At 63.9% G+C, this 57247-nt stretch carries 53 protein-coding genes; 25 read left to right on the top strand and 28 right to left on the bottom strand.

Annotation, left to right across the window (positions count from 1 at the left end):
• Positions 1-703: 703 nt before the first annotated feature.
• Together C8J98_RS12305 and C8J98_RS12300 are read right to left on the bottom strand one after the other, a co-directional pair.
• Positions 704-1000, bottom strand: a complete 297-nt coding sequence (locus tag C8J98_RS12305; RefSeq protein ID WP_107913496.1) for a hypothetical protein — start codon at positions 998-1000, stop codon at positions 704-706.
• A gap of 122 nt (positions 1001-1122) precedes the next feature.
• Positions 1123-2055, bottom strand: coding sequence for an AraC family transcriptional regulator (locus tag C8J98_RS12300; RefSeq protein WP_199229902.1), 933 nt, complete (start codon positions 2053-2055; stop codon positions 1123-1125).
• Positions 2056-2191: 136 nt separating this feature from the next.
• On the opposite strand from C8J98_RS12300, the gene C8J98_RS12295 reads away from it, so the two are divergent.
• Complete coding sequence (locus tag C8J98_RS12295; RefSeq protein WP_107913495.1) at positions 2192-3022, top strand: oxidoreductase; 831 nt, start codon at positions 2192-2194, stop codon at positions 3020-3022.
• A 19-nt stretch (positions 3023-3041) separates the two neighbouring features.
• On the opposite strand, the gene C8J98_RS12290 is transcribed toward C8J98_RS12295, so the two are convergent.
• Positions 3042-3674: a VOC family protein gene (locus C8J98_RS12290; RefSeq protein ID WP_199229901.1), complete on the bottom strand. Its 633-nt coding sequence runs from the start codon at positions 3672-3674 to the stop codon at positions 3042-3044.
• Positions 3675-3851: 177 nt separating this feature from the next.
• On the bottom strand, positions 3852-6179 hold the full coding sequence (locus C8J98_RS12285) for an arylsulfatase (protein WP_199229900.1): 2328 nt from the start codon (positions 6177-6179) through the stop codon (positions 3852-3854).
• A 329-nt stretch (positions 6180-6508) separates the two neighbouring features.
• Between C8J98_RS12285 and C8J98_RS12280 the strand changes: the two genes are divergently transcribed.
• Entirely contained in the window at positions 6509-7378 is an 870-nt protein-coding gene (locus tag C8J98_RS12280) for a transporter (protein ID WP_158272690.1), read from the top strand.
• 22 nt (positions 7379-7400) lie between these two features.
• Here C8J98_RS12280 and C8J98_RS12275 read toward each other — a convergent pair whose 3' ends face one another.
• A complete protein-coding gene (locus C8J98_RS12275) occupies positions 7401-7991 on the bottom strand; it encodes a TetR/AcrR family transcriptional regulator (RefSeq protein WP_107913491.1) in 591 nt (196 codons plus the stop codon).
• 108 nt (positions 7992-8099) lie between these two features.
• On the opposite strand from C8J98_RS12275, the gene C8J98_RS12270 reads away from it, so the two are divergent.
• Positions 8100-8711: an NAD(P)H-dependent oxidoreductase gene (locus C8J98_RS12270; RefSeq protein ID WP_107913490.1), complete on the top strand. Its 612-nt coding sequence runs from the start codon at positions 8100-8102 to the stop codon at positions 8709-8711.
• A 13-nt stretch (positions 8712-8724) separates the two neighbouring features.
• Here the strand turns inward: C8J98_RS12270 and C8J98_RS12265 are convergent, their stop codons facing one another.
• Both C8J98_RS12265 and C8J98_RS12260 read right to left on the bottom strand, forming a co-directional pair.
• Positions 8725-9933, bottom strand: a complete 1209-nt coding sequence (locus C8J98_RS12265; protein ID WP_107913489.1) for a serine hydrolase domain-containing protein — start codon at positions 9931-9933, stop codon at positions 8725-8727.
• 39 nt (positions 9934-9972) lie between these two features.
• Positions 9973-11064, bottom strand: coding sequence for an alpha/beta hydrolase (locus C8J98_RS12260; protein ID WP_107913488.1), 1092 nt, complete (start codon positions 11062-11064; stop codon positions 9973-9975).
• 148 nt (positions 11065-11212) lie between these two features.
• On the opposite strand from C8J98_RS12260, the gene C8J98_RS12255 reads away from it, so the two are divergent.
• The 4 genes from C8J98_RS12255 to C8J98_RS12240 all read left to right on the top strand — a co-directional run bounded on the left by C8J98_RS12255 (position 11213) and on the right by C8J98_RS12240 (position 14942).
• Positions 11213-11716 carry a DUF3455 domain-containing protein gene (locus tag C8J98_RS12255; RefSeq protein ID WP_107913487.1) on the top strand — a complete coding sequence of 168 codons (504 nt, stop codon included), beginning with the start codon at positions 11213-11215 and terminating at the stop codon, positions 11714-11716.
• An 89-nt stretch (positions 11717-11805) separates the two neighbouring features.
• A complete protein-coding gene (locus C8J98_RS12250) occupies positions 11806-12153 on the top strand; it encodes a YciI family protein (protein WP_107913486.1) in 348 nt (115 codons plus the stop codon).
• Positions 12154-12353: 200 nt separating this feature from the next.
• Positions 12354-13679 (top strand): ABC transporter permease, encoded by a 1326-nt coding sequence (locus C8J98_RS12245; RefSeq protein WP_107913485.1) that lies wholly within the window; start codon positions 12354-12356, stop codon positions 13677-13679.
• Between the two features lie 9 nt (positions 13680-13688).
• Positions 13689-14942 (top strand): FtsX-like permease family protein, encoded by a 1254-nt coding sequence (locus C8J98_RS12240; protein ID WP_107913484.1) that lies wholly within the window; start codon positions 13689-13691, stop codon positions 14940-14942.
• 29 nt (positions 14943-14971) lie between these two features.
• Here C8J98_RS12240 and C8J98_RS12235 read toward each other — a convergent pair whose 3' ends face one another.
• A complete protein-coding gene (locus C8J98_RS12235; protein WP_107913483.1) occupies positions 14972-15880 on the bottom strand; it encodes an AraC family transcriptional regulator in 909 nt (302 codons plus the stop codon).
• Between the two features lie 163 nt (positions 15881-16043).
• Between C8J98_RS12235 and C8J98_RS12230 the strand changes: the two genes are divergently transcribed.
• From C8J98_RS12230 to C8J98_RS12220, 3 genes are all read left to right on the top strand, one after another.
• Positions 16044-16802, top strand: a complete 759-nt coding sequence (locus C8J98_RS12230; protein WP_107913482.1) for an alpha/beta hydrolase — start codon at positions 16044-16046, stop codon at positions 16800-16802.
• 70 nt (positions 16803-16872) lie between these two features.
• Complete coding sequence (locus C8J98_RS12225; protein WP_107913481.1) at positions 16873-17328, top strand: RidA family protein; 456 nt, start codon at positions 16873-16875, stop codon at positions 17326-17328.
• Between the two features lie 82 nt (positions 17329-17410).
• Complete coding sequence (locus C8J98_RS12220; protein WP_107913480.1) at positions 17411-18265, top strand: PA4780 family RIO1-like protein kinase; 855 nt, start codon at positions 17411-17413, stop codon at positions 18263-18265.
• Between the two features lie 4 nt (positions 18266-18269).
• Here the strand turns inward: C8J98_RS12220 and C8J98_RS12215 are convergent, their stop codons facing one another.
• The 4 genes from C8J98_RS12215 to C8J98_RS12200 all read right to left on the bottom strand — a co-directional run bounded on the left by C8J98_RS12215 (position 18270) and on the right by C8J98_RS12200 (position 21512).
• Positions 18270-19034 (bottom strand): hypothetical protein, encoded by a 765-nt coding sequence (locus C8J98_RS12215; protein WP_107913479.1) that lies wholly within the window; start codon positions 19032-19034, stop codon positions 18270-18272.
• A gap of 108 nt (positions 19035-19142) precedes the next feature.
• Positions 19143-19517: a hypothetical protein gene (locus C8J98_RS12210; protein ID WP_107913478.1), complete on the bottom strand. Its 375-nt coding sequence runs from the start codon at positions 19515-19517 to the stop codon at positions 19143-19145.
• Between the two features lie 72 nt (positions 19518-19589).
• Positions 19590-20612, bottom strand: coding sequence for a phospholipase D family protein (locus C8J98_RS12205; RefSeq protein WP_107913477.1), 1023 nt, complete (start codon positions 20610-20612; stop codon positions 19590-19592).
• Positions 20613-20951: 339 nt separating this feature from the next.
• Complete coding sequence (locus C8J98_RS12200; protein ID WP_107913476.1) at positions 20952-21512, bottom strand: hypothetical protein; 561 nt, start codon at positions 21510-21512, stop codon at positions 20952-20954.
• Positions 21513-21784: 272 nt separating this feature from the next.
• Between C8J98_RS12200 and C8J98_RS12195 the strand changes: the two genes are divergently transcribed.
• Genes C8J98_RS12195 through C8J98_RS12185 form a run of 3 tightly spaced genes read left to right on the top strand, consistent with a single transcriptional unit; the run spans position 21785 to position 24639 of the window.
• Positions 21785-22801 (top strand): ATP-binding protein, encoded by a 1017-nt coding sequence (locus C8J98_RS12195; protein WP_107913475.1) that lies wholly within the window; start codon positions 21785-21787, stop codon positions 22799-22801.
• Positions 22794-24179 carry a nitrogen regulation protein NR(I) gene (gene ntrC / locus C8J98_RS12190; protein ID WP_107913474.1) on the top strand — a complete coding sequence of 462 codons (1386 nt, stop codon included), beginning with the start codon at positions 22794-22796 and terminating at the stop codon, positions 24177-24179. Before C8J98_RS12195 ends, ntrC begins: the two co-directional genes overlap by 8 nt.
• Before the next feature lie 4 nt (positions 24180-24183).
• Complete coding sequence (locus C8J98_RS12185; protein ID WP_107913473.1) at positions 24184-24639, top strand: GNAT family N-acetyltransferase; 456 nt, start codon at positions 24184-24186, stop codon at positions 24637-24639.
• A gap of 127 nt (positions 24640-24766) precedes the next feature.
• On the opposite strand, the gene C8J98_RS12180 is transcribed toward C8J98_RS12185, so the two are convergent.
• Complete coding sequence (locus tag C8J98_RS12180) at positions 24767-27256, bottom strand: GGDEF and EAL domain-containing protein (RefSeq protein ID WP_107913472.1); 2490 nt, start codon at positions 27254-27256, stop codon at positions 24767-24769.
• Positions 27257-27331: 75 nt separating this feature from the next.
• Positions 27332-28459, bottom strand: coding sequence for a hypothetical protein (locus C8J98_RS12175; protein ID WP_107913471.1), 1128 nt, complete (start codon positions 28457-28459; stop codon positions 27332-27334).
• Positions 28460-28649: 190 nt separating this feature from the next.
• Here C8J98_RS12175 and C8J98_RS12170 point away from each other — a divergent pair, with 190 nt between their 5' ends.
• Positions 28650-29936, top strand: coding sequence for an acetyl-CoA C-acetyltransferase (locus tag C8J98_RS12170; protein ID WP_107913470.1), 1287 nt, complete (start codon positions 28650-28652; stop codon positions 29934-29936).
• A 19-nt stretch (positions 29937-29955) separates the two neighbouring features.
• Entirely contained in the window at positions 29956-30510 is a 555-nt protein-coding gene (locus tag C8J98_RS12165) for an energy transducer TonB (protein WP_107913469.1), read from the top strand.
• 26 nt (positions 30511-30536) lie between these two features.
• On the opposite strand, the gene C8J98_RS12160 is transcribed toward C8J98_RS12165, so the two are convergent.
• The 5 genes from C8J98_RS12160 to C8J98_RS12140 all read right to left on the bottom strand — a co-directional run bounded on the left by C8J98_RS12160 (position 30537) and on the right by C8J98_RS12140 (position 34515).
• Positions 30537-32468: a phospholipase D family protein gene (locus tag C8J98_RS12160; protein ID WP_107913468.1), complete on the bottom strand. Its 1932-nt coding sequence runs from the start codon at positions 32466-32468 to the stop codon at positions 30537-30539.
• 60 nt (positions 32469-32528) lie between these two features.
• The gene (locus C8J98_RS12155) at positions 32529-33083 is read right to left on the bottom strand and encodes a YceI family protein (RefSeq protein ID WP_107913467.1); all 555 of its coding nucleotides are present in this window, start codon (positions 33081-33083) and stop codon (positions 32529-32531) included.
• 8 nt (positions 33084-33091) lie between these two features.
• Entirely contained in the window at positions 33092-33559 is a 468-nt protein-coding gene (locus C8J98_RS12150; RefSeq protein ID WP_107913466.1) for a histidine phosphatase family protein, read from the bottom strand.
• 63 nt (positions 33560-33622) lie between these two features.
• Positions 33623-34255, bottom strand: a complete 633-nt coding sequence (locus C8J98_RS12145; RefSeq protein ID WP_107913465.1) for a ParA family protein — start codon at positions 34253-34255, stop codon at positions 33623-33625.
• A 62-nt stretch (positions 34256-34317) separates the two neighbouring features.
• Positions 34318-34515: an antitermination protein NusB gene (locus C8J98_RS12140; RefSeq protein ID WP_107913464.1), complete on the bottom strand. Its 198-nt coding sequence runs from the start codon at positions 34513-34515 to the stop codon at positions 34318-34320.
• 175 nt (positions 34516-34690) lie between these two features.
• Here C8J98_RS12140 and C8J98_RS12135 point away from each other — a divergent pair, with 175 nt between their 5' ends.
• Positions 34691-35722: a hypothetical protein gene (locus C8J98_RS12135; RefSeq protein WP_107913463.1), complete on the top strand. Its 1032-nt coding sequence runs from the start codon at positions 34691-34693 to the stop codon at positions 35720-35722.
• A gap of 145 nt (positions 35723-35867) precedes the next feature.
• Here C8J98_RS12135 and speE read toward each other — a convergent pair whose 3' ends face one another.
• Positions 35868-36725, bottom strand: a complete 858-nt coding sequence (speE, locus tag C8J98_RS12130; RefSeq protein WP_107913462.1) for a polyamine aminopropyltransferase — start codon at positions 36723-36725, stop codon at positions 35868-35870.
• Between the two features lie 320 nt (positions 36726-37045).
• Here speE and speA point away from each other — a divergent pair, with 320 nt between their 5' ends.
• The gene (speA, locus tag C8J98_RS12125) at positions 37046-38932 is read left to right on the top strand and encodes an arginine decarboxylase (RefSeq protein WP_107913461.1); all 1887 of its coding nucleotides are present in this window, start codon (positions 37046-37048) and stop codon (positions 38930-38932) included.
• Complete coding sequence (locus tag C8J98_RS12120; RefSeq protein ID WP_107913460.1) at positions 38929-39789, top strand: NAD(P)-dependent oxidoreductase; 861 nt, start codon at positions 38929-38931, stop codon at positions 39787-39789. Before speA ends, C8J98_RS12120 begins: the two co-directional genes overlap by 4 nt.
• Positions 39790-39867: 78 nt before the next feature.
• On the opposite strand, the gene C8J98_RS12115 is transcribed toward C8J98_RS12120, so the two are convergent.
• The 3 genes from C8J98_RS12115 to radC form a co-directional block, all read right to left on the bottom strand.
• Positions 39868-40611, bottom strand: a complete 744-nt coding sequence (locus C8J98_RS12115; RefSeq protein ID WP_107913459.1) for an SPOR domain-containing protein — start codon at positions 40609-40611, stop codon at positions 39868-39870.
• The gene (gene argS / locus C8J98_RS12110) at positions 40612-42300 is read right to left on the bottom strand and encodes an arginine--tRNA ligase (protein ID WP_107913458.1); all 1689 of its coding nucleotides are present in this window, start codon (positions 42298-42300) and stop codon (positions 40612-40614) included. It abuts the gene before it with no gap.
• Between the two features lie 1427 nt (positions 42301-43727).
• Positions 43728-44423: a DNA repair protein RadC gene (gene radC, locus C8J98_RS12105; protein WP_107913457.1), complete on the bottom strand. Its 696-nt coding sequence runs from the start codon at positions 44421-44423 to the stop codon at positions 43728-43730.
• A 150-nt stretch (positions 44424-44573) separates the two neighbouring features.
• Between radC and coaBC the strand changes: the two genes are divergently transcribed.
• The 3 genes from coaBC to C8J98_RS22330 all read left to right on the top strand — a co-directional run bounded on the left by coaBC (position 44574) and on the right by C8J98_RS22330 (position 48596).
• Positions 44574-45779, top strand: a complete 1206-nt coding sequence (gene coaBC / locus C8J98_RS12100; RefSeq protein ID WP_107913456.1) for a bifunctional phosphopantothenoylcysteine decarboxylase/phosphopantothenate--cysteine ligase CoaBC — start codon at positions 44574-44576, stop codon at positions 45777-45779.
• A 3-nt stretch (positions 45780-45782) separates the two neighbouring features.
• Positions 45783-46238: a dUTP diphosphatase gene (gene dut / locus C8J98_RS12095; protein WP_107913455.1), complete on the top strand. Its 456-nt coding sequence runs from the start codon at positions 45783-45785 to the stop codon at positions 46236-46238.
• Positions 46239-46307: 69 nt separating this feature from the next.
• Positions 46308-48596 (top strand): phosphomannomutase/phosphoglucomutase, encoded by a 2289-nt coding sequence (locus C8J98_RS22330; protein ID WP_233260214.1) that lies wholly within the window; start codon positions 46308-46310, stop codon positions 48594-48596.
• Between the two features lie 8 nt (positions 48597-48604).
• Here C8J98_RS22330 and C8J98_RS12085 read toward each other — a convergent pair whose 3' ends face one another.
• From C8J98_RS12085 to C8J98_RS12075, 3 genes are all read right to left on the bottom strand, one after another.
• Positions 48605-49249 (bottom strand): DUF4124 domain-containing protein, encoded by a 645-nt coding sequence (locus tag C8J98_RS12085; RefSeq protein ID WP_199229899.1) that lies wholly within the window; start codon positions 49247-49249, stop codon positions 48605-48607.
• A gap of 99 nt (positions 49250-49348) precedes the next feature.
• On the bottom strand, positions 49349-49996 hold the full coding sequence (gene pyrE, locus C8J98_RS12080) for an orotate phosphoribosyltransferase (RefSeq protein ID WP_107913453.1): 648 nt from the start codon (positions 49994-49996) through the stop codon (positions 49349-49351).
• A 13-nt stretch (positions 49997-50009) separates the two neighbouring features.
• Positions 50010-50510, bottom strand: coding sequence for a GNAT family N-acetyltransferase (locus tag C8J98_RS12075; protein ID WP_107913452.1), 501 nt, complete (start codon positions 50508-50510; stop codon positions 50010-50012).
• A 56-nt stretch (positions 50511-50566) separates the two neighbouring features.
• Here C8J98_RS12075 and C8J98_RS12070 point away from each other — a divergent pair, with 56 nt between their 5' ends.
• From C8J98_RS12070 to C8J98_RS12060, 3 genes are all read left to right on the top strand, one after another.
• Complete coding sequence (locus C8J98_RS12070) at positions 50567-51337, top strand: exodeoxyribonuclease III (RefSeq protein ID WP_107913451.1); 771 nt, start codon at positions 50567-50569, stop codon at positions 51335-51337.
• Complete coding sequence (locus C8J98_RS12065) at positions 51334-52632, top strand: MFS transporter (protein ID WP_233260213.1); 1299 nt, start codon at positions 51334-51336, stop codon at positions 52630-52632. The genes C8J98_RS12070 and C8J98_RS12065 overlap by 4 nt, the downstream gene beginning before the upstream one ends.
• Before the next feature lie 72 nt (positions 52633-52704).
• The gene (locus C8J98_RS12060) at positions 52705-53016 is read left to right on the top strand and encodes a hypothetical protein (protein ID WP_107913711.1); all 312 of its coding nucleotides are present in this window, start codon (positions 52705-52707) and stop codon (positions 53014-53016) included.
• Positions 53017-53019: 3 nt separating this feature from the next.
• Here C8J98_RS12060 and C8J98_RS12055 read toward each other — a convergent pair whose 3' ends face one another.
• Complete coding sequence (locus tag C8J98_RS12055) at positions 53020-54135, bottom strand: anhydro-N-acetylmuramic acid kinase (protein WP_107913450.1); 1116 nt, start codon at positions 54133-54135, stop codon at positions 53020-53022.
• A 3-nt stretch (positions 54136-54138) separates the two neighbouring features.
• A complete protein-coding gene (locus tag C8J98_RS12050) occupies positions 54139-55644 on the bottom strand; it encodes a peptidoglycan DD-metalloendopeptidase family protein (protein ID WP_107913449.1) in 1506 nt (501 codons plus the stop codon).
• Positions 55645-55826: 182 nt separating this feature from the next.
• On the opposite strand from C8J98_RS12050, the gene tyrS reads away from it, so the two are divergent.
• The gene (gene tyrS, locus C8J98_RS12045; RefSeq protein ID WP_107913448.1) at positions 55827-57032 is read left to right on the top strand and encodes a tyrosine--tRNA ligase; all 1206 of its coding nucleotides are present in this window, start codon (positions 55827-55829) and stop codon (positions 57030-57032) included.
• Positions 57033-57247: the final 215 nt, after the last annotated feature.

Raw genomic sequence — 57247 nt, 5'->3', positions numbered from 1 at the left:
GACGCGGGCAACGGTTAGAAACGTAGCAAAACAACTTCGTGTTGTCTGTAGGTGTGGTGCGCAATCGTTGCTTTGCGTGTTCCTTCGACGAAGTGTTCGCCGATCCACCTACGAAGTTTCGGGTTACAGCTCCGAACTTCATCGCAAGTACGCCCGGATCCGGATCACCGAGGCGCGGAATAAGCGATAGTCATGGAAAACAGGACTGGGACGTCCCTCACAAGCGTTTTCATCAACTGCCCTTTCACTGATGACTATGGCGATCTCTTCAAAGTCCGCGCTTCAACATGCCATTTGAACTGGGCCTCGCCATGGGAATCAGGGCTGCGGGGCGGAAGCATTCAAAGCACAGGGTGCTCATCCTTGAGAGGCAAAAATACAGCTACCAAAAGTTTCTTTCGGACATCGCCGGCCAAGACCTTCAGGCCCACGGAGGCGATGTAGAGGGGATGATTCTGAGAGTACGTAACTGGCTGCGTACTGAGGCCGACCGCGATCTGCAAAGATTTCGGGCGACACTCCCGCTCAGCTGCGAGAGTGCTGGCATCGCCCCTGGAGATCTACCCTTCCCAGAACTTCTCGCAATGCAGATGCAGTTCTTGAGAACTGAATGCGATGGACTGTGATGCCGTCAGCCCCGTGCGAGGCCATTTCTTGATGGTGGATCGGTACCGCACCCTGCGCGCGGCACCGATCCCGCACGTTACTTCCCTTCGGGAACGAGATTGGCCAGCTTGCCCTTCTTGTCGAACTGGCAGCTGAAGTTCTTCTTGCCGTCCATGCCCGCGTCGGCAATACCAGCGATCGAGTAACCCGAGCCGGAATCTGCAGCCTGGATGGGTTGTAGCTGGATGTAGTCGTTCTTTACGTCGTACTTCTTCGCTGCAGCGTCCAGGCAGCGTGTGGTGAGCTTGCCCGGGTCGGGTCGGTCGGAAGCGAAGGCGTTCGAGGCCAGGATCAGGCCGAGGGAACCGGCCAGCAGCAGGGCGGAATGGCGCATGGGTCTTTCTCCGTACGAGGCACGAGGCCGGGGTCATTACCCGTCCGAGTGTGCCTTTCGATTCCTTGCGGCAGGATGAATCGAGCGCTGAAGTCCCGTCGCACGACCAAAGAGACTCGGGCTCAGTGCGACGAAACGAACGCAGACGGTGTGAGTGCTGCAGGCATGGCGAAGTTCCGCCTCATTCGCTCGACTTCTTCAATCGGTGGTCTTCCGAACAGTCGCCTGAACTCTCGGCTGAATTGCGACGCACTTTCATAACCTACGGCAGTGGCTGCTGCTGCGGCCGTCGTGTGCTGACGAAGCATGAGCAGGCGCGCCTGGTGCAAGCGTGTGGACTGCACATAGCGCATCGGTGACGTACCCGTCATCGCGCGGAAATGTGCGTGGAAGGTGGGCGGGCTCATCGCTGCTTCGCTTGCCAGTTCGTCGACGGTTAGCATCTCGCTGTAGCGGCTATGGATCATGCGGATCGCACGCGCCACCATGCCGAACTTGCCCTGCTGCGCCAGCGCCGCGCGCAACGATCCGCCCTGGGCGCCGGAAAGGATCCGGTAGTAGATTTCGCGCACGAGGGCGGGGCCGAGTACCTCACCTTCGGGTGGCTTCGTCAACGCTTCGAGCAGACGCAGGACGGACGCGGCAAGCGCGTCTTCCATGGGCGACGAATACAGGCCCCGCGGGGGCGCTGCCGATGGTCCGTGTCGCTCATCGATCTGAATACAGAGTTCCGCCGCCATCGCATGGTCCAGCCGGAAGTAGATCGCCAGCAACGGCTCGTCCGCCGAGGCGTCCGTCTCCATCGTGAAAGGTACGGGTACGGACACGACGAGGTAGTGCTGCTCGTCATAGATGAATACGTCGTCGCCCAGAAAGCCTCGCTTGCGTCCCTGGACGACGATGACGATGCCGGGCTCATAGAGCACGGGAGTGAGGCTCAATGGTCGATCGGCGCGGAGAAGGCGCACATCGGGCAACGGCGTCAACGTGTATCCCTCCTCCGGCGCGAGGTCGCGGAGCAGGCCGATCATGCGGAGACGGAGGGGCGTGTCCATGCGTCCACTCTCCGACTTCCGCGGGCTTCTCGCAACCACCGCTCATAGGATCAGGCAATCACGTCACATGCCTGGCCATGGGGCACAGGGTGTTCGGGACCTACGATGGGCGCTATTCCTGACCAGGAGACTATCGATGACCAGCAAGACCCTTTTCATCACCGGCGTCAGCAGTGGCTTCGGCCTGGCACTTGCCCGCGAAGCGCTGTCTGTCGGCCACCGTGTGATTGGCAGCGTTCGCAACGATGAGGCGCGCCGCGCCTTCGAAGCCCTGCACGATGAACGTGCTCACGCGATGCTTCTGGATGTCACGGACATCGAGGCCATCCCGGGTGCCGTCGCCGATGCGGAATCGCGTTTCGGTCCTGTCGACATCCTCGTGAACAATGCCGGCTACGGCCACGAGGGCATCTTCGAGGAGTCGCCGCTCGAGGAAATGCGTCGCCAGTTCGAAGTAAACGTGTTCGGCGCCGTGGCGGTTACCCAGGCATTCGTGCCGCGGTTTCGCGAACGTCGCCGCGGGCATATCGTCAACATCACCTCGATGGGAGGTTTCATCACCATGCCCGGCATCGCGTACTACTGCGGTAGCAAGTTCGCGCTCGAAGGGATCAGTGAGGTGCTCGGCAAAGAGCTGAAGCCATTCGGCGTGCATGTCACCGCCGTCGCTCCGGGTAGCTTTCGTACGGACTGGGCGGGCCGATCCATGCAGCGCTCACCGAGAAGCATCGCCGACTACGACGCGATGTTCGATCCGATCCGTCGGGCTCGGGAAGAGAAGAGCGGCAAGCAGCTTGGGGATCCTGCGAAGGCGGCCAAGGCTATCCTGAAACTTGTCGATCTGCCCGAACCGCCCGCGCACCTTCTTCTGGGCAGCGATGCCCTCGCACTCGTACGCGACAAGCTCACCACCATGGCGGCGGATATCGATACGTGGGAGAGCCTGACGCGATCGACTGACGGTTAACGAGAACCACGGCTGGCCGTTACAAGGGCAGATCCTTGCCCGCCTGCTCAGCTACGAGGTACTCGGCATACCAGTCCGGCCAGTTCTCATCGTGCTTGCCACCGGTCCGCTTCTCGTGTGCGCCGTGCGCGGCGCCGGCCCGCCGCAGTGCAGCGGCGAGGTCCGCCGCCGAGGCAAATGTCGTGGTGTTCGTGTCCAGGCGCCCGGCAAGTCGCTGGGTGAGCTCCTGTAACAGCCAGCCATTGCCGTCCGGATCGCTGAACGAAGCAAATGAGCGGTAGCTAGTGCGTTCGGGATGCGGGCCGCTAAGCCGGACCCGGCCAAACAGATAGGGCTCGTCCTGACCGAGGTAAACTCCGGCACCATCGTGAAAGACTTCGCTGACCTCGACACCGCGACCGACCAGTTCTTTCCGGGCCGCCTCGATGTCGGCGACGATCAGGTACAGCCCCCGGGCGGACCCGGGCGCGGCCGCGGTGACATTCTTGCCGAAGATGACAGAGCACCCGGAGCCAGGCGGTGTGAACTGAATGACACGGAAGTTGCCGTCATCCGAGGCGAAGTCCGCGTCCAGCCTCCATCCGAGGTCGGCATAGAAGCGCTTTGCACGATCGACGTCGGAAACAGGGACGACGACGATCTCGAGCTTCATGTCCACGCCCCGCAGATGCGGGCTCCCGACTGCGTCGCTGCTCATGTGAACCTCCGATAGCCTGGGCCGAACCGTCACCGAACCATCGGCGCTCCCAGCCGCTCGCGTCTTGCTAACGCATGCCTGGTGTTGGCGATCCTTGCGCGCCTGAATGATTCAGCATGCGCCTCCATACCTTCATTGCGTCGCCAGTGCCCATCTCGCATGGAGCTCGTGTTGCCCGGCAAGCTCCTCGAATGTTGTTTCGCTGACGTCGACCATCACCTTGACGATTTCGCCGGTGAACTTGAAAGGCGACTGGTACAGGTCCGATACCGGTGAAACCGTGTCGCAGCCGACGTCGAAGGTTTCGTTCACGGTGAAGTAGCCGGCAACCTGCTGTTCAAACCTACCGGTACCGACCGTGGCTTTATCTACCCTCAGGGTCACGGTGCCGCCGGTCCCGAATTTTCCTTCCTCGTCGACTTTGATTTCCGCTGAGAGCACGTGGTGCCCGGTCGGGATCACGCCCTCGGATTCCACCCGGTAGCGGACATCGTTGTAGTAGTTGTGTTCCCAATACAGCTTGCCGTCCTTGATGAAGAGCGAGTAGCCACCGGGGATGCCGCCGCAGCAGACGAGTACGCCGTCGCTCCCGCCCTTGGGGATTGTTACCTCGACCGCCAAGGTGTGATGCACGTTCTTCGTGTTCGGGGAAGATCGCTCACCGATCCGGATGACCCCTGGCGTATAGACGAAGTGCTTCTTCCCGCGCATATGGCTGGGCTTCAACGCGGGGTCAGCACGCTGTGCGAAGCGATCATCGAGGGGAAGTACGTCGTACCTCGCCGCTTCGGCCATGAAGCGGTCCTGGAGGTCCCTTAGCCTGGTAAGTTCCTTCCTGGCCAGGTCATTACTCTGGGAGAAATCGTCTTCGATGTTGTAGAGCTCCCACGTGTCATCGTCGAAGTTGGCCCCGCCGGACGTGAGCCATGGCAACCTACCGTGCAGACACCCGGCAACCCATCCGTCGTGATAGATGGCGCGGTTGCCCAGCATCTCGAAGTACTGGGTCACTCGACGACTCGGTGCATCGGCGCGATCGAAGGTGTACGCCATGCTGATGCCCTCGATCGGCTTCTGCGGAACACCATTGACGGATCGCGGCTCGGGAATGCCTGCGGCGTCGAGAAGCGTAGGCACTATATCTATGGCGTGATGAAATTGAGTGCGCAAGGCCCCATGATCGGTAATGACGTTCGGCCACGAGATCACAAGGCCATTACGCGTACCGCCGAAGTGCGATGCCACCTGCTTCATCCACTGGAAAGGCGATGAACCGGCCCAGGCCCACCCCACGGGATAATGGTTCTCATGCAGTGGACCGCCGATCTCGTCGATATGGCTGAGGATCGTTGACACGTCATCGAGCAGCCCGAGCTGTGTCTTCATGTTGTTCAGGGTGCCGGTTAGCGAACCCTCGGCGCTGGGCCCGTTATCGCCAACGATGTAAATGATGAGTGTGTTGTCGCGCAGACCCATGTGTTCAATGGCGTCTACTACCCGACCCACTTGTGCATCGACATGCTCGAGAAATCCCGCGAACACCTCCTGCATACGGGCATAGAGTGTCTTTTCGTCCGCAGAGCACGTTTCCCACGCGGGGATGGAGTCGGGGCGGGGTGTGAGTTTCGTGCCCGCTGGTAAGAGGCCGAGCGCTTTCTGCCGGTCCAGGGTGATCTGCCTCTGGCGATCCCAACCGTGATCGAATTTCCCCTTGTACTTATCCGACCATTCCCTGGCCACGTGGTGAGGTGAGTGGCAGGCGCCAGGAGCGAAGTAAGCGAAGAACGGCATGTCCGGCGCGGCGGCCTGTTGCTGGCCGATCCACGAGATGGCGCGATCGGCGATGGCTTCGCTGAAATGCCATCCCGGATCGTCGTGGGGCGGTTCGATGGGAGCGGTGTTCTCGAACAGTGGAGTGTGCCATTGGCTTGCTTCGCCGCCCTGGAATCCATACCAGTAACCAAATCCCTTTCCTGTGGGCCAACGGTCAAACGGGCCGGCCGCGCTCAGTTCGTGGTCCGGCGTGTTGTGCCACTTTCCGAAAGCGGCAGTGGCGTATCGATTGCCCTGGAGAATCTCGGCGATGCTGGCCGCTTCCCGAGGCCAACAGCCGTCGTAGCCAGGAAATCCTGTCGCCATCTCCGTGATGACCCCGGAATGCACGGAATGGTGATTACGGCCGGACAGGAGGGCGGCTCGCGTTGGGGAACAGAGCGCCGTTGTATGGAACCGGTTGTAGCGAAGGCCTTGTGTAGCGAGCTTCTCCAGTGTTGGTGTGTTCGCTGGGCCGCCGAATGTGCTGGCTTGTCCAAAGCCGACGTCATCAAGTAGCACGAGGAGTATGTTCGGCGCACCTTCCGGCGGCGTCCGCAATGTAAGGACGTCGGCCTCGGAGTCGACGTAGGTGTTTCCGATGCGGCCCTTGAACCGGGGCTCCGGTACGGGGAGGGTGTCGGACACGCACGCGGCCTCCGATCGTTTCGTGCTTTCCGGGAGAATGTCGGTCGTCTTCACGTGCGCGCTCCTCGTCGCCGGCACCGCGCCAATGGCAACGCCACCTGTGGAGTATCTAACCGGATCCGCGAGTCGTCATCCGCAGTTCCACTCCGGAGAGGATGGTAGTTCTACGCACTCCGACTTCGGGAAATTACGCTTCCGCGAAATCCGAAGAGCTTTCATCCTCGCTACTCTCGGGCCTTGCGAGACGGGGCGTCATGATAAGGGTCGCGTTAGTTTCGGCGCTTCTGGCCCTGACGGCGGTCACGGCTGCCTCTGCTTCCGAAGGTGGCATGGGGCGCCCCATCACAGGCCTCCAGGCCTCTTCATATGCGGGGCTGATACCGCCCACCCCAGGATGGCTTTGGGCCGCTGCCTACGCTTACTACGATGGGAAGATCGGTGCCTCGCGCCAGGTGCCGCTCACCGGCGGTGGCACATCGCTCGGCCTTGAAGGACAGTTCCAGCTGCTCTCGTTCACCGGGCTGTACATCTGGAAGACCGAACCTTCGTCGTGGAACTACGCGTCCATGGTGACCTTGCCGTTCGCCAACGGACATCTGAGTGTCGATGCGCGCATCGGCCGCTTCAGCGGAAGCGTCCATGACAGCAATACCGGCCTGTTCGACATGGCCTTTGCGCCGGTGATCGCGAGCCACCATTTCAGCGAGACGCAGCATGTTTCGGTATCCCTCTACGTTTACGCCCCGACGGGCGAGTACAAAGAAGGGAAGTTGGCGAACCTCACGCTTCACAACTGGACCTACTCGCCCACCGTTGGGTACACGCAGCTGTTCCAGAATGAGTCGTTGGAATGGAGCTCCACGGCTGCCGTCGACGTCTATACGAAGGATTACGCGACGGATTATCAGAACGGCGCGGTGTTTCGTATCGACTCACTGCTCATCAAGCGCTTTCCCTCGGGTTGGGGTATTGGCGCCGTGGGCGGGTGGATTGAACAGATCGAGGACGACACGGGTCCAACGGCCGACGCATTGAACGGTTTCAAGGGTCGTTCGTTCGCATTGGGGCCGACGGGGACGTTCAAGAAAACATGGGAGGGCGGCCAGGTGGAATTTTCCTTCCGCTGGCTGCATGAGTTCGATGTCAAGAATCGCCTGAAGGGCAACCCCGCGATGCTTACGGCGTCGCTCTCGTTGTAGCAACGAGAAGCGTCGGCAAACGCTATCGCTGCGTGGCGTGCATCAGCATGGGCAGGACGATCGCTTCGATCTTGTCCGCCATTTCCTCGGCCGAGATGCGCTCGCGCATGTCGAGCCAAAGGCGGGCCGCGCCGAAGATCGCCCATGCCGCCGTGGTAAACACCAGCTCCGGATCGATGCCGGGCGCGGCAGGACGTTCGGCGGACCCCTCCCGGAAGATGTCTTCCACCACGGCAATGATGGAGTCCTCCAGTGGCATCTTGGCGAGCGCGCCGGGACAGCCGGGCGAGGCTGCCAGGTAATCGCAGACGCCGAGGGCGATGGCCCGCAGGCCGCCCTCGCAGGAGTTGAATGACAGGCCGCGCCGATCGACCAGATCGCGGAAGCGCGCACCCGCCATGGCCTTCAGCAGGCTGCCTTTGTCCGGATAGTGCAGATAGAACGTGGCACGGTTCAACGTCGCTTCGTCGGCGATTTCCTGGATGGAGATCTCTTCGAACGGCTTTTGCGCCAACAACCGGACAAGCGCATCCATGAGCATGCGACGACTACGCAGGATGCGCGGGTCGATCTTCGGCAGCGCCGAATCAGTGGAGGGAGCGGTCTCGGTCATCGGAGTCAAGGATACCGGCATCATCACTCGCCGTCTAAGCGACACTTGTCTATTAGATGAAACGAACATATGCTGTGTACACGACATATGTCGTTTAGGAGTCTGCCCATGGCTACGCTGCTGCACATCGATTCCAGCCCGATGCTCGAGAATTCCGTCACCCGCCAGCTTTCGGCGGCCTTCGTCGAGCAGTGGACTACCGCCAATCCGAGGGCGCGCGTGTTGACGCGAGACCTCTATGCGACACAGCTCCCGCCCATCGACGCGGCGTGGGTGAATGCCGTGCGCACCCCGGCAGACCAGCGAACCGCCGAGCAGATCCAGACGCTGGCGCTCTCGGATTCGCTGATCGCCGAACTGGAAGAGGCCAATGAGTACGTGTTCGCCGTGCCCATGCATAACTTCGGCGTCCCGGCCATCTTCAAGCTCTGGATCGACCAGGTGGTACGTGCGCAGCGCACGTTCTCCTATGGCGACGGCACCACGCCGGCGGGCCTGCTCACGGGCAAGAAGGCGACCTTCATCGTCGGAACCGGCGGTCCGCAGACGGATGCATACAACTTCGTCGGACCCTATCTGCAGACCATGTTCGGCTTCCTTGGTGTGACCGATGCCACGCTGCTTACCGTGAACGGAACCATGGCGCTCAACTTCGGCGCGGACCGTGAGCAGTTCATGGCGCCGCATCTCGAGGCCGCGGCTGTGCTCGCACGGGCCTGATGGGCCTGGGCTCCTAGGACTTTCCTGCGCGGTCCCCGTACTCCCAGTCATACGGCACAGCCGTATCACCGAGGATGAACTTAACAAGATCGGGAAAGCCCGCCTCCGCCCGTACATCGTTCGAAAGAATGACGACGCATCGTTGGGTCTTCTCGAGGCAGACGACCGTATTGGCCGTTTGCTCGTCGTGTCCACCTTTGAAGAAGCCGTGGCCCTGCGGTCCATCGAAAACGACGACACCCAGTCCGGCGTACAGATCCTTTCGCTGCTCGCTTTCCGGAAGCGAGGGTGCGAAGTTGGGAAACTGGTGTGCCGTCGTGATCTTCAGTTGCGGCTTCGTCATCTCCGTGCGAGAAGCCTTGCTTAGTCCATCGCCGCGCACGAGCGCCGCAACGAACTTCGAGAGGTCGGAGATGGTCGTGTCCATCGATCCTGCTACACGCACCTTGCTGCGGGAATCGTGCTCTACCGGCTTGCCTTGATCGTTCCAGCCATCGGCCAGGTTCGTCGCAAAGTCCGGTCGCCACATGAGGCGTGTGCGCGTCATGCCAAGGCGGGTGAAGGTCGACGTCGTCAGGATGTCCATATCGACACCCAGGCCTTGCGAGGTCTTTCCCTTCTCAATAGCGAACTGAAGCAGGCTCAGGCCTTCGCCGGAGTAGCTGAAGCGTGTGCCGGGATCGAAATGAATGCGCAATCTCTGGTCGGGCTCTATAAACCAGAAGTTCGCGAAACCCGTGGAGTGCGTTAGCGACATGCGCGGCGTGATCTGCCGCCAGCGCGGATCGTTTGCGAGGTCGGTGTAAGGGCCATACTTGCCAAGAAACGCCTCGTCCGTGTGGGGCCCGTACTCGATCAACGGCTTTTCGAGGTCGTCCGTGATCGGCGTGTCGAGCTTGAGCTTGCCCAGGTCGATCAGTTGCATCACGTGATAGCTGAAGACCATCTTCGTGAGTGACGCCCCGTACATGACCGTGTCCACGGTGAGCGGCTCTTGCTTGGCATTGCGAATGCCATAGGCCTGCACGTAACCCACCGCGCCGTGATCGATCACGGCGATGGCCAGGCCATTGGCGTGTGTGCGGGCCATCACTTGCTTTACCTGGGCGTCGATAGCGCTTGCGGTCGGAAGCGTGTGGATCGGATCCCTGGCGAACACGCTTTCCGAGATAAACAACAAGGCGGCGATGAACAGTGCTTCATTGATATTCTTGAACGTCATGAGCTACCTCCGATCCGGATCAATGGGCCAACCGCCCGGCTATCTTGTGGCTTCAGCCGTGGGTTGATTCGCCTGCTCGGCAGCAATCGCCAACGCCTGACGGATCGCGTCAATGACGATCTCGGGGCGGTCGTACTGGATGAGATGACCCGCGCGCGGCACGATCTCGTTGACGCCACGGCTCGACATGGCAGCGACTTCATTGTGCATCTGCTCCCAGGCGACGGTGCGTTGGTCCTGCTCCTGCTGCGTCGTATCCTTGCCGGGCGGATAGGGGGCATGTGTGAGAACGATGATCGGCATATCGCCGAAATCCCGGCGCGTCGCACGAGTCTGGTCGCCGCTGACACTATAAAAACTCTGGCGCTCCGAGGCGACGGCAGCCTGGTACTTCAACTTGGCCGAATAGGCCAGCACCGTATCGTTGATCGCCGGGCTATAGAGTTCGTAGGGCTCGCCAACGCACCTCTTGTAGACCGGTGAGTTCCTGGCAATCTCGCCGCCCTTTGCGGCGTCCACGCAGGTCGTGTCCTTCGAGCCATCGTCCCAGTGCGCCTGGGCCTCGGGGTTTGCAATTGCCTTCATGCGGCTCGATTGGTCCTCATGCGAGCCTTCGACAATGACCATGCCGACCACTTCGTCGCGGTAGCGGTCCGCGAAGACCCGCACCGCCATACCCGCCGCCGAATGGCCAACCAGGATATACGGAGGCTTTATGTCGGCGATCTTCAGTGCCTTGTGGATGTCGTCGACATCATTGCTGGCGGTGCTCGGGCGGGTGGCGGCATCACTGAAGCCAAGGCCGGCGCGGTCATACGAGCAGGTGGCGTTCTTCCTGCTGATCGTCGGCTGCACCAGTGCCCACGCAGCCGTCCAGTCGCTGAGGCCGGAGTCGAAGATGACGGCAGGTGAGCCCTCGCCACGGCAATAGAGATTGATGCGCCGACCGTTGCCGACGTCGACGAGACGGACGGGCCTGGTGTAGATCGGGTCGGTGATGATCGGCGATTTCGGCGAATCCTCTGCGCCCGGCGATGTGGACATCGACAGGCAGCCGAGCGCCAGCGTAGCGACGAGAATTGCCCTGATCATCCCTATTCCCCCGGATTCCTGACGCATCTGGCGGAGCATGCCAGTAAGACTTCATCCCCGCCAGCCCGAGCTGGCGCCTTCGGGGAGCGTTTGCTCTGTAGCTCACCTTGCCCACGCAACTTTGGTTCACTCAATCGGAACTCATGGGCGTTCATGATGACTTTCCGCCACGTACTCCGAGAGCCCAATGAAAGAACCAAGAGTCCTCCGTATCATCCTGACCGGTTGCGTACTTGCCGTCATCGGTAGTGCAGGCATCGCCGGCGCCCAGGATGCCCCAGCGAAGCCGCCGGCCATCGAGGCGTTTGGCAAGGGTGTGCAGATTTACGTGTGTAAGCCAGCCGCCGCCGCTTACGCCTGGACGCTGAAAGCACCCGAAGCGACCTTGAGCGATGCGAAAGGCAACGTCATCGGCAAGCACTTCGCCGGGCCAAGCTGGCAGGCGAACGATGGGAGTACGGTCGTCGGTGAAGCGCTGAATGCGTCGCCGTCACCGGATGCGGGCGCCATCCCCTGGCTGGTTCTTCACGCGAAGTCGCATGCGGGCAATGGAACGATGGCGAACGTCGCGTACGTGGTGCGTACCCGGACGGAAGGCGGCGTGGCGCCCGCTAGCAGTTGCGACGCCAGTCACGTCAATGCGGAGATTCGCGTGCCGTATAGCGCCGTGTATCTTTTCTTCCCGGGTTAGGGTCGGAACTGTCGAATTCCGGTCCCGCCATTCGTCATATAGACAAGGCGGGCGACCGGCCCGGCTGAAAACCAATCCAGGAGAAGACCATGCCGCAGTTTCTGGTTGCCGGATACCTTCCCGACGACTTCGACCCGTCCCAGGTGGACGAAGCAGTCGGCCGCGAGATCCACGCGCTCAACAAAGAATTGATTGCCGCCGGGGTCAGGAAATTCGCTTGCGGCCTCGGGGCTGCGAAGTCGCTTCGGACGCAAGCCGATGGCGCCGTGCTCGTCACCGATGGCCCGTACCTAGAGGCGAAGGAGCACATCGGCGGCTTCTGGATACTGGAATGCGCCGACATGGACGAGGCGCTGGCGTGGGCGCGTAAAGGAGCCGCGGCCACCCGGGGGCAGGTCGAGGTGCGGGAGATCTTCTTCATGCCGGCTCCCGAGTAACTATGGGAGCAGGACGCCTCGGATGTTCTTGAGGAAGAAGGATTACGCCGCCGACGGCCGGACGATCAAGGTCCATCTGGACGGCTTCAACCTGATCCGAACAGCGTCCCAATGGACGGATTCCCAAAGTCGATCCGTGCCCGATCGTATGAAGTCGTCATACAATCGCGGGACACCAAGGGATGGCGTCAGGGGGGCTCATGTGGGGGTACTACGTCGGACTGGCGTTACGTAGCAGCGCGCGAAGCAAGGCCCTGACCGCACTGGTCATCGCGTTGCTGGCGTTCGGCGTGTCCGCTTGCATGGTCTCCTATGCCGTATTCCGCGCGACAACCAGCGATCCCATCCCTTCAAAGTCGTCCCGGCTGTACATGCCGCAGATCGACAATTTCGGGCCGTCCTCCTCGGGGGGCGAACCGCCCAACAACCTGGCCTATACCGACGCGAACGCGCTGTGGCAGGCGGGCAAGGCGAACCGACAGGCCCTGGTCTTCCCGACGACATGGGAACTGACACCGGGCGATCGCACGGCGTCATCCGTTTCACTCGGCGGCGACGCCGTGACGGCCGATTTCTTCGCGATGTTCGACGTACCTTTCCGCTTCGGGGACGGTTGGACTTCCACTGACGATGCGCAGCACGGCAGTGTGGCCGTCATCAGTCATCGCCTGAACGACCGGCTGTTCGGCGGGGGTAACAGCGTCGGACGCGAGATCCAGCTGGACGGCAAGATTTTTCGAGTCAGCGGCGTGCTGGAGCCGTGGAGTCCGAAGCCTCGCTTCTTCGATGTCGCGACGCTGGGTCCATTGAGCGCGTTCGACGACGTCGGCGATGTCTATGTTCCCTTCACCCGGGCCATCGACCTGAAGAAGGCCACGCCGTACGACTATTGCCCTTCGTACGCGACCGACCTGGGCGTCACCGACTGGGACAAATACCTGCACAGCGAATGCGTGTGGATCAATGCCTGGGTCGAGCTTGGAACGTCTGCCGATGTGCAGACCTACCGAGACTTCCTGCGCAATTACGCGGACGAGCAGAAGCGAGCCGGTCGTTTCACATGGGCACCGAACGGTCGCCTGCGCAACCTGACGGAGGCGATGACGGTCCTCCACGTCACGCCCAAGGCATCGAGCCTGTCCATGCTCGTCTCGGCCAGCTTCCTGCTTATCGTGCTGGTGAATGTCGTCGGCCTCATGCTTGCCCGCTTCATGCGGCGAGCTCCGGAGATCGGCATTCGCCGGGCGCTGGGTGCATCCCGCGGCGCGATCTACCGGCAGTTCCTGATCGAGGGGGCGACCATGGGCTGTGTCGGCGGCATCTTCGGCGTGGCACTGACGCTGCTCGGTCTGTGGGGCGCGAATGGTCTGTTCGAGCCGAAGATCGCACGCCTCGTCCACGTCGATGCCTCGTTGGTCGCATCGACCGTGCTGCTTGCGATCGCAGCCACCGTCGTTTCCGCTCTCTATCCGACGTGGCGCGCGGCGCAGACCCAGCCCGCCTGGCAAATCAAGGTCAACGGCTGAGGATCTCGCATGGCGCTCAACAGAATCCTCACGCAGCTTCGTCCCATCGTCGCCGCCCTGACGCGGCACAAGGTGGCCACCCTGCTCATCGTGCTGCAGGTGGCGCTGACACTTGCGGCGGCATCCAATGCGCTCTTCATCGTGGCGACGCGCGTTGTCCATCTTTCCCGGCCCACCGGTACGGACGAAGCGCATCTCTTCGTCATCCGGAACCATTGGAAGAATGGACAGAATGCGACACAGATCGACGCGAACCTTCGTGCGGATATCGCCGCGCTGCGTCGGGTGCCCGGAGTGCGCAATGTGTTTTCCAGTGAGGCGTTTCCCCTAGAGGGTGGCGGCGCGATGGTCCTGGGTCTGAAGCTGAAGCCCGAACAGACTACACGACCGAAGATATCGCTCGTCTATTTTGCCGACGAGCACGCCATCGACACATTGGGAGTGTCGCTGGTCGAGGGGCGGAATTTTCGCGGCGAGGAAATTGCCACGCTCGACCGTTATGACAAGGTCACTCCCCCGGGCATCATCGTCACGCGTAGCCTTGCGCATAAGCTCTACCCGGAGGGGTCGGCCCTGGGCGGCACGGTGTACCTCCCGAGTGGGCCTACGAAGATTATCGGGGTGCTGGCCAGCTTGCAGGGCGCATACGCAGGAAGCACCACGCGATCGATCGACGAGGACAGCGTGCTGATCCCGGCTCGCTCCCTCGATCCCGACGGCGTCGTCTACCTGGTGCGTACCGACGGCACATCGATGACATCGGTGATCGACACGGCACTGAAAGCACTACAGGAACGGGGCGGCGTACGCCGCATCGATCCGGCGCAGGGTGTGATCACGCTGGCGCAGGCCCGCGATGATGGCTATGCCACCGATCGCAGCGTGGTGCTCCTGATGAGCGTGGTGTGCGGATTGCTGCTGTTCGCCACGGCAGGCGGCATTGTCGGATTGAGCAGCTTCTGGGTCAGCCAGCGACGCAGGCAGATCGGCATTCGCCGATCACTCGGCGCGACGCGAGGTGACATCCTGCGTTATTTCCACATCGAGAACTTCGTGATCGTCAGTGGTGGTGTTGCGCTCGGCGGGGTGCTCGCCTTCCTTGCGAACCTGTGTCTCATGCATGTTTATGAGTTGCCTGGCATGCCGCTGTATGTACCGCTATGGGGAGCGTTGGCGCTTTGGCTCTTGGGACAATTGGCCGTGTGGGGGCCCGCACGTTATGCCGCGAAAGTACCGCCGGTGGTGGCTATTCGCAATGCATGACGTCCTGCCTGCGGATGCAGGAAGGCTGCTCACCTTTCCTTGAATGGCTGCTTGCCTGGCTTCCCGGCTTCTTCCCGAGGCGAATGGCCGTAGAAGGCTTTGTAAGCCCGACTGAATGCTGCTTCGGAACCGTAACCCACGCTCAGGCCAACTTGCCCGACCCGCGCATCGCTTTTCCCCAATAGCTCTCGGGCAAGCGCCAGACGCCATTCATTCGAGTAGCGCTGCGGCGACTGACCGACGAGCGTCGTGAAGCGATCGTGGAAGCTCGATCGTGACATGCCTGCGATACCAGCCAGGGTGTCGACGCTCCAGCGTTTACGAGGATTTTCATGGATCGCCTTGATGGCACGGGCGATCCGCGCGTCGACAAGGCCGCCGAGCCAGCCGGACGTGTGTCCTTGATGGACCCAACTGCGGAGTGTTCGTATCACCACCAGATCGATCAGTCGGGACACCATCAAGGCAGCGCCTGCTTGATGCTCCGCTGCTTCCGCCATCATGAAACCAACGATGGGCTTAAGCCACGCGGCGCAATCCTCCTCGCGGACGTGGATTCGGGCTGGCAAGGCCAGGGCCGTTCCACGACGGCTGTCGGGGTCGAACCAAAAGCTGCAGTCGATGATTGTCGCGGGTGTGCCGGTCGTCACAAGACGCACTTCCCCTGGGCCGTGAGGCAACAGGAGAAGCTCGTTCGTTCGCACCTGCATCGTCTCACCGCCGTCTGCGTGGACTGTGAGCTCTCCTTCCTGGATCACGACAACGTGCGCCATCTCCGGGTTCAGCTGGACCGTGTGACCCGTCGGGAGCGACGTGGCTTGTACTTTGTCCCCGGTGAGACGAAGTTGGGCGAGTACATGAGAAAGCAAATCAGCCGAAGGCGAGGTGCTTTCCTCGTCGTCCGGATGAATCGTCAAGTTTCTCGGATGCCCTGTCATGGTTCGCTTTCTCGTCGGGAGGTATATCTATGCGGCGCGGACGCGCATAGCCAGTCGCAATGAATGTCCTCCCGCAAAAACCTATCACAGCTGGTTCGTAAATCGATCCGTAGTTATTTGCTGATCGTCCGGTCCGGCATCGCGTGCCATACAGGATCTCTTGATGAAACTTTACTATCCGGCGGCGGCGTTGGCCGTCGCCTTCGCCTTGGCTCTGGCTGCGCCCATGACGGCGAATGCGGCCATGACAAAGAACGTGGTGCTGGTCCACGGCGCTTTTACAGGGCCTTCGAGCTGGGACAAGGTCGCCGCGATCCTCCGTAAGAAGGGTTTTGCGGTTAGCGAGGTCGCCATACCGATGACGTCGTTGGAAGCCGATATAGCCGCGACCCGGAAGGTCCTGGATTCGCAAAAGGGTCCGACCATCCTGGTGGGGCACTCCTGGGGCGGTGTCGTGATCGGCGAAGCCGGCGACAGTCCGAAGGTGAAAGCACTGGTCTATGTTGCGGCGTTCGCTCCCGACAAGGGCGAGAGCGTGCAGGCACTCTCCAGTAATGGGCCGCCCACCGAGGGGTTGAAAGAGGTGCACCCGGATGCGAAGGGCTACCTGAGCGTCGATCCCGCGGCGTTCCCGCGTGTCTTCGTGGGCGATGTGCCCGTTTCCGAAGGTGCCGCCCTCGCCAGGGAGCAGATGGCGATCAACTCGACCGCCTTTGGCACGCCGGCCTCCGTCGCTGCTTGGCACAGTAAACCCACCTACTATGCGATCTCTGGCAACGACATGATGATCCCGCCGCAGGCGGAAGCCTTCTTCGCAAAGCGCATGAACGCGAAGACCGTGACGATCCCGTCGAGTCACGCGTCGCCGGTATCGCATCCGGACGAGGTGGCCGAGCTCATCGAACAGGCTGCCAGGTTGTGACCGGTTCCAGCGCCGCGGCAGATGAGGCCGCGGCGCTGGAGGACCCTCTGCCTACGATGGATACCTGCCTATGCGCCACACCGATCGACTTAAACAGCTGGGGTTCGAGCTGCCGCCACCCTTTCCGGCCCTGGGTTCGTACAACCTCGTGACAACGGCTGGCGACCAGGTGTTCGTTTCGGGCTTAGGCCCCATAAAAAACGGCGAGCCTGTGATTGGCATGGTCGGCGACGACATGACCTTGGTCGAGGCGCAGGATGCAGCAAGGATGACGATGCTCCTCATTCTCGCAAGCCTTGAGCAGAGCTGCGGTCTGGACAGCATCAAACGTTGCCTTCGGCTGACGGTCTATGTCCGGTCCGAAGCATCGTTCAAGGCCCATCCGAAGGTCGCTGATGGCGCAAGTGATCTTCTGCGCGATCTCTTCGGGGCGGACGTCCTTCCCGCGCGAAGCGCCATTGGCGTGTCTTCACTTCCCATGGGTATCCCCGTGGAGATCGACAGCATTTTTGAAAGATCTGCCTAGGCCGATTGGCGCTCTGGGCAGGAAAATGTGAAAATTAAGGGTTAATGGCCGTCCCCGCCATGCCACTGACCCGCGAAAACCCTTGAAGACCCCCCAAGCCCTGCAGCCGTTGATCGACGACGGCATCATTGATGACGTGCTCCGGCCCCTCAAGAGCGGCAAGGAGGCGGCGGTGTACGTTGTCCGTAGCGGCAACGACGTACGCTGCGCCAAGGTCTACAAGGACATGGCCCAGCGTAGCTTCCAGCAACGCGTGCAGTACCAGGAAGGCCGCAAGGTAAGCAGCAGCCGCGAGGCACGCGCCATCGGCAAGGGCAGCAAGTACGGGCGCAAGCAGCAGGAAGCCGCCTGGAAGAATGCCGAGGTCGATGCGCTCTACCAGCTGCGCGAGGCTGGCGTTCGCGTGCCCGAGCCGTTCGGCTATTTCCATGGCGTGCTGGTGATGGAACTGGTTACCGACACCGACGGCCTCTCCGCACCCCGCCTGGGCGAGGTCGATCTCAGCGCCGATGATGCCCGGGAATACCACCGGATCCTCGTGCGGCAGGTCGTGCTGATGCTGTGTGCCGGACTGATCCACGGCGATCTTTCCGCCTACAACGTCCTTATCGGCCCGGACGGCCCTGTCGTGATCGATTTTCCGCAGGTCGTGAGTGCGGCGGGAAACAATGCGGCGCGCACCATGCTGTTGCGTGACGTCAACAATCTCACCGCTTACCTTGGACGCTCGGCGCCGGAGCTACTGGACACCTGGTACGGCGAGGAAATGTGGGCCTTGTTCCAGGCCGGCGAGCTCCGCACCGATACGGAGCTGACGGGTCATTTCGAGCCGGATGAATCCGAGGTCGATCTCGACAGCATCCGGCAGTCCATCAATGACGCGCGAGAAGAATGGCTCATTCGGCAGCAGGGGCGTGAGGCGGCGGAAGAGGACTAGGGGCTCAGGACACCCACTGCGTCGTTGTCGACACGATGTGCCAACCATGGGCATCGTGAGACATCACCGCGACGATGCTGGCGGCACACAGCGCACCGCAGTAGTACCCGTAGGTGACGTCGTAATTGCCATCGGGTCGGCGTAGTGGGGTGTCAATGGAATACTGCATGGTCGATGACGTCTCCGCGGCGTTTGGATCTCTTGCCTTCGGGGCCGCACTGCCTCCCAGCACCTGGATACGCCCGATGTGGATGGCGTTTAATACTGCGGGAGACGGATCGCCACTCGTGCCATCCGGGCGCTTGACGGTGACATACCACTGCGAGGGCGGCTCGAACCCGGTAGCCGACGCGGGAGCCAGCGATCGCAGGAGAACAATCTGCAAGCCATCCAGGTCCGGTGGCGGCGTACGCGCCGCCTCGTCACGCGCCGCAGCCCGCGCCTTCGCCCGATCGACCTCCGCCTTGGCACTCCCCGTCGCCGCACACCCATCTTTGTGTTGGTAACGGGCGCAAACCTCACCTGTCTCCTCATTGATCGTTACGAGGAAGGCTTCGCCTTCCGGCTTGATCAGCGTTACCCATAGGTGGAGATTGGTGTCATACGGGTACGGGGTGATATTCACGTCCTTCACTCCGGGCAACTTGCTCCCGACGGCCACGCTGATGTTCATGGCTTCCATCTGGCTAAGCCAGGGCGGTGGCTCAGCGGCGGATGCGGTCGCGGTGAACGCGGCGGCCAGGCACAGGAGTCCGGTCGTGCGGCGCATCGGCTATCCCCTTTCCGTATGGTGCGTAGAGGATGCCATGGCCGGGGCCCTTACGCACCTGAGCGACTGATCTCAGAAACCCTAATGTCGGCGACCATGTATGACTGTCTATTTCAAGTACTCGTGGGCCGCCTTCCAAGAAATCACGCCGGTGTCAACTGCGAACGTGAACTCAGCCTCTCCGGTTCGAGGAGCTATCGTAGGCATGTCTGGGCATCCGCCGCCGTAGACCTTTTCGTCAAAGAAAACTTCAACCAACACGTGGTACTTGTCATCGGCACCCACGCAGTCGGTGACTCTCACTTGAACGTCTCCGTTTTCATCCGGGCTCCCCCCCATCTCGCAGAGGTGCGACAGGAAATCAACATAGTCCATCGATTCGATATGCTCGTCCAAGAACTCCTGAACTACGTCACCGACATCACCACCGGCATCGTCTGTCGCCTTAATTCGCTCCAGGAAGTTCGTCTCAATCTTGTCCATGATCTTAGTTCTCGTTTTACTTCTTACGGTTAAAGACGTGTATTCCGCATTGCACGCATCACCAGCACATCTCTACATCGAACCCTGAAGCTGACGCAGGCGCTGCAGTGCTTGCAGAAACGTGGCAACACGTGCTCGCGACGGCAAATGCCAGTCGCCATCGGGATCGGTCGGAGGCCGAAAATCGGCGAACCTAGATTCGCTGACCAGTTCTCGTATCGCGGACCTTGTGTCGCTATCGAGTTTGAAGGGCGGGATTGGGCGCGGCAACTTGCCCTGCACTGCAAGGGACGTGTCGTCTGGCCACGCCTCATCGAAAACGGCATCCTTGATCAAGTGATGCGTGTAGACCCACGAAATGGCCCCGTTGGCGGGGGGAAACCCGTCCGCTTTGTAACGAATCGCCAAGTGCCAATCACCTTGCTTGACGTCGTCGGTGTCTTTGAAATACATGAAATCATCGATGCCGGCTTCGCCGCCAATATCTGGCGCCGCGTCGCGGATCCGGCTGTTGTTGAACCCTGGATTCGCTCCTCCGTGGTACCAGGAGATGCGTACAGTTGGCATATCTAGGATGTGGTCACGAGCATCGGGCGCGGGGACCTGCATATGCGGCGGCACAATGCCAGCGACAATACCGCGCACCCATGACTCCTTCAGGGCGTGGATCTTCGTCAACTTGCTGGCGCGGTTCGGATAGAGATTGCGCGCGGCGGCTCTGTAGACAGCGAACGCATCAGCCAGCGCTTTCATGTCTGCGACGTCGCTTATAGCGGCGGCCACCTCGAACAGCCCGCGGTCCGCGAGCCCATTTCGGGTCAGGTTGCAGCTACCGACGACCGCTGCCTCCGCGCCGAGGAAGATCTTGGCGTGAAGTCTGTCAAGGAAATGGACGTTTCGTTCCCCCAAGGCATCGATGATTTCCTCGATGGCATATGGATTGGAACCGAACGTCGGTGACAGGACAATCTCCTTCGGAAGACCCTCCGGGAAAAAAGTTGCCCAGTCGCTACCTACGTAGGCGACTGCAACCCTCGTAGGGCGTACTGCAAGGATGGCCTTTCGGATTGCTGCGGCGTTCGTCAGTACAGTCATGATCCTCCTTTGATCGGCTGTTGGCAGCAGTGGCTTTCAGTCGCGGCTCGCAACAGTCCGCCACTTGCAGTGTTATCGGCGGGCGCGTTGCATCCTGGAGCCCTCATATCCCGCACTCCGGCGGGGGGCCATCGCAGCCCGGACGGTGTGATCCGTGACCCACTGGGCGGATTCCCATAATCGGAACGTCGAAATTCTTCTAGCTTGTTAGCGTCCTGTCGGGAACCAAGCGGCCGCAACGTTACGGATGCCTCTGGTTGAGAGCCAGGTGCCCAGCGAGGTCAAGGAGGCGCTTTGGACACGACTCAGTCCGTTGAGCCACCGAGTAGACGACTCGAATCAGGTGACGTCGTGCTTGTAGTACCGATCAATGGTGTCGGGTAGCTCGTTGGCGCGCGCCCGGAGCGCGTCCATTAACGGTGTCATGCTGGCGATCCTGGTCGAGAACTTCTTATCAGTCAGCACTCCGTCGGCGTGCATGCGTCGCCAAGCATCCGCCTGCTGTTTGAAGTTCGCCATCAATATCAGGTACTGCGCGATCTGCTCGGCAACTGGCGTGGGAAAGCGTCCCACAGTTTTCGCCGCTTCGCGGGTGATCGGTGCGTAATCGGGCGGCAGTTCCATGTACCGCATGAACTCGAGTCGATCCTCTGAGGTGATCGCCTCATTCATCTTGATCGAGAGATCCAGTGCATGCAGGCCCGCGCGCACCTCGGCGCCGACGGAAAGCGCCAGTCGGCGTGTTTCCTCTAAATCCTTACGGCGATCGTTACGCGTGTTCACCAAGTACGTGACGACGCCGCCGACGAGTACGCCGCCGAGCGATTGAATCATGGACATCCATGCGGCGATCGCCGGAGCCGCACCGGTGACGATCGACACAGTGTCAGCAAGCAACATCACTGCCCCCGCCCTTAGAAAAAACGGACCAAAAACGGACCGAACGTAGGCCAATCCACACCTACCAACGAAAAGCCCCCCAAGCAAATCAATCACTTAGTGGGCCGTATTGGTAGAGGTGGCGAGAGTCGAACCCGCGTCCCGATCCAGCGGCTCCGCTTTCGTGCGGGCGCGTTCACCATAGTGCTCGCTGAATCGAGAACTATGCAATGCGCCCATCTTTGCGAATCTGTCTGATTGCACCATTCCCGCGACCTCCCTACATTGGTGCAATGCACGCACCAGATCAGGCAGACCTCCTAACCTTGCTAGGCACCGGCCTCGCCGTCATCGGCGCGGACCTTTGCGTGAACTGGCTTAACCCGGCGCTCGGCGAGGTGCTCGACGTCGGTCCCAGGACCGCCGTGGGGCAACCACTGCCTGCCCTGATGCGTGAGGCCTCCCTGGCCTCGCAGCTGGAGCGAACCTTGCTGGAGCGCCGCCCTTTCAATCTGCGCGGGGCCACCTTCGGCGTGGCCCGGGGCCGCGAGATCACCGCCGACCTGACCATGCAGCCGCTGGACGACGGGCGTTTGCTGGTCGAGGTGCACCCGCTGGCACCGGAACTCAACGCGGTGGCAGGCACGCCGCTCTCAGCCACGCTCCGCGGATTCGCCCACGAAGTGAAGAATCCTCTGGCGGGCCTGCGCGGCGCAGCCCAGTTGCTCGAACGCCGCGTGGCCGACAACGATCTCCGCCAGCTGGCGAGCATGGTCATCGCCGAAGCCGACCGTCTCGCCGCCCTCGCCGACGGCCTGCTCCGCCATCGTGGCGCCGCGCGGCTGGGCCCGGTCAACGTCCACGAACTGCTTGAGCGCCTCGAAGGCCTGGTCGGCGCCGAAGCCGATGCCCTACGTGTCCGTCACGATTACGACCCCAGCCTCCCGGATAGCGTCGGCGACACCGATCGTTTGCTCCAGGTGCTGCTCAACCTGACCCGCAATGCCAGCGAAGCCGGCGCCACCGCGATCACGTTGCGCACGCGTGTCGAGCACGGCGCACGTCTTGGCGAGCGCACGGTGCGTGCGGCCCTGCGCGTCGACGTGATCGACGATGGCCCCGGCGTTGCCGACGAACTGCGCGATTCCCTATTCCAGCCGCTGGTGTCGGGCCGCGCCGATGGCACCGGCCTTGGCCTCGCCTTGTCGCGCGAGATCGCACTCGAACACGGCGGCGACCTGCGTTTCACCAGTCGCCCCGGTGAAACGGTGTTCTCCCTGTACCTTCCGATGGAGCGGCACCATGACTGAAATCTGGATTGCCGACGACGATCGTGGTGTGCGCTTCGTGCTCGCCGAGGCGCTGCGCGATGCGGGGCACACGGTGCGCGAATTCAGCGCGGGTGACGCCGTGCGTGCGGCGCTGGCCGAAGGTCGGCCGGGGCTGCTGGTGACCGATGTGCGCATGCCCGGCGAAGACGGCCTGCGTCTGCTCGAAGACCTTACCCGGCGCAACATCGGTCCGGTAATCGTCATGAGCGCTTATACCGATGTGGCTACAACGGCGGCAGCCTATCGCGCTGGCGCAGCGGACTACCTCGCCAAGCCGTTCGATCTCGATATGGCCGTTGAAGCGGTGGAGCGCACGCTCGCCGCCGCGCATGAAGAAGTCATCATCCCGGTCGGGCGCGTCGACGCGCACTCGCTGCTTGGCGAGAGCCCCGCCATGCGCGAGGTGTTTCGCTTGATCGGCCGCGTGGCCGCGAGCGACCTCAACGTACTGATCACCGGTGAAACGGGAACTGGCAAGGAGCTCGTCGCACGTGCATTGCATGAAGAAAGTGCGCGCAGCGGCAAGCCTTATGTCGCGCTGAACACCGCGGCCATTCCCGCCGAACTCCTCGAGAGCGAACTGTTCGGACACGAGGCCGGTGCGTTCACAGGCGCTCAGCGACGCCACGCCGGACGTTTCGAGCAGGCCGAAGGCGGCACGCTGTTCCTCGACGAAATCGGCGACATGCCGATTGCCTTGCAGACACGTCTGTTGCGCGTACTGGCGGGCGGTGAGTTCTACCGCGTGGGCGGCCGCGAGCTGATGCGCGGTAACGTGCGCATCATCGCCGCGACGCATCAGGACCTGGATGCACGCGTGGCGGCCGGTCTCTTCCGCGCGGACCTGAAACATCGACTCGACGTGGTGCGTATCGCGCTGCCGTCCTTACGTCAGCGCCGCGGCGATATCCCCGTGCTGGCGCGACACTTTCTCGCCCAGGCGGCGGCCGAACTGAAACTGCCGCCGAAACGTTTCTCGCGCGGCGCGATGAAGCTGGTCGAGCAGCGCGATTATCCCGGCAACGTACGCGAACTTGAGAACCTCTGTCGCCGCCTCGCCGTGATCGCGCCCGGCGCGGAAATTCTTGCCGGCGATCTCGGTGCGTTGCCCGCAAGGGAAACCCGTAGCAGCGAATGGACCGATGCCTTGCGCATCTGGGCCCAGGACGCGCTGGCGCAGGGCGAAGTGGACGTGCATGCGCGTGCTCGCGACGCGCTCGACAAAACCTTGTTGCAAGCGGCCCTTATCGCCAATGACGGGCACCGGCAGCATGCCGCGGCCGCCCTCGGTGTCGGTCGCAACACTCTCACGCGTAAACTTGGCGCTTCGCGCAAGCGGCGCCCTTCGAACGGATAACGGCATGACCCTTTACATTCGCCGCGCAGGCATCGACGACGCAGATGCCATTGCTGGCTGGAACATCGCCATGGCGTGGGAGACGGAGAGCAAGGCGCTCGATCCGGCAATCATCGGTCGCGGCGTGCGTGCCGTGTTTGACGAGCCTCGGCGTGGGTTCTATCTGATCGCCGAGCTTGATGGCGCAGCGGTCGGCTGTCTGCTCGTTACTTACGAGTGGAGCGACTGGCGTTGCGGGGACTTCTGGTGGGTGCAGAGTGTTTACGTGGCGCCCGAAGCCCGACGTGCCGGGGTGTTCCGTGGTTTATATGCGCACGTGAAGGCGATGGCCGGTGGTGCCGGTGCCGTAGGCGTACGGTTGTATGTCGAGACGGAGAATGAGCGCGCGCAGGCGACGTACGCTGGGCTCGGCATGGAACGGTGCCATTACTACATGTACGAGGCGATGCTCGAATCCTGACTCGCCGCGCTCTCTGTGGGAGCCGATTCATCGGCGATGGGCGGAACGCGAGATTGACCGTTGTGACAAGCACCCAATCGCCGATGAATCGGCTCCCACACAGAGCACAGCACCCCGAGCCCAGTGGTCAGGACTGGGGGACTCGGGGGTCGCCCATGTCGACGGCGGAGATGCGTTCTTCGAATTCGCGTGCGGGCACGGCCTTGCCGAACAGGAAGCCCTGCATCTGCGGGCAGCCGGCGGAGCTGAGGAAGCTTGCTTGTTCCATGCTTTCCACGCCCTCGGCAAGCACCTGCTTGTTCATGCCGCTGCCCATCGCGATGATGGCGCTGACGATGGCGGCGCTGTCGTTGTCCCAGGCCACGTCGCGGATGAAGGTGCGATCGATCTTCAACGTGTCGATGGGGAAGTGCTTCAGGTACGACAGGCTGCAGTAGCCCGTGCCGAAGTCGTCCAGGCTCAGTGACACGCCGAGCGACTTGATCCGGTGCAACAGGTCGGCGATGTGGTCACCGCCTTCCATCACCGTGCGCTCGGTGAGCTCAAGTTCGAGCAGGGTGGGATGCAGGCCGGTTTCAGCGAGCACGGTGCGCAGCGATTCGAAGAAGCGCGTGTGCTGGAACTGCAGGGCGGAGACATTCACCGAAACCGAAAGCGGCCGGTACAGACGCGCCCAGATCTCCGCCTGGCGACAGGCTTCGCGTAGGGCCCATTCCCCGATGGGCACGATGAGCCCGCAATCTTCCGCCACCGGAATGAACTGCTCCGGCGTATAGACGTCTTCGCCGTCCACCTGCCAGCGCAGCAAGGCCTCGGCACCGACTACCGTGCCCAGGTTCACGTCCACCTTGGGCTGGTAGTGCAGGGTGAGTTCGTTGCGCGCGAGCGCCTTGCGCAGTTCCACTTCGATGCGAACGCGCGCGGTGTTGCGCTCGTTCATGCTCGCGTTGAAGAAGCGATAGCCGTTGCGACCCTGCATCTTTGCTTCGTACATGGCCGTATCGGCATTGCGCAGCAGTGATTCCGCGTCGACCGCGTCGTCCGGATACACGCTGATGCCGATGCTGAAACTGATCGCCAGCGCCGACGCGTCCACACCCACGGCTTCGCTACAGGCTTCGAGCACGCGCTCGGCCACGGTGGCCGCATCGGAGGCGCCGTCGACATGAGGCAGCAAGGCGACAAACTCGTCGCCACCGAGACGACTCACGGTGTCGTCGGGGCGCACGGCGGCACGGATGCGTCGCGCCACTTCCTGCAGCAAGGCATCGCCCGCGGCATGGCCCATGGAATCGTTGATCTGCTTGAAATGGTCGATGTCGACGAAGAGCAGGGCGGCGCGCTGGTTGCGCCGCGCGGCTACCGTGACGGCGAATTCCATGCGCGATTGCAGCAGCGCGCGGTTGGGCAGGCCGGTGAGCGTGTCGTGGTGGGCCAGATGCGCCATCTTCAATGCGAGCGCACGCGTCTCGCTGACATCATGGAAGACCACGACGCCACCGACGACGTTGCCGGCGTGGTCGTGGATCGGCGCCGCTGAATCCTCAATGGGGCTGTCGAAGCCGTTGCGATGCACGAGGATGGCGTCGGTGGTCAGGCCGATGATGGTGTTCTTGGTCACCGCGGTAATCAGCGGATTGGGAATCGGACGGCGCGTGAGCGGGTCGCGCAGCTGGAAGATGTCGTCCATGGGGCGACCCACGGCTTCGTGGCTGGACCAGCCGGTCATCGCTTCGGCGATCGGATTGAGCGAGGTGACGATGAGGTTCGGATCCGTGGTGATCACGGCGTCACCAATGGACTTCAGCGTGACTTCGGCCAGTTCGCGCTCGCGGAACAGCGCGTCCTCGAAGGCCTTGCGATCGCTGATGTCCACGACCTGGGAGATGAAGTACAGCGGCTCGCCGTGCTCGTCGCGCACCAGCGACACGGTGAGCAGCGCATGCACCACCTGGCCGTCGCGCCGGAGGTAGCGCTTCTCCAGGTGGTACGAGGCGCGCTCCCCGGCCAGCACTTTCTTCACCAGGGAAAGGTCGGTCGCGAGGTCGTCGGGGTGGGTGATGTCCTGGTAGGCGGAGGTGAGCAGTTCCTGCTCGCTATAGCCGAGCATGACGGAGAGGGCTTCGTTCACCTGCATCCAGCGGCCGTCGGGCTGGACGAGGGCCATGCCGATCGCCGCATGCCGGAACGCCAGCGAGAAGCGCCGTTCGCTTTCCTTAAGGCGCGCTTCGAGCACATGGCGACCGGAGATGTCGGCCAGGATGATCGAGACCCCGCGAATGACGCCGTGCTCGCCGACATCCGGGGTGAAGGTGGCCTGGGCGTGGCGCTTGCCATCGTCGCGACGTATCTCGCGATCGGCGACCATGGGTTCGCCGGCAAGGGCGGCACTCACACCGGGCTCGATGCGGGCATAGACCGAAGGCGCGATGGCTTCCTCGAGACGGCGACCGATCAGGCCGTCACCTTGGATGCCCATCCAGGCCGCATAGGCCGGGCTGGCGAAGCGATAGCGCAGCGACGTGTCGACGTAAGCCATCATCGCTGGCGCGCGGTCCAGCAGATAGGCCGCCCAGTCGGTCGGGGAATCGTTCGCGGGTGGAGCGGGAAGGCGCATGCGGTCGCCGAAGGGACGATGACCCAACTCTAATGCGTCCCTGCGGCGGCGTACATCGAAGGATTCGTGAAGTTGTCAGTGCAGCGAGGGCGCCGGTGCCGACAGTGCGCCGTTGGCATCGAGGAGCAACTTGCCCAGGGCGTGCACTTCGGTTGCCGTCGCATAGCGTTCGGCCAGCGTGTCCAGCAACGGGCCCAGCGCGTCAGGGGCAAGCGGATAGCCATGGGCGAGAATCCGCGCCTTGCCCGGCGAGGGCTGGGCGACGGTCACGGCAGCCATACCCAGGCCTGCCGCTTCATGGGCGTAGAGCTGGGGCTGGGGCAGGTCGGGATCGGGCTCAGCCATGGCCTCGACGAGGTAGCCGGCGGTCTGGGCCGGCTCACCCTCCAGGTGCAGCGGCACATGGTGGGCGGCGAGCAGGGCGGCGTACTGGCGCAGCTCGAAAATGGTGCCGGCGAACTCGTGGGCGGGGTTGTCCCGCTGGGTGCCCGCGCGGGCGAACCAGCCGGCGAGACCCGGAATGCCGACGCGACCCTCGGCGTAGTGCAGGGGCAGGCCGCGCGAACCCAGCGCCGTCTCTTCCTTGTAAGGTGTGAGCAGCGCGGTTTCGAGCATGGTCCATAGCGGCGCCAGATTGACATGCTCGTACTGCACGCAGGTGAGCGCGAGGAGGTCGTCGCGGCTGAGATAACGTGCATGCTCCAGGCGGACGCCCAGGGTTCGCATGAGAAAATCCGCCGTGGCGGTGCCCGCTTCGCCGCGGCCGACCAGCTCCACTTCCATTTTCGCGGTGAGTTCTTCGGCGAGGTCGGCCGGGGCCAGCAGCATCCACGGGACCAGGCGCATGGGGCCGCCCGCGTAGTGCGGATCCGGCACGAGGGGCTGCGCAGGCATGTGGCCGTCGTGGGTACCGAAGGCGACCACGCCGCCGGCGGTGGTCACGCGAGGCACGCGCCGGGCCAGCTCTTCGAGCGTGGCGAACACGGGAAAGCCGGGGCGCAGCAGTTCCACACCGTCGAACAGGGCGCCGACCAGGGCGAAGCGCGAGGCCTCGACGCCGGGCAGGAGCGCACGAAGGTCGTCGGCCATCAGGGCGCCCAGCGTCTGCGCTTCATCGCGCGTCAGCTCGAGCCGATCGGGCATCTCGCCCTCGGCCAGTTCCAGCGCCAGGAGGGCGGGGCACGCGATCAGCGACTCGTTCACGGCAGGTTTTTCCGAACGGTAAAGGAATGCGATTCTATCATCCGTGCATCTCGGGCTTTCGCCCGGAGGGGATGCGGGTTAGCCTTGCCGATACGCGTTCGTCGGCGATCGTCGGCGTCCGCGATCCCTTCGCCTGCAAACGGCTACTGCCCCGGCACCCTCTTTCGATCTGGATTGTCCTTCTAAGAGCATGGAAAAGTCGCAAAAGCGCGTGGGTGTGGTCGGCGGCGTCCGCATTCCCTTCTGCCGCAACAACACCGCCTATGCCGATGTCGGCAATTTCGGTATGTCGGTCAAGGTGCTCGGCTCGCTCGTCGAGAAATTCGGCCTGCACGGCACGGAGTTGGGCGAGGTCGCCATGGGCGCCGTTATCCGCCACTCGTCAGACTGGAACCTGGCCCGCGAAGCCCTGCTCTCCTCGGGCCTGAAGGCGACAACCCCCGGCATCACCACGGCGCGCGCCTGCGGCACCTCGCTGGACAACGCGATCATCATCGCCAACAAGATCGCCGCCGGTCAGATCGAGGCCGGCATCGCCGGCGGTTCGGACACCACCAGCGACGTTCCTATCGTCTATGGGCAGAAGCTGCGCAAGCGCCTGCTGGCGCTGAACCGCGCGAAGACGCTCAAGGAAAAGTTCACCGTGGCCACGCGTGGCTTTTCCTTCAAGGAGCTGAAGCCATCGTTCCCCGGCGTGGCCGAGCCGCGCACCGGCAAGTCCATGGGCGACCACTGCGAACTGATGGCCAAGGAGTGGAAGGTCGGCCGCCTGGAGCAGGACGAACTCGCCCTGTCCAGCCATAAGAAGCTGGCCGCCGCCTACGAGACCGGCTTTTTTGACGATCTGGTCGTGCCATTCCGTGGCCTCAAGCGCGACGGTTTCCTGCGTGGCGATTCCACGCTGGAGAAGCTCTCGTCGCTGAAGCCGGCGTTCGACAAGACCACGGGCCAGGGAACGCTCACCGCAGGCAACTCCACCGGTCTCTCCGACGGCGCGGCCGCCGTGCTGCTGGCCAGCGACGAGTGGGCCGCCAACCGCGGTCTGTCGATCCAGGCCTATCTCACGCACGCGCAAATCTCCGCCGTCGACTTTGTCCACGGCGAAGGCCTGCTCATGGCGCCGACGGTAGCCGTGCCGCGCATGCTCAAGCAGGCGGGCCTCACCCTGCAGGATTTCGACTTCTACGAGATCCACGAAGCCTTTGCCGCGCAGGTGCTCTGCACATTGCGTGCATGGGAGTCCGACGAGTATTGCCGCAACCGGCTTGGCCTCGATGGCCCGCTGGGATCGATCGATCCGTCGAAGCTCAACGTCTACGGCTCCAGTCTCGCGGCGGGTCATCCCTTCGCGGCGACGGGCGCGCGCATCGTCGCCACGCTGGCGAAGATGCTCGAGCAGAAAGGTTCGGGCCGCGGCCTGATCTCCATCTGCACCGCCGGCGGCATGGGCGTCACGGCGATCCTCGAACGTCCCTGATTCCTTTCGCAAGATTTACATGCTCGCACTTCGTACAAGCACCTCGCTCAGCGCCCTCGGGCTCGTCGTCGGCATTGCCGCGACGAGCTGGCTGACCGCGCTCACCTACGAGCGTGCGCCCGCCACGCGCCGCCTGGCCGAAGTGGTCATGCCGAAGCTGTCGTCCAAGCCTGCGTGGACGAAGCCATCTGCGTCGGAGCCCGCACCGCGTGCTCGCCCGCGGGTGCCGGCGGAGCGCCCTATCGCTTCGCGCAGCGGCAGCGCAGGCGCATCTGCTGCTAGCGCACCTGTGGTGGCCAGGCGGCCAGATGCCCTCGTGCCCGTCTACATGCCTTCCCCGCGCTACCCCATGGCGGCGCTACGCGCGCAGCACGAAGGGCAGGTCATTCTCAATGTCACCGTCACCCAGGACGGCGACGTCACCGACGTGAGCGTCGGTCACAGCAGCGGCGACCTCGACCTGGACCGCGCCGCTGAGGCGGCTGTCCGCGGCTGGCGCTTCGCGGCCGCCGACGACCGCCCCTTCCGCTACACCGCCGATCTCCCGATCCGCTTCGAACTCACCCACCTTTAAGCCAGGCAGCTTTAAGCCGGGCACGTCTATAGGATGCCGGCGGCCGAGGAGCCGAAGGCGGTGATCATGCGGGTGTAGATGAGCTTCAGCGAGACGTCCACTTCGGGGAAGTCGCCCACGGGCTCGTAGCACTGGAAGAAACGGGGGTCGGTCCAGCGCATGGGAATGCAGCCCGGCTTGAGCTCGTAGCTGGTCGCGTAGCGGAACGGCCAGAGGTCGAAGAATGGCAGGCGCTCGGATACGTCGCCGATGAACTCATTCACTGACGACAGCACGGGAATCTTCTTCTCGCGTGGGCCGATCACCCAGGCGTTGCCGGGCTCGGTGTCCTGCATGATCGAATCGCGCAGGCGGTCGGAAAAACGCTTGTCGTAAATGATCACCCCCGATTCGGTGTTGTAGTGGTCGGAGCGCGGATCGAAATTGTGCGTGCCGACCATGGCGAAAGTATCGTCGACGACGATCGACTTCGCGTGGAGTCCGAAACGGATACCCTCGGTGCTCAGTGGTGCGGGGCGATGACGCGCACCGCGTCGCGAATGACTCCCCGCGCTGAGGAAACCCGACGATTCCGAGGGCTGCGCCCCATTATCCGAAGCCGTTCCCCATGACGCACGTCGGCTGTGGCCGCTGCCCGAGCCGGTCGCGGCAAACGGCGGTTTGGCCAGGGCCGTCGATGGATTCTCCAGCGCATCGATGTCGGCGTTCTCTGGGTGCGGCTTCAGCTCGTAGATCTCGAAGCCATAATCGGTGAGGTAACGCTTGCGGTGCTTGTACGACAACGCGTAAACCGCGAACGCATCGGTCGAGGCCAGCGAGTTCGTCGAGACGACGATGCGCGGCGGCGATGGCTGGTCGTGCAGGCGATTGAAGATCTTCCGCGCCGGCTTGCTCATGACGAGGTAGGGCGTCTGCAGGATGATCTCGCTCTTCGCGTTACGCACCAGGCCCATGATGTGCCGGGTAAGTTCACGCGCCTCGCGCCGCTTGGGTTCATCGGTCTTGCCGGGCAGGTCGGAGAGGTACTCGATGCGGTTCATCCGCAGCGTCGCCCGCATGATCCGGTCGTCCAGCCAGCCGGGATCTTCGGCATCGCTGATCATCTGGGCGACGCGGTCGGGGTGCTGGTAGCTGGGTGGCAGCCAGTGCCGCGTGTCGTCGGTGTCCGCGATGAGCTGCCGGTTCACATCGTGCAGATGGGTCAGGCCAACGGAACGCTTGTGCACCCAGAACTGCTCGAAGCTGGCGCCCATCGCTTTCGCGGCAGGGCCGCCGACCATCACATCGCGATCGATGTAGTCGAAGCTGCCATCCCAGTCGAAATAGCGGTCTTCGTAGTTGCGGCCGCCGGTAATGCCGACGAGATCGTCGACGACGATCAGCTTGTTGTGCATCCGCTGGTTGAACTTGTAGAAGCAGCAGAGGATGCCGGCGGCGAACTCCAGCGGCGGCGTGCGCGCGCTGTGGAAGGTGGGGTTGTAGAGGCGAACCTCGAGGTGGTCGCTGGCGCGGGCGAGGGTGGCGAGCAGGCCCGGATCGCCGAAGGAGAACAGCTGATCGGCAAGAATGCGTACGCGTACGCCGCGTCGCGCCGCCTGGATCAGCTCGTCGAGGACCAGCTTGCCCGCATCGTCCTGCTCCCAGATGTAGGTCTGTACGTCGATGCTCTGCGTCGCGGCACGGATAAGGTTGATGCGCGCGGCCATGGCCTGCTCACCGTCTTCGAGCAGGGTGGCGACGTGGACCGGCTTGTCCGGCGTCGAGGCCGAGTTGGCCTCCTTCGCCGCGTCGATCAGCGGCGAGGGAGTTGCGCAATGGTCAGCCCGGTCACAGGTGACCTGGCGGTCCACCGTCATGGTGATAACCGCATCGGCCTGCCGGATGCGCGCGCGCGATAGCGAACAACCGCCGGTGGCGAGCATGGCGGTGAGGAACAGGATCGTGAGGAGGTGGCGCATGCGGCGATGATAGGGGACGCATGACAACGGCACGTGAGCCTTACGCGCGGTCGAGCTTGCTCAGGGCGCGTCGAGGACGATAGCCATGCCCAGGTTCACACGATCGGAGAGAGCGCCGCGTCGGCCGCGCATCTCGAAGTCGGTCCGGTCGATCGTCCCCTGCAGCTGAAGGACGCAGCCGACCAGGGATTCCGGCGAGCAACGGGCGTCCTGCAGGTGGAAGGTCACCGGCCGGGTGATTCCGCGGAGGGTGAGTTTGCCCTCCACGTCGCCGCCCTGGGCAAGCAGCAGCAGGGGCGTCGGCAAGGATTCAAAATGAATGGTGGGATAGTGCACGGCGTCGAAGAACTCGGGCGCGAGCACCCAGCGGCGCAGCCTGGCCGACTCCATGCGAATGCTTTCGGTATCGATATCGGCGCGGACCACGGCGGTCTGTGCGCCGTGGTCGATCGAAACGTCACCGCGAATGCCGTCGAAGGCGCCCGAGACGTTGCTAACCCAGAGCAGGCGAACACTGAACTCGGCGCGGGAATGCACCGGATCGATTCGCAGGTCGGCGGCGGCGAGGGGCGCCGCCGACAGGAGAAGTGCGATCGCGGCAAACAGGTGACGCATAGAGCTACTCAGTTCGGAGGAGACCAGAACGTCTCAAGCTTGGCTTTGCCGGGTTCCAGAGGACCATCGAAAACGAGCCGGGCCATGCCGCCGGGCGGCATCCCGCGGTAATCCTCGGAGCGCCCTTCGACAAGGAAGGCTACCAGTTGTTCGATGCCGGGATTGTGACCGACCAGGACGACGCGCTCGACGTCCGACTGCCTGTCGAGGAGGTCGTAAAGATCGCCGGGCGTGGCGTCGTAGATGCCTGCTTCATAGGAAGGCTCGACCTGGCCGAGGGCCAGGGCCGCCGTTTCCCTGGTGCGTTCGGCGGGGGAGCAAAGGATGCGGTCGTACTTGATGCCATGGCTGGCCAGCCACTCGCCCGCGGCGCGGGCTTCATTCTTGCCGTGTTCGGTGAGCTTTCGCTCGCGGTCGTCCTTGCCGTCCCTACTGGCCTCGGCTTCGGCGTGACGCAACAGGATGAGTTCGTGCATGGGTACCGTCCTCCGCAATGCCACTTTCGTGGCGTGGTGCAACCAACGCGTTCCCCATCCGGCTCAGGTGCTGCGCTTTATCCAGCGAAGCAGTTTTGCCCAGTCGTCCTGGTGTCCGCGTACGTTTTCCGAGTGGTAATCGAAGATGCCCTTACCGAGCGCCGTGAGCAAGACGTACGCTTGCGAGTCGCGAAGTTCCGCAACCACGGGAAAGGGGGCGCGTTCGCCGAGTTCGGCGATCGCGGCCTGGCTGGCATTGGTCCAGGGTTTTAGGCGGTTGCCGACGAGGGCGACCGGCAGCTTGCCGCGCTTGACCCGCGGAATGCCCTGGAGAACGGTGAGGAAGTCGAGCGTGGCGTCGAGATCGAAGTGCGAAGGCAGCACCGGTACGAGAATGATGTCGGCTTTCTCGAGGTAGGGCTCCAGCTCCTTCTCGCCGCTGCCCGCTGGGGTGTCGACGATGGTTCGCTGGACATCGGCAGGCAAACGGTCGAAGGCCCTGCGGCTACCCTCGACCGCGGTGACGCCGGGTACGGTCTCGGGGCGCCGGCTAACCCAGCGCAGGCTGGAGTGCTGTCGGTCGGCGTCGATGATGGCCGTCTGCTTCCCGGCCTGTGCCCAGTGGGTGGCAAGCTGGGTTACCAGCGTTGTCTTGCCACAACCACCCTTGCTGCTTGCTACGAGCGTCGTAAGCATTCGCGCGCACCTGCCTTGGGAGGCCTCCTAGCCTACACACCCGGACGACCCACGCAAACGGGTCAGAACATCTTTGCGCGGACTTTCGGCAGCACGATGAGGATGAGCGTAGCCAGGGGGCCAAGGAAGAGCGATAACGCCCACCAGGCCAGCCCGCTGCGGTTCTTGCCTTGCGCGAGGCCGGCATTGATCAGCGAGAGCGTACCCCAGCCGACGAAGAAGCCAGCGCGTTCACTGGCGAAAAGGGCGAATTGATCCACTGTAAACTCCTGTTCTGTCGCAGGATTGATTTGGTGCGGTCATGCGGACAGCTGTCCCGATCCCCCCGCGGTCACACCGATAGTAGCAATGTCTTCGCTCGGTGAAGGCCCGGGGCCCCAGCTTCCGTTCATGGTCGAACCGTATTCTTGTCGTTTTATTTCACGGAGATGGCCCATGCGGCGACGCCGCGTTGTGACCCTGGCCCTTGCTGGCCTGCTTTCGCTGCCGACCTTCGCGGCAACGCCGTGGCCCGGTGCGGCGACGGGACCGGCCAAGGGCCCGATGGCGCGGAAGGACCAGACCCGGGCCCTGTTGCAGTTCCAGAAGGACCTCGCCAGCGTGCTCGCGCTGCGGACCGAGTCCGAGCCCTTGTTGGGCGCTGCCCTGCTGGCGCGCCCGCTGGTCAGCCCCCCTGAGGTGCTCACCTATCACGCCCTGCTCGAACGGGCGGCCCGCAATGAAGATGCCGGTCCCCAGGTCGCCTGGGCCCGCCTGGCCGATTGTGAAGCCAAGGCGGATGCCTGCCCGAACGCCGAAGCACTGGCCACGTTGCAGAAACAGGCGCCGGACAACGCTGCCGTCTGGTTGCTCACGTTGGGCGTAGACGCACACAACGCCTCCAAAGACGTGCGCGCCGACCTTTCCCGCGCGGCCAACGCGAAGCTCTATGACGATTATCTGGGTGCGAGCCTGAAGGCGCTGGCCAACTCGGTGACCCAGCTGCCGCCGCCGGCGGACACCTTCAATCCGCTGCAGGGCGCGGGTGCCGCGGGCGTGCAGATGGTCCTGGTGTTCGGCCTGGCCAGCGCGCAGCCGATGCCCGGCTTCCAGGCCACGGCGAAGTACTGCGAAGACAACAAGGAAGATGCTTCCGTGGTCGGCGACTGCCTGAAGCTGGCCAAGGTGCTCGAGTGGGGCAGCAGCCCGCTCGGTCGCTCGCTTGGCCTGCACCTGCGCGAGACCCTGTCCACGGACTCTTCCGACCAGGTCTCGGCCAAGACCGCGCGGCTCAACCTGATCTGGCAGATGCAGCGCTTCGCTCAGCTCAACCTGCAGGCGCAGGGCGACAAGGCCACGGCGCAGAAGCTGCTTATGCTGGCGCGCAGTGGGGGCACCGAGATGAGCGTGGTGCTCGCTTCGCTCCGTGCCTACGGCATGCCTGCCGAGGCGCCGGCCGGATGGGAACCGGCCAAGCCGGAGAAATAAAAAAAGGCGCCTACGAGGCGCCCTTTTTTAATCGATCGGAGTCGCTTTGTGTGGGAGCCGGCTTTGCCGGCGATGGCCTTCAGCTACACCGCTCCGTTGGCTTTTCGCCGCTGAAGCGGCTCCCACACCTACACCATAGGGTCGATCAGTCGCCCAGCGCCTCGCGCATGAACTCCGGCTGCGCCAGCGCACCCTTGTGGATGTCGGCGTTGTAGTACTTCGTGGGGAAGTTCTTGCTGATCGCGCCACGCTCGCGGAAGCCCGAGAGGTCGCCGTCCTTGCGGGCCATGGTGCAGCTCCACCAGCCGGTGGGATAGCACGGCTGCGGGAAGGGCAGGGTACGCACGGCCTTGAAACCCGAGGTGCGCATGGCCGAACGCATCGCCTTGATCAGCTCGATGTGCGCCATGGGCGACTCCGACTGCTGCACCAGGATGCCGCCATGGCGCAGGGCCTTGTAGCAGCTGCCGTAGAAGGCGGCGTTGAACAGGCCTTCAGCCGGGCCGACGGGGTCGGTCGAGTCGACGATGATCAGGTCGATCGATTCAGGATCCGCCTCGGCCATGTACTTGATGCCGTCGATGAAGAGCAGCTCCGCGCGCGGATCGCCGTTGGCCTCGCACAGCTCCGGGAAGTACTGCTCGGCGAGGCGCGTGACGCGCTCGTCGATCTCCACCTGGGTGGCCTTCTCGACTTCCTCGTGCTTGAGCACCTCGCGCAGCGTGCCGCAATCGCCGCCGCCGATGATCACGACGCGCTTGGCGCGGGCGTGAGTGAACAGCGCCGGGTGGGTCATCATCTCGTGGTACAGGAAGTTGTCGCGGCCGGTGAGCATCACGCAACCGTCGATCACCATGAGGTTGCCCCAATCGGTGGTCTGGTAGATCTCGATGGTCTGGAACTCGGTCTTCTCGGCGTGCAACAGGCGCTCGACGCGGAAACCGATGGAGGAGCCCGAAGCCTGATGGGCTTCGGTAAACCAGCTGAGCTGCTGCTGCGACATGACGCTGTTCCTGGAAGCGGGAAGGGGATCGAAAACGGAGATTGTACCGGCTCCGGGCGGTGAAACGGCCACCGGCCTCGCCCTACAGGGCTTGTAGGCCGTACCTCACAGCCAGTTTCGCGATACACGGATGTCATGGCGGCCCGGTACAATAGACGGTCTGCCGACGGTCGCCCCGCCGCGCAGGCCCAGTCTGGTTGGCCCCGCGGCGTGCGAGGCTCCCGGCCGCCAGGCCCGCTTCAGGTCAAAGTTCGCCGCTGCGACTGTTCCGCGCACCCCCGATGGGGGACACGACACAATCACCTGGAGATCTTCCGCCCATGGCGAACTGGACCACCGACCGCGCAAAGTCGACCTACGCGATCCCGCACTGGAGCAACGGCTACGTCGACGTTGCCGATGACGGCCACCTGCTCATGTGCCCCCGCGGCGACGAGGGCCCGGCCCTCGACCTGCCGGCCATCGTCGACCAGGCGACGAGTGAGGGCCTGCGCCTGCCGCTGCTCATTCGTTTTCCCGACATCCTCGCCGATCGTCTCGCCCGCCTGCAGCAGGCATTCGCCAAGGCGATCGACGATGTCGACTACGCCGGCTCCTACACGGCGATCTACCCGATCAAGGTGAACCAGCAGCGCGGCGTGGTCAGCGAGCTGGTTGCCGCCGGCGAGCACGGCTTCGGTCTCGAAGCCGGCTCCAAGCCCGAGCTGATGGCCGTGCTGGCACAGGCGCGCCCCGGCAGCATGGTCGTCTGCAATGGCTACAAGGACCGCGAGTACGTTCGCCTCGCCCTCATCGGTCTCAAGCTCGGCCTGCGCGTGCACATCGTCATCGAGAAGCTCTCCGAGCTCGACCACGTCTTCGCCGAAGCCAAGGCGCTCGACGTCGAGCCGCTGCTCGGTGTCCGCGTGCGGCTGGCATCGATCGGTGCCGGCAAGTGGCAGAACACCGGTGGCGACAAGGGCAAGTTCGGCCTCAGCCCGGGCCAGATCCTCGAACTGATCGAGCGCCTGGATGCCGCCGGCCTCAAGCACACGTTGAAGCTGCAGCATTTCCACATGGGCTCGCAGATCTCCAACGTGCGCGACATCGCCGCCGGCATGCGCGAGGCTGTTCGCTATTTCGTCGAGCTGCACCGCCTGGGCGTGCCCATCGACGTCGTGGATGTGGGTGGCGGCCTGGGCGTCGATTACGAAGGCACCCGCTCGCGCAGCTACAACTCGATCAACTACAGCCTGGGCCAGTACGCGGCCAGCATCGTTCAGCCGCTGGCCGAGGCCGTGGCCGAGCACGGCATGAAAGCACCAATCATCTTCACCGAATCCGGCCGCGCCATGACCGCTCACCATGCGGTGATGATCGTCAACGTGAGCGAAGTGGAGCCGGTGCCACAGGGTGCGGTCCCCGCTGGCCGCGCGGGCGAGCCCAGCGTGCTTCGCCACCTGCGCGAAACGCATGCCGAGCTCGACACCCGCCCGCCGCTCGAACTGTTTCACGAAGCCCAGCACCACCTGGCCGAGGGCCTCTCGCTGTACGCGCTCGGGCAGCTCGACCTGCGCGACCGCGCCACTCTCGATGAGCTGTTCTATGCCATCGCCAATGCCGTGCGTCCGCGTCTGCTGCCGGCGGAGCGTGCGCATCGCCAGGCGCTGGACGACCTCGACGAAAAACTGGTGGACAAGTACTTCGTCAACTTCTCGGTGTTCGAGTCCGTGCCGGACATCTGGGCGATCGACCAGATCTTCCCGATCGTTCCCATCTCGCGTCTCGACGAGGAGCCGACGCGACGCGGCGTCATCGCCGACCTCACCTGCGATTCGGACGGACGCATCGACCACTACGTGGATGCCGAAGGCGTGGACGTAAGCCTGCCGCTGCACGCACTGAACGACCGCGAGTCCTATCGCCTGGGCATCTTCATGGTCGGTGCGTACCAGGAAACCCTGGGCGACATCCACAACCTGTTCGGCGACACCGACGCGGTGAATGTGCGCGCCACGGCCAGCGGCTACGAGTTCGCCCACATCCGCCGCGGCGACACGACGGACCTGATGCTCGACTACGTGGGCTATGACCTCAAAGCGCTTCGCCAGTCCTACGTCGATCGTCTTGCGGCTGCGGGTATCGTGGGTGCCCAGGCCGAGGAACTGTACGCCTCGCTCGACAAGGGGCTGACGGGCTATACCTATCTCGCGGAGACGACAGCATGAGCATCAAGGCCGCTTTTATCGGACTCGGCGCGATGGGCGCGCCCATGGCCGGCCACCTGCATGCCAAGGGGCTGCTTGTCGCGGTCGGTAACCGCACCCAGGCCCGCGCCGACACATTGGCCAAGGAACTGGGCGTGGTCGCGCCGGATCTCGCCGGCATCGCCGCATCGACCGACGTCATCGCCCTCTGCGTCAGCGCGGATGCGGATGTCATCAGCGTCGTCCAGGCATTGGCGCCTGCCCTGAAGAAGGGCAGCATTGTCATCGATCATTCCACCGTCGCACCCGCCACGGCCAAACGCGCCGCACGCATCCTCGCCGACGTGGGCGCGGACTTCCTCGATGCTCCCGTATCTGGCGGCGTGGAAGGCGCGAAGAACGGCAAGCTCTCCGTGATGGTCGGTGGCGACGCGGCCGTGCTCGAACGCGCTCGCCCGGTGCTCGAAGCCTACGGTGCTCGCATCACGCACATGGGTGCTGTCGGCAGTGGCCAGGCGACCAAGGCGGTCAACCAGGTGCTGGTCGCGGGCATAGCGCATGCCGTGACGGAAGGCCTCGCACTGGGTGAAGCGCTAGGCCTGGAGGCCGACCGCCTGATCCCGACACTTGCCGCGGGCGCCGCCGGCAACTGGTTCCTCGACAAGCGTGGCGCCACGATGCTGCGCAACGAGTTCTCGGTAGGGTTCAAGCTGGCGCTGCTGCATAAGGACCTCGGCATCGTCCGTGGCATCGCCACCGAAGCCGGCACGGATCGCACGATCATCGAACAGTCGCTGGCCGACTTTGGTGAGTTGATGGCGCAGGGCTACGGCGACGACGACATCTCGGCGTTGATTCGTCTCAAGCGCGGGAAGTGAGATCCGGTAACCGTTGAAAAGAAAAACCCGCCGGCAACGGCGGGTTTTTTCTTTGTGTCACGGCAGTGAGGGAGGACCTCAGCTGCCTTCCTTCAACGCAATGGCGCTGATGCCCGCCGCCTGCAGATGCTGTTTGGTGCTTTCCAGATCCGTGGCCGACTTGAACGGGCCGAGGCGAACGCGGTTGTAGGTCTGCGCCCCGACCTTCACGGCCTGCACGTTGGCCACGAAACCCTGCAGCGCCAGCTTGGCCTTGAGGGCTTCCGCATCGGCGGCGCTCGGGAACGCGCCGACCTGCAGCAAGTAGCCCGAGCCACCGGCGGCCGTAGCGGCGGGTGCCTGTTGCGCAGGCGCAGCCGTGACCGTCTGCGTCGTCGCCTTCGGCAGGTTCGCGGCCGCGGCGGTGGTGGCCTGTTGCTGCTGCGCGACCTCGGCCTTCTGGGCCGCCGCCTGTTGCTGGGCGGCCTGCTGTTGCTGCTGCTTCTGCTGCGCTTCGGCGCTGGCCTGCGCGCGGATCTCGGCATCCGGAATGCGCACTTCCTTCTCGGAAAGCACCGAGTAGAAATCGTAAGACGGCTTCTTCGGCTTTTCCGGTTCGGTCTGGTCGACCACGCCGGGGTCGCTGCCCTTCTGCGCCGTGGCCTGGGGATTCGGTTCGGGGCCGTCGTGCTGGCGCATCATGGGCATCCACGAGCCGCGCATGGCGAATGCCATCAACAGGGCGCCGGCGAGGATGCCGATCAGCGCCCAGCTCCAGCCCGGTATGCCATTCGAGCTGTTACGGACGGCCTGGCGGCCCTTTGCCTTCTTGCGCGTTGCCATTTACATGCTCTCCGGGGCGGAAATGCCCAGCAGATCCAGACCGTTCTTCAATACTTGTTGCGTCCCCGCGACCAGTGCAAGGCGGGCGTCACGCAGGTCGCCGTCGTCGACGATCCATTTGTGCTCGTGATAGTAGCTGTGCAGCGAGCCCGCGAGTTCACGCAGGTATTGCGCGATCAGGTGCGGTTCCAGGTTGGCGGCAGCCGACTCGACCATCTCCGGGTAGCGCGACAGCTCCACCATCAGCGCCTGTTCGTGCTCGGTGTCCAGCAAAGGCAGCTTCGCCAGCCCGTTGCCGCGATCGGTCGAAAGCCCGCGATCGGCCAGTTCACGGAACACGCGGCAGGCGCGGGCGTGGGCGTACTGGATGTAATACACCGGGTTGTCGTTGCTCTGCGAACGCGCCAGGTCGATGTCGAAGACCAGCTGCGAATCGGCCTTGCGGGCGATCAGGAAGTAACGCGTCGCGTCGCGGCCAGCTTCGTCGATGAGGTCGCGCAGCGTGACATAGGAGCCGGCGCGCTTGGAAATCTTCACCTCTTCGCCGCCGCGCATCACCGTGACCATCTGGTGCAGCACGTACTCCGGCCAGTTCCCGGGAATGCCCGTGTCCAGCGCCTGCAGGCCTGCCTTCACGCGAGCCAGCGAACCGTGGTGGTCGGAACCCAGCTCGGTGATGGCGCGTTCATAGCCGCGCTGCCACTTGGTGCGGTGGTAGGCCACGTCCGGAAGGAAATAGGTGTAGTTGCCGTCGGACTTGCGCATGACGCGGTCCTTGTCGTCACCGAAGTCCGTGGAGCGCAGCCAGAGGGCGCCGCCTTCTTCATAGGTGTGACCATGGGCGACCAGTTCGCGCACCGTCTCTTCCACCTTGCCCTCGGTGTATAGCGAGGACTCGAGGTAATAGACGTCGAAGCCGACGCCGAAGGCTTTCAGGTCCAGGTCCTGCTCGTGGCGCAGCGAGGCGACCGCGAAGCGGCGAACATCGTCCAGATTGTCGGCGTCACCCGAGGCGGTCACCGTCTCACCATCGGCCTCGACCGACTCGCGAGCGAGGAAGGCGCGGGCCACCTCGGCGATGTAGTCGCCGCGATAGCCGGATTCCGGCCAGCCGGCTTCATCCGGCGCGATGCCCCTGGCGCGCGCCTGGGTGGACAGCGCCAGGTTGGCGATCTGCACGCCGGCGTCGTTGTAGTAGAACTCGCGCGTCACGTTCCAGCCGCTGGCGCGAAGCAGTCGGCTGATACTGTCGCCGATGGCCGCGGCGCGACCGTGGCCCACGTGGAGCGGGCCGGTCGGGTTGGCCGAGACGAACTCCACGCCCGCCTGGCGGCCGCCGCCGTCCCGGTTGTAGCCATACCGGTCGGCCTCGGCGAGGGCCCGGGTGATCTCCGCATGGAACGCAGCCGGGGCGAGGAAGAAGTTGATGAAGCCCGGACCGGCGATATCCACCTTGCCGACCAGCGCCGACGCGGGCAGGGCCCCGACCAGGTCGACGGCGATGTCGCGCGGCTTACGGCCGGCCGCCTTGGCCATCATCATCGCGACATTGGTCGCGAAATCGCCGTGTTCGCGGCTGCGCGTGCGCTCGATCACGAACGTCGGCGCAACGAAATCGGACGGCAGTTTGCCGGACTCCCGCAGAGCCCCGATGGCCTGCAGGACGAGTTGTTTGAGCTCTTGTTTCACGGGAGTCGGGACACGGATATGGAACCGGCAATCCTATCAGAAGGGGCACCCGGGCCGGTCGCGCCGGGGCATCCGGTTCATCCCCGAGCCTGTGGATAAGTCTGTGGGCAAGAACGGCCCGAACCGACCCGGCACGGGGCCTACAAGAAATGACTTCAATGCGTAACAACTCAAAGCAAGTAAAATCATGAGCTTGCAGCGGTGACCTGTGCGAGGACAGCAGATGTGACGCCCAAGTGGAAAACCTGGTCAATGTGCATAAGTCAATTCCTCTGGCGCGTCCGGACGCTTTTTTCAGGCTCTTCGCGGATTACCGGGGACCGCGCGGGCTCGGCTTCGCGGTCGCTCTCTACACTTGGGCGTGTCGCGGGGGAGACCTTGGTGCCCACCCTCGCTGCTCAGACAATCCTCCGCGTTCGAGAAGGAAAGACCGCTGACGCGGCCCATGTATCTATCTGGCCTACGGCCGCTCCACTTGTGCGGAACTCGCCTCGAGGGTGGACACCAAGGCCTCTCACGACGATACGGTGGAGTGGGAGGAGAGCCGTTGGGTGGTGCCGTCGTCGGCCCCCGGCCATTGTCGGAGCCCCGGGTCGATGTGGAGGCGGTGGCTGGCACCCGGCTGTCGAACACCTTCCTCGCGCCCGTGCTGGCATGCCGGCCGACGATGCTGCCGTGCGCTTTGGCTCGACCCACGCGAACCTCAGGGCTCGGGAGAGCCTTCGGTGCCCACCCTCGAGGCGAGTTCCGCACAAGTGGAGCGGCCGTAGGCCAATAAGAACACGGCCGCACAGCGGCCTTTCCGGTACGAAACGCGGAGGACTGTCTGAGCAGCGAGGGTGGGCACCGAAGGCTCTGCGCTGCTACGTCACCGAAGGCTCTGCGCCGCGACGTCCGCGCCCGCCGCGGCGCAGAGCCTTCGGCGTCCCCGGAATTCCACGATGAACCATTTTCAGCCTGTCACCCTGCATTTTTGGCCGCGTCACGGCGTTGTAACTGGCCATCGTCACAATTCGTCTTGTGCCCGGTGGCTCCCCGGCCGACGGCACACGGGTTATCGACACCCCTCCCTCGAAAGATGGCCCCCAGACGGCGCGAGCGGCACTCGCGCCGTCTTTTTTTGGTTCTTCGCGGATTACCGGGGCCGGGCGCTCAGCTTTCAGGCCGGGCATTCTTTCGCACCTCGCACCTCGCCCATGGTTCGCCTTCGCTCTCTACACTTGGGCGTCTCGCGGGGGAGACATTGGTGCCCACCCTCGCTGCTCAGACAGTCCTCCGCGTTCGAAAAGGAAGGCCGCTCACGCGGCCCATGTATCTATCTGGCCTACGGCCGCTCCACTTGTGCGGAACTCGCCTCGAGGGTGGACACCGAAGGCTCTGCGCCGCTACGTCCCCGGAATTCCGTGAAGAACCTTTTTTTGGGGCTGTCAGAGCAAACCCAGGTTGGCCATCGACGTGGGCTCGCCATGGCCGATCACGAGGTGGTCGAGCACGCGGATGTCCATCAGGCGCAGCGCGTCCACCAGTACCCGCGTGATTTCACGATCGGCCCGGCTGGGCTCGGCCACCCCCGACGGGTGATTGTGAGCAAGGATGACCGCACTTGCCCGGTGACGAAGGCAGGCCCTGACCACCTCCCGCGGATACACGCTGGCACCGTCGATCGTGCCGCGGAAGAGTTCTTCATAGGCCAGCACGCGGTGGCGGGTATCCAGGAACAGGCAGGCAAACACCTCGTGAGGCAGATGACGCAGTCGTGCCCGGAAGTACTCCGCGCTGTCGGTAGGGCTCTCGATATGCGGAAGCTCGGCGAGGCTTTCGCCCAGCGAGCGCCGTGCAAGTTCCAGCGCGGCGACGATGCGCGCCCGCTTGGCGGGGCCGACTCCACTGACAGGAGGCAGGTGGTCAGGATCGGCGAGCAGTCGCCCAAGGCTGCCGGCCTGCCCGAGCAGGGCCCGGCCGGTGGCGACGGCGTCGCAGCCCGCCGTGCCGTGACCAAGCAGCACGGCAATGAGTTCGGCGTCGGACAAGGCGGCCACACCGTGGGCCAGCAGGCGCTCGCGCGGCCGCTCGCTTTCCGGCCACTGATGGATCGGCCGTGGCCGGTACGTCCCCCGCTTCATAAGATCGTGCTTCCTGTCCTGCCCCATGTGTGGAGCCCGACGACCAACTTAGGGTTGTGGGTGTTGCCTTGGCGATAGAACGATTCTGAAAAAAAGGGCTGCCTGAAATCCGTTAAGCTAACTGGCCCCCCGAAGCAGTGTCGTTCCGCCATGAGTCTTCGCCAGCGTCGCATCCTGATTGGCGTAACCGGTGGTATCGCCGCTTACAAGATCTGCGAGCTCGTTCGTCGCCTTCGCGATCTCGACGCCGACGTGCGCGTCGTCATGACGGAAGGGGCGACCCATTTCGTCACCCCTACGACCTTCCAGGCGCTCTCGGGACAACCGGTGCGTGTCAGCCTGTGGGACGAGGCCGGCGAAGCCGCGATGGGTCATATCGAACTGGCGAAGTGGGCGGAGCGCGTGCTCATCGCACCGGCCAGTGCCGACACCATCGCGCGGCTCGCGCACGGCTTCGCCGACGACCTGCTGTCGACGGTCGTGCTCGCCACCGCGGCACCGGTCTACATCGCCCCTGCCATGAATCAGCAGATGTGGGCGAACCTGGCGGTGCAGGCGAACGTCGGCACGTTGCGTGTCCGCGGCGTGGGGATCCTTGGGCCGGCTGATGGTGACCAGGCCTGCGGGGATATCGGCTCCGGGCGAATGCTGGAACCTCACGAGTTGCGCGACATCCTGGTCGCTTCGTTCGGTGAGCAGCCGCTCCGCGGCCGCCGGGTGCTGGTCAGCGCTGGCCCCACATACGAGGACATCGACCCCGTACGCTTTATCGGCAACCGCAGTTCCGGACGCATGGGGTTTGCCGTCGCCACGGCCGCCCGTGATGCGGGTGCCGAGGTTACCCTGGTGGCTGGCCCGGTTTCGCTTCCGACGCCCGCAGGCGTGAACCGTATCGACGTGCGTAGCGCCCGCCAGATGCAGGAGATCCTGCTCAAGGCCGCCGCCGGCACCGATATCTACATTGGCGCGGCGGCCGTCGGCGATTACCGCCCGGTGGACACCGCCGACCACAAGCTGAAGAAGACCGACGGTAGCCCGCTTCGCCTCGACCTGGCGGAGAACCCCGACATCATCGCGTCGCTGGCGGCGCTCCCCGATCGCCCGTACCTGGTCGGCTTCGCGGCAGAGACGAACGAGCTCGCGGCATATGCGCAGGAAAAACTGCGTCGCAAGGGCATCGACATGATCGCGGCCAACGAGGTTGGCCCGGGGCGCGGTTTCGAAGTGGCGGAGAACGCGTTGCAGTTGTACTGGCGCGACGGCGGCGCCGCACTGCCCCATATGCCCAAGACCGAGCTGGCGCGCCAGCTGGTCGCGCACATCGCGCAACATTTTCTCGCAGGCATCGGAACCTGAGCCTTGATCGACATTGAACTGAAGATTCTCGACACCCGCCTGGGCGACACCATTCCCCTGCCTGAGCCAGCCACCGACGGTAGCGCGGGCATGGACCTGCGGGCGGCGGTCGACGTGCCGGTGACGCTGGCGCCGGGCGACAGCCTGCTGGTGCCGACGGGTCTTGCCATCCATATTGGTGACCCGGCCTGGTGTGCGCTGATCGTGCCGCGGTCTGGCCTGGGCCATAAACAGGGCCTGGTCATGGGTAACCTGGTCGGCGTTATCGACGCCGATTACCAGGGACCCTTGATGATTTCGTGCTGGAATCGCGGAAACGCGGTATTGACCATCACACCGGGTGACCGGATTGCGCAATTATTGCTGGTGCCGGTGGGACGGGCACGTTTGCGCGTCGTCGACGGGTTCACCCCTTCGCTGCGGGGCGAGGGTGGATTCGGTTCGACGGGCATTGGCTGACAGGCGACGGGAGCAAGGGGCAGCATGGGGCGTAACGAGGGAGGGGCGAAGCGGGGGCTTCGCATCGATATGCGACGTCTGCTGCCGTTGATCGGCGCCACGTTGCTGATCGTCGGCGGCGCGTTCTGTGCCTGGCAGGCATGGCTGATCGCCGACGAAACCGACGCGGCGGAGCGCACGCGCGCGGCGCAGCGCCAGGCCGTGCACGACCTCGGCGAGGCGTATGCCGCCCGGCACAACCAGCTCATGCGGGCCCTGGCCGATCCGGACGTCGCGACGGGCATCGACGACCATGTCGCCGCTGCCGCGCGCCTGCGTACGCTGCTTCCGGCCACGTCCGCTATCGAAATCTTCAGTGGTGGCCTGGACGAGGTGGTACGGGCTAACTACCGCGAGTTTGGCTACGCCAAGGCCGCCCAGCTGATGGCGGCGCTCGGCGAGACCGGCGCGCCGTTGGCGTCGAGTTCCATGCACGGTGGTGAGCGTCGGCTTACCGTGGCCGAGCCGGTAAACGTCAGCGGCTCGGTTCGCGCATGGGTCTGGCTCGAATACCCCTTCGACGACATCCACCAGAAGTTCGTGGCATCGTCACCTCCCAGTGGTCGCCTCGAACTACGCCAGGGCAGCGGCCGGGACAGCCTCATGCTGGATGCGGTCGGTTCCCTGGCGGGCGAGATCACGCCGGAAGGCCAGCAGGTTCCCGGAACCTCGCTCTATGTCTTCGCCGCCATGCCGAAGGCGTTCATCGTCATTCCGCACTCCGAGATACTCGCGGTCGTCCTTACCCTGATCGGCATCGGCGGCGGCGTCCTGTTGCTCTGGGCGCGGCGGCGACCCCAGCCCGTGGTTGAGACGGAGCCCGACGAAGTCCTCCTGGTCGACGTGGAACGTAAGCCGCGCTTGCCGCCGGCATCCGGTCCGACCGCGACGAAAGTACCCGCGTCGAAGCCGGTGGCACGCGCGGCGGCCGTGACGCTCGATCCGGCCATCTTCCGTGCTTACGACATCCGCGGCATCGTGGGCACCCAGCTGACCGCCGATATCGCGCGTCGTATCGGCCAGGCCATCGGCGGCCTGATGAACGAACGTGGCCTGCGCGAAATGGTGGTCGGCCGTGACGGTCGCCTGTCGGGCCCCGAGCTTGCGGGGGCCCTGTCGGACGGCCTGCGCGCGGCCGGTATCGACGTGATCGATCTTGGCGCGGTGCCGACGCCCGTGGCTTACTTCGCCGCATTCCACCTCGGTACGGGATGCGCTGTATCGGTCACGGGAAGCCACAACCCTCCGGATCACAACGGCTTCAAGATCGTGGTCGGCGGGGAGACGCTGGCTGAGGGCGCTATTGCCGACCTCCACCGTCGCATCGTCGAGGGCCGTCTCGAGGAAGACGGCCTGGGCACCTGGCGCGAACAGCCGGTCGTCGACGCCTACGTGGCGAAGATTGCCGGCGACGTCTCCGCCGAACGTCGCCTCAAGGTGGTCGTCGATGCCGGCAATGGCGTGGCCGGCGCCGTCGCGCCTCGCGTTCTCGAGGAGATCGGCTGCGAAGTGGTGCCGTTGTACTGCGACGTGGACGGCACGTTCCCGAACCACCACCCCGATCCGTCCGATCCTCGCAACCTCGGCGACCTGATCGCCGCCGTCCATACCATCGGTGCCGATATCGGCATCGCGTTCGACGGAGACGGCGATCGCCTGGGTGTGGTGACAGCCAGTGGCGAGATCATCTACGCCGATCGCTTGCTGATGCTGTTCGCCCAGGACGTGCTTGCACGCAATCCGGGCGCCACGGTGATCTTCGACGTCAAATGTACCGGGCACCTGCGCCGGATCATCCAGGAATCCGCGGGTGTGCCCCTGATGTGGCGCACCGGGCACTCCCTGATCAAGGCGAAGATGCGCGATACCGGTGCCGCGTTGGCCGGTGAGATGAGCGGTCACTTCTTCTTTGCTGACAACAATCGCTGGTATGGCTTCGACGACGGTATCTATGCGGCGGCTCGCCTGCTTGAAATCGTCGCTGGCGATCTCGAGGAGCGCAGCGTCGCGGCCCTTTTCGAGACGCTGCCCACCAGTGTTTCCACGCCCGAACTGCGGCTGCCGATGGAGGAGGGCGCCGCCTTCCGTTTCATCGAAGCGTTCCGTGCGTCCGCCACGTTCGAAGACGCGCGACTCACCACGATCGATGGCATCCGGGTGGATTGGCCCGACGGATGGGGCCTGGTGCGCGCCTCCAACACCTCACCGGCGCTCATGTTCCGCTTCGACGCGGACACGGCCAAGGCGCTGGAGCGCGTAAAGCAGGCTTTCCGCCAGCGCCTGCTGGCGGTCGACCCGAACCTGGTGTTGCCTTTCTGACCGACGGATCAGCCGCCGTTGGCGGCTTTCAGCTGGCGATAGTGCTGCAGCTGGGCATCGATCTTGACCTTGGCGGCGTCCTTGGCCACCTGCTGGCGCTGTAGGGTCGCGCGCAGGGATGCAACGGTGTTGCGCTGTTCGCTGATGCGCTGGGTCAGGTATCCCGGCACCGGCTGCTTGGCCCGCTCCAGGTCGCCGGCTCGCGTGAGCAGGTCGGCCAGTGCCTTCTCCTGTCCCTGCAGGTTGAGGCGAGTGGTGCGCGTGGCCTGTTCGAAGTTCTCCAGCTCGGCATTCTTCGCTGTCATGAACGAAGCCTCGTTGGGATAGGCGTTGAGCATCTGGGCATCGTCGCGCTGGCGCTGTTGCTCGACCTGCATGGCTGCGGCCTTCTGGTCCGCGATCTTCTTCGCCGCAGCTCGCTCATCGGCCGTCATCTGACGGTCCACGTGCCTTACGGTAACGCCCTGCGAGTTGACGACGTCGTAGCCGGCCATCATGGCCTCCGGCGTGAGGCTGTCGCTGAAGTACGAATGCCCTGACGTGTCCTTCCACTTGTAGCGGAAGCCGTTGTTGTTGCTCGTATTGGTGGCGGCAAAGCCGGCTGTGCCTAGGCACAGCATCGCTCCTGCCAGGATGTAACGCACTGCACGCATGGTGTCCCCTCCTGTGGTGGGAGTATAGCCAGCGGGCGGCATGAGGCTATGCAGGAACGACGCGTGGTCCGGCCCCACGTGACGCAGTCGCCGTTTTGCTCAGGCTTTGACGCCGTACTGCTCGCGGTACGCCAGCAGGCGGCCATAGTCGGCGGCCAGCTCGGGCTTCTCGCCCGCATAGGTCAGGACATCGGCCAGGGTGGCGATCGCAACTACAGGAATGCTGAACTGCGCCGCCACTTCCTGCGCCGCCGACAGGTCGCCCTGTCCACGCTCCTGGCGGTCCAGCGCAATGAGCACGCCCGCCGGCTCCGCGCCCTGCGCCCGGATCAGCTCCAGCGACTCGCGCACTGCCGTGCCCGCCGTCATGACGTCGTCCACGATCAACACGCGGCCCTTCAGTGGCGCGCCGACCAGCATGCCGCCTTCACCATGGGCCTTGGCTTCCTTGCGGTTATAGGCCCAGGGCAGGTCACGGTCCTGGGAATCGGCCAGTGCGATGGCGGTCGCGGCGGCCAGTGCGATGCCCTTGTAAGCCGGGCCGAAGAGCATGTCGAACGGCACGGCGGAGCGCGTTGCAGCCTCCGCATAGGAGCGTCCGAGCCGGGCTAGTGCGGCGCCGGAGTCGATCCGGCCCATGTTGAAGAAATACGGGCTGATGCGGCCCGACTTGAGCGTGAATTCGCCGAAGCGAAGAACGTCGCGGGCCAGGGTGAGCTCGATGAATTCGCGCTGGTAATCGTGCACGTCGGTGTCTCTCTCAGGGGTTCCAGGGATGTAACGGGCGCCACAGTACGAATTGCGGTCCCGCCAGTCCGCCATGGTACAGCTCGCCGCTGTCGCGATAGCCCGCTCGGCGATACACGTGCACGGCCGCCTCGTTGCGCACGTTTACCGTGAGCAGGATCCGTTCGCGATCGGGGTGACGTCCGGCGACGTAGGCATGGATGGCGTCGAGTGCGCGTCCGCCGAGGCCTTCGCCCTGTCGACCGGCATCGATCATGAAGCTGCGCAGGGCGACGGCGCCTTCGGCCAGCGGATGTTCGCCCATGGCGGCCGCACGTCTGTCGATGCGCACGTAGCCCACCACGACGCTGTCGACGACCAGAGCCAGCGCCTCACTGCCGGGACACACGGCGACGTCGGCCAGTGAATCCCCGATGCGGCCGACGAAGGGCAACTGCGCGTCCTGCACACGCAGGGCGAGCACGCCGGGCCTGACGTCGGTATCCAGGGGCAACACGCGAATGGCACTATTCATGCCGCCATTATGAGCCCGGTATGATGGGGGATTCGCCAAACGCACCCCAAGGTCCCATGCGCATCATCTCGCTGAACGCCAACGGTATCCGCTCCGCCGCCACCAAGGGCGTCTTCGAATGGCTGCGTGCCCAGGACGCCGACGTCGTCTGCCTGCAGGAAACCAAGGCGCAGGAAGCCCAGCTGATCGACCCGATGTTCCGTCCGGACGGTCACCACTGCTTCTACCACGATGCCCGCAGCAAGAAGGGCTACAGCGGCGTCGCCATCTATTCGAAGCGTGAGCCGGACGAGGTGCGCGTTTCCCTGGGGCGCGAGGATTTCGACTGCGAGGGGCGCTATATCGAAGCGCGCTTCGGCAACCTCAGCGTCGTTTCCTTCTACATTCCATCAGGGTCGTCGGGCGACGAGCGGCAGCAGTACAAGTTCCGCGTCATGGAATGGCTCACACCCATCCTTCGCGAGTGGGCGGCCAGTGGCCGTGAATACGTGCTGTGCGGCGACTGGAACATCGTCCACACCAGGAACGACATCAAGAACTGGACCTCCAACCAGAAGAATTCCGGCTGCCTCCCCGAAGAGCGCGCGTGGCTCGACCTGCTGTTCAAGGAGATCGGCTGGGTGGACAGCTTCCGCGCGATCAAGCCCGACGCGGTGGAATACACCTGGTGGTCCAACCGTGGCGCGGCGCGTGCGAACAACGTGGGTTGGCGCATCGACTACCAGATCGTGACGCCGGGCATGGGTGCCCGCGCGCGTGACTGCTCGATCTATCGCGACGAACGCTTCTCCGACCATGCGCCGTTTACCGTGGACTACGCCGAGTGACCCAAGCCGCCGGGGTAGCCCGCTACAAAGGGCTGCGGGGCGTGGCCGCGGCGTTCGCCCAGCCGGGTGCGGTCACCATGCTTTTCTTCGGCCTTGCTTCGGGCCTGCCGTTCCTGCTCGTCGGCAATACGCTCTCTGCCTGGCTGAAGGAATCGGGCGTGGACTACGGCGCCATTGGTCTGGCGAGCTATGTCACCTTCAGCTACAACTTCAAGTTCCTCTGGGCGCCCCTGGTAGACCGCTTCCGCCTGCCCTTGTTCTGCCGGCTCGGCCAGCGCCGCGGTTGGCTGATGTTCGCGCTGCTGCTGCTGGCGGCGGGCTTGCTGTCGATGGCCTTCATGCCGCCCACCGCATCGCTGCCGAACTTCGTCGGCGCCACCCTTCTGGCCGCCTTTGCCGGCGCGACGATCGATATCGTCGTGGATGCATATCGTGTCGAGATCGCCCCGCCGGAAGCGCAGGGGGCCCTGGCCGCCACCTATACGCTCGGCTATCGGTTCGGCCTCATTGCCAGCGGCGCGGGCATCCTGCTGATCGCCGACCAGGTGGGTTGGCAGCGCGGATACATGGCGATCTGCCTGTTGTTGATCGTACCCATCGTCACCGTGCTGATCGCTCGCGAGCCCGAGCACCGCGTGCGCGAACGCGTGCCGCTGCGCGTTGCCGTGCAGGAAGGCTTCGTCGGTCCGTTCCGCGACTTCTTCTCGCGTTATGGCATGGGGCTGGCGCTGGGTCTGCTCCTGTTCGTCGCCCTGTTCCGCTTGCCCGACCAGATGCTCGGCGTCATGGCCTATCCGTTCTATCTCGATGCGGGCTTTACCAAGACCCAGATCGCGGAAGTGTCGAAGGTGTATGGCGTCATCGTCGGCATCGCCGGTGCCCTGCTCGGTGGTTGGGCGGTCACCCGCTTCGAGATGCGCCGCCTGCTCGTTATCGCTGCCCTGGGCGTGGCGCTCTCGAACATGCTGTACCTGCTGATGGCGCAGAACCCGGGCCAGACCTGGGCATTCGTAGCGACACTCTCGGGCGACAACTTCGCGCAAGGTTTTGCGGGTCCGGTTCTGGTTGCTTTCATGTCCGGCCTGGTCAATCGCAGCTTCACCGCCACGCAATACGCGTTGCTCAGCTCGCTGGCCAACCTGCCCGGCAAGCTGATCGGCGGGATGTCGGGGTTCCTCGTCAAAGACTCCGGCTATTCGGCGCTATTCGTCATCAGCACGGTCTCGATCGTGCCCACCCTGATCGTCCTGGCCCTGCTCTGGCGGCGCCTGCCGACCCCAACGGACAGGCCGTAAGGCCAGCACAACGCGCGGCCGAAACTGTGTAAGATCTGCCGCACAGGGGGCATGCGCGAGGAGGTAACGCACGTGCCAGATATCGTGGTGCGACACATCGACGAGCAGATGGCCGAGCGAATCAAGACGCTCGCGCGCGAACGCCGCTGGTCGATCAATGAGGTGATCCTGCATGCGCTGCGCTATGGCCTTGGCCTCAGTGCAGGCGACGTGTTCAGCGAGCTGTTGCTGCAGCCCGGCGATATCGCGCACCTGACCGGGGCGTGGGACGCCGAAGAGCAGGCCGCTTTCCAGGAAGCGCTGGCGGCACTCGCCCAGGCGTCACCCTCTACCCTTGCGGATGCGGCCCAGCGCCAGGCGAGCGTCCCCGATGAATCGTTCTGAGGCTCAGGGCGCCGCGTAGAGCGCGCCCAGCAGGCGCGGGCCACGTGCGCCCGTGACGCTTGCCAGGTTGCCTGGCTCGCCGCGAAGGCGGCGATAGGCCAGCCAGGCGAAGGCCATGGCTTCCATGAAGTCCGGATCGATGCCGAACACCGAACTCGTGACCAACTCGCGTCCAGGCAAGCGCTCGGCGAGTGCACGCATCAGGGCCGCGTTGTGCACGCCACCACCGCACGCGATGACATCACTGGCGTCGCCGGCATGGCGCTCGATGGCATCGACGATCGATACCGCGCTCAGTGCCAGCAGGGTGGCCTGGACATCTTCCGGCGTGTTGTCGGCCACGCGGGGATGCGTGTCCAGCCAGGTCAGGTGAAAGTGTTCGCGGCCCGTGCTCTTCGGCGGCGGCAGGACGAAGTACGCGTCGTCCAGCAGCTCGGCGAGCAGCGTCGCATCGACGCTTCCCGACGCCGCGAAGCGACCGTCGCGGTCGAAGGCTTCGCCACGGTGACGCAGGCACCACGCGTCCATGAGCCCGTTCGCCGGACCCGTATCGAAACCGGTGACGTCGCCGGCAGCGGACAACCGCGTGACATTGGCGATGCCGCCAAGGTTGAGCACCACGCGCGCGCCATTCTCCGGCCGCAGCACCGTGGCATGGAATGCCGGGACCAGGGGTGCACCCTGGCCACCCGCCGCGACGTCGGCGCGTCGGAAGTCGGCAATCGTGTCGATGCCGCAGCGCTCGGCGATGACCGAAGGGTCGCCGATCTGAAGAGTGAAGGGCAGGGGGCCGTCGGGCCGATGCCGGATGGTCTGGCCGTGCGAACCGATGGCCGCTACGGCCGTGTGCGAGACCTTCGCCTTTGCGAGCACCGCCTGCGCCGCGTCGGTGAAGGCGTGGGCGACGGCGACGTCGAGTCGGCCGTAGTCGTCCAGGGCAAGTCGGTCTTCATCCTGGGCGACGGCAAGGATGCGTCGGCGCAGGGTGTCGTCCCAGGGATGCGTGAGCCCGGCCACGAGGGATGGGCGCCCTTCGTCGAAGCGGACCAGCGCGGCGTCGATGCCGTCCGCACTGGTTCCGGAAATAAGGCCCAAGTAGAGGCCGTCGGTGGTCGGCACGAATCAGTCGTCGCCGCGCGAAGCGGTATCGGCGCGCGCGAGCTTCGTGTTGTTGTCGACCTGGTTGAGGCGGGCCAGCTGCGGGCCGACAACCTCTTTCTTGAACTTCGCCAGCTGGGCGGCCGGCAAGGGCTCCGGCTTCGGCAGGGTCACCGTCTGCGGATCGCGCTGCACATTGTTGACGCGGAATTCGTAGTGCAGGTGCGGGCCGGTGGCCAGGCCGGTCATGCCGACGAAACCGATGGTGCTGCCCTGGCTCACGCGCTGGCCAACGCGCAGGTTGGCGAAGCGGGACATGTGGCCGTAGGCGGTGCTGATCGTTGCGTTGTGCTGGATGACCACGAAGTTTCCGTAACCATTCATCCAGCCACGGAACTTGACTACGCCATCGCCCGCGGCATGGATCGGGGTGCCGGTCGGCGCGGCATAGTCGACGCCCTTGTGTGCGCGCATCGTGCCGAGGATCGGGTGCATGCGACCGGCGCTGAACTGCGAGGAGATACGCGTGAAGTCGACCGGAATGCGCAGGAAGGAGCCGGTGAGCGGGCGACCTTCCTCGCTGAAGTAGCTCCACTTGCCGTCGCTGTTCTTAAAGCGGTAAGCCGTATAGCGCTTGCCCTGGTTGACGAACTCGGCGGCGACGATGTCGCCTTCGCGAAGGTACGACCCGTCGCTGTAGACATCGTCATAGATAACGGTGAAGTTGTCGCCGACACGCAGGTCCTGCACGAAGTCGATGTCGAACTTGAACACCTCGGCCAGCTTAAGGACCATCGCATTGCTCATGCCGGCCTTGGAGGCCGCGCCGAACAGCGAGCTGTCGATGTCGCCATGAGCGATGTGCTCGCGACGCTGCACATCGCGGGTCTTCGTGGTGAGCTGGGCAGTTGCGCCGTCGAGACGCAGGGTGGCGATGTTCGCCTCGTCCTGGTCGAAGCGCACACCCTTGAGCGTGTGGTCGCCGCCGACCAGAAACTGGAACTCCTGGCCCGGCTTGATCTGATGAAAGACCCTGGTGCCGCCCGAGCCGTCGATCACGTGCTGCAGGTCGGTCATCGACAGGCCCTGGGCCAGGAAGATGTCGGCGAGGGTCTCGCCCGGGTGCACTTGCACGGTCTGCCATTCCTCGACGGCAGCGATCGGCTTGATCGCTGCCGGGTCCATCTTCGGCAAGGCCAGCGGGACGATGGCGTGGTCGAAGGGATCCGCGGAGACCAGGGGCGCCGCGATGGCAGAGGACTTTGCGGCGGCGCCTGGCGCCGAGGTGACCGACGACGACTTCATGGCGCCGGCCCAGGCCGGAATCACGAGGGCGGAAAGGATGACAAGAAGAAAGGCCGTACCCGCGAGAATCCAGCGCTCACGCGACCAGCTCAGCGGCTCCGACGACGCATTTCGACTGAACGACCAATGCGCCCGGCTATCGTAGAAGTGCGAATGACGACGCTGCGCCTTGCGACGGATAGCTTGCTTGCGGGCACTGTGCGCGCCTCTGTTCTCATCAGCCATTGTCTTTCTAGTATCCGCTCGCCCCGAGTTGTCGCGTACCATAACGGCCTCGCGCAAACGGCGTCAACGCCTTTCCCATCAAGGCTTTGCATCGCATCTTTGGGTTAACGCACAATTAACCTCCACGGCGTCTTCACACACAAATGTGAAGGTCGTCGGCCAACGACTACCAGAGAGAAAGCATGAACGAGCTGGACCAGGCCCTGGCGCTGATCGCGCGCGGCGCAGACGAGATCATCAAGAAGGACGACCTCGAAGCCAGGCTCAAGACGGGCCGTCCCCTGCGCATCAAGGCCGGGTTCGACCCGACGGCCCCGGACCTGCACCTGGGCCATACCGTCCTGCTCAACAAGATGCGCCAGTTCCAGGATCTCGGCCATCAGGTCATCTTCCTGATCGGCGACTTCACCGGCATGATCGGCGATCCCACCGGCAAGAACGTCACCCGCAAGCCACTCACCCGTGAAGACGTGCTGGCCAATGCCGAGACCTACGCCGAGCAGGTGTTCAAGGTGCTCGACCGGGAAAAGACCGAGCTGCGCTTCAATTCCGAGTGGTTCGGCAAGATGGGCGCGGCGGACATGATTCGCCTGGCCGCCCAGCACACCGTGGCCCGCATGCTCGAGCGCGACGACTTCGCCAAGCGCTACAAGTCGGAGCAGCCCATCGCCATCCATGAATTCCTCTATCCCCTGGTCCAGGGTTACGACTCCGTGGCGCTGGAATGCGACGTGGAGCTCGGCGGTACCGACCAGAAGTTCAACCTGCTCATGGGCCGGGCCCTGCAGGAGCACCACGGCCAGCCGCCGCAGATCGTCCTGACCATGCCGCTGCTGGAAGGCCTGGACGGGGTCAACAAGATGTCCAAGTCGCTGGGCAACTACATAGGTATCAACGAGCCGGCCATCGATATGGTCACCAAGACCATGAAGATCGGCGACGACCTCATGTGGCGGTGGTTCGAGCTGCTCAGCTTCGATGTCTCCATGGATGACATCGCCCGGATGAAGGAAGAGATCGCCTCGGGCGCGTTGAACCCCCGCGACGCCAAGCTGCGCCTGGCTCGCGAACTGACCACGCGCTTCCACGACGCAGCGGCCGCTGAGCAGGCGATCGCGGGCTGGCATGCCGTCGTGCGGGGGGAGGGCGATACCAGCCTGCTTCCTCTGACGGATATCGAAACGCCTGCCGAAGGTTTCCGCCTGGCGGGGCTCCTCACCGCCGCGGGCGTCACGCCGAGCAATTCAGAGGCAAGCCGGAAGCTCAAGGAGCGTGCGGTACGTATCGATGGCGAGGTGGTCGACGACGCTTCGCGGGTCTTCACGGCCGGATTTGAGGGCGTGCTGCAGGTCGGCAAAAGAAATTTCGCCCGTATCCGCCTGATTTAACGTCGCTTTCAAAAAAGACTCACAAAAAGGCTTGCAGGGGTCTCAGGAATCGGTATTATTCGCCTCCCGCAGCGGCCCACGTCGAAAGACGAACGCTTCGGCAGCTATATCGCTTCGGCGACAACCTCGAAAAAAAGATTCACGAGGGTGTTGACGGAAACGAAAAACGATATAGAATGGGCGGCTCACTAGGACGAAATGTCCTGACGCAGAAA

The sequence above is a fragment of the Luteibacter sp. OK325 genome (assembly GCF_003050935.1).
In the GTDB taxonomy this organism is placed as follows: Bacteria; Pseudomonadota; Gammaproteobacteria; order Xanthomonadales; family Rhodanobacteraceae; genus Luteibacter.
Note: the sequence above shows the minus strand (reverse complement) of the source record. Positions and strands in the feature narration are given on the sequence as shown.

Coding starts and splice junctions, on each gene's coding strand:
- C8J98_RS12305 (WP_107913496.1), bottom strand. CDS start 1,000: ATGCGCCATTCCGCCCTGCTGCTGGCCGGTTCCCTCGGCCTGATCCTG.
- C8J98_RS12300 (WP_199229902.1), bottom strand. CDS start 2,055: ATGGACACGCCCCTCCGTCTCCGCATGATCGGCCTGCTCCGCGACCTC.
- C8J98_RS12295 (WP_107913495.1), top strand. CDS start 2,192: ATGACCAGCAAGACCCTTTTCATCACCGGCGTCAGCAGTGGCTTCGGC.
- C8J98_RS12290 (WP_199229901.1), bottom strand. CDS start 3,674: ATGAAGCTCGAGATCGTCGTCGTCCCTGTTTCCGACGTCGATCGTGCA.
- C8J98_RS12280 (WP_158272690.1), top strand. CDS start 6,509: ATGGGGCGCCCCATCACAGGCCTCCAGGCCTCTTCATATGCGGGGCTG.
- C8J98_RS12275 (WP_107913491.1), bottom strand. CDS start 7,991: ATGACCGAGACCGCTCCCTCCACTGATTCGGCGCTGCCGAAGATCGAC.
- C8J98_RS12270 (WP_107913490.1), top strand. CDS start 8,100: ATGGCTACGCTGCTGCACATCGATTCCAGCCCGATGCTCGAGAATTCC.
- C8J98_RS12265 (WP_107913489.1), bottom strand. CDS start 9,933: ATGACGTTCAAGAATATCAATGAAGCACTGTTCATCGCCGCCTTGTTG.
- C8J98_RS12260 (WP_107913488.1), bottom strand. CDS start 11,064: ATGCTCCGCCAGATGCGTCAGGAATCCGGGGGAATAGGGATGATCAGG.
- C8J98_RS12255 (WP_107913487.1), top strand. CDS start 11,213: ATGAAAGAACCAAGAGTCCTCCGTATCATCCTGACCGGTTGCGTACTT.
- C8J98_RS12250 (WP_107913486.1), top strand. CDS start 11,806: ATGCCGCAGTTTCTGGTTGCCGGATACCTTCCCGACGACTTCGACCCG.
- C8J98_RS12245 (WP_107913485.1), top strand. CDS start 12,354: ATGTGGGGGTACTACGTCGGACTGGCGTTACGTAGCAGCGCGCGAAGC.
- C8J98_RS12240 (WP_107913484.1), top strand. CDS start 13,689: ATGGCGCTCAACAGAATCCTCACGCAGCTTCGTCCCATCGTCGCCGCC.
- C8J98_RS12235 (WP_107913483.1), bottom strand. CDS start 15,880: ATGACAGGGCATCCGAGAAACTTGACGATTCATCCGGACGACGAGGAA.
- C8J98_RS12230 (WP_107913482.1), top strand. CDS start 16,044: ATGAAACTTTACTATCCGGCGGCGGCGTTGGCCGTCGCCTTCGCCTTG.
- C8J98_RS12225 (WP_107913481.1), top strand. CDS start 16,873: ATGCGCCACACCGATCGACTTAAACAGCTGGGGTTCGAGCTGCCGCCA.
- C8J98_RS12215 (WP_107913479.1), bottom strand. CDS start 19,034: ATGCGCCGCACGACCGGACTCCTGTGCCTGGCCGCCGCGTTCACCGCG.
- C8J98_RS12210 (WP_107913478.1), bottom strand. CDS start 19,517: ATGGACAAGATTGAGACGAACTTCCTGGAGCGAATTAAGGCGACAGAC.
- C8J98_RS12205 (WP_107913477.1), bottom strand. CDS start 20,612: ATGACTGTACTGACGAACGCCGCAGCAATCCGAAAGGCCATCCTTGCA.
- C8J98_RS12200 (WP_107913476.1), bottom strand. CDS start 21,512: ATGTTGCTTGCTGACACTGTGTCGATCGTCACCGGTGCGGCTCCGGCG.
- C8J98_RS12195 (WP_107913475.1), top strand. CDS start 21,785: ATGCACGCACCAGATCAGGCAGACCTCCTAACCTTGCTAGGCACCGGC.
- ntrC (WP_107913474.1), top strand. CDS start 22,794: ATGACTGAAATCTGGATTGCCGACGACGATCGTGGTGTGCGCTTCGTG.
- C8J98_RS12185 (WP_107913473.1), top strand. CDS start 24,184: ATGACCCTTTACATTCGCCGCGCAGGCATCGACGACGCAGATGCCATT.
- C8J98_RS12180 (WP_107913472.1), bottom strand. CDS start 27,256: ATGCGCCTTCCCGCTCCACCCGCGAACGATTCCCCGACCGACTGGGCG.
- C8J98_RS12170 (WP_107913470.1), top strand. CDS start 28,650: ATGGAAAAGTCGCAAAAGCGCGTGGGTGTGGTCGGCGGCGTCCGCATT.
- C8J98_RS12165 (WP_107913469.1), top strand. CDS start 29,956: ATGCTCGCACTTCGTACAAGCACCTCGCTCAGCGCCCTCGGGCTCGTC.
- C8J98_RS12160 (WP_107913468.1), bottom strand. CDS start 32,468: ATGCGCCACCTCCTCACGATCCTGTTCCTCACCGCCATGCTCGCCACC.
- C8J98_RS12155 (WP_107913467.1), bottom strand. CDS start 33,083: ATGCGTCACCTGTTTGCCGCGATCGCACTTCTCCTGTCGGCGGCGCCC.
- C8J98_RS12150 (WP_107913466.1), bottom strand. CDS start 33,559: ATGCACGAACTCATCCTGTTGCGTCACGCCGAAGCCGAGGCCAGTAGG.
- C8J98_RS12145 (WP_107913465.1), bottom strand. CDS start 34,255: ATGCTTACGACGCTCGTAGCAAGCAGCAAGGGTGGTTGTGGCAAGACA.
- C8J98_RS12135 (WP_107913463.1), top strand. CDS start 34,691: ATGCGGCGACGCCGCGTTGTGACCCTGGCCCTTGCTGGCCTGCTTTCG.
- speE (WP_107913462.1), bottom strand. CDS start 36,725: ATGTCGCAGCAGCAGCTCAGCTGGTTTACCGAAGCCCATCAGGCTTCG.
- speA (WP_107913461.1), top strand. CDS start 37,046: ATGGCGAACTGGACCACCGACCGCGCAAAGTCGACCTACGCGATCCCG.
- C8J98_RS12120 (WP_107913460.1), top strand. CDS start 38,929: ATGAGCATCAAGGCCGCTTTTATCGGACTCGGCGCGATGGGCGCGCCC.
- C8J98_RS12115 (WP_107913459.1), bottom strand. CDS start 40,611: ATGGCAACGCGCAAGAAGGCAAAGGGCCGCCAGGCCGTCCGTAACAGC.
- radC (WP_107913457.1), bottom strand. CDS start 44,423: ATGAAGCGGGGGACGTACCGGCCACGGCCGATCCATCAGTGGCCGGAA.
- coaBC (WP_107913456.1), top strand. CDS start 44,574: ATGAGTCTTCGCCAGCGTCGCATCCTGATTGGCGTAACCGGTGGTATC.
- C8J98_RS22330 (WP_233260214.1), top strand. CDS start 46,308: ATGCGACGTCTGCTGCCGTTGATCGGCGCCACGTTGCTGATCGTCGGC.
- C8J98_RS12085 (WP_199229899.1), bottom strand. CDS start 49,249: ATGCGTGCAGTGCGTTACATCCTGGCAGGAGCGATGCTGTGCCTAGGC.
- C8J98_RS12075 (WP_107913452.1), bottom strand. CDS start 50,510: ATGAATAGTGCCATTCGCGTGTTGCCCCTGGATACCGACGTCAGGCCC.
- C8J98_RS12070 (WP_107913451.1), top strand. CDS start 50,567: ATGCGCATCATCTCGCTGAACGCCAACGGTATCCGCTCCGCCGCCACC.
- C8J98_RS12050 (WP_107913449.1), bottom strand. CDS start 55,644: ATGGCTGATGAGAACAGAGGCGCGCACAGTGCCCGCAAGCAAGCTATC.
- tyrS (WP_107913448.1), top strand. CDS start 55,827: ATGAACGAGCTGGACCAGGCCCTGGCGCTGATCGCGCGCGGCGCAGAC.